37 protein-coding genes and 3 pseudogenes (2 of these 40 only partly in view) are annotated in these 57671 nt (G+C 58.4%); 11 read left to right on the top strand and 29 right to left on the bottom strand.

The features are described 5' to 3' along the window. A protein-coding gene (locus PSPTO_RS11755; RefSeq protein ID WP_003379830.1) for a hypothetical protein crosses the window boundary here: on the bottom strand, positions 1-264 show its 5' portion. The gene continues 66 nt to the left of window position 1, outside the view; 264 of the gene's 330 nt are visible here — the first part of the coding sequence; its start codon is at positions 262-264; its stop codon lies beyond the left edge, outside the window. A gap of 434 nt (positions 265-698) precedes the next feature. Beyond that, positions 699-1079 (bottom strand): hypothetical protein, encoded by a 381-nt coding sequence (locus PSPTO_RS11750; RefSeq protein ID WP_005765752.1) that lies wholly within the window; start codon positions 1077-1079, stop codon positions 699-701. Positions 1080-1205: 126 nt separating this feature from the next. Between PSPTO_RS11750 and PSPTO_RS11745 the strand changes: the two genes are divergently transcribed. Then, complete coding sequence (locus tag PSPTO_RS11745; protein WP_046463436.1) at positions 1206-2147, top strand: hypothetical protein; 942 nt, start codon at positions 1206-1208, stop codon at positions 2145-2147. Positions 2148-2214: 67 nt separating this feature from the next. On the opposite strand, the gene PSPTO_RS11740 is transcribed toward PSPTO_RS11745, so the two are convergent. From PSPTO_RS11740 to PSPTO_RS11715, 6 genes are all read right to left on the bottom strand, one after another. Continuing rightward, positions 2215-2931: an aspartate/glutamate racemase family protein gene (locus tag PSPTO_RS11740; protein ID WP_011103921.1), complete on the bottom strand. Its 717-nt coding sequence runs from the start codon at positions 2929-2931 to the stop codon at positions 2215-2217. Further along, positions 2928-4157, bottom strand: a complete 1230-nt coding sequence (locus tag PSPTO_RS11735) for a DUF917 domain-containing protein (RefSeq protein WP_011103920.1) — start codon at positions 4155-4157, stop codon at positions 2928-2930. Before PSPTO_RS11735 ends, PSPTO_RS11740 begins: the two co-directional genes overlap by 4 nt. A gap of 21 nt (positions 4158-4178) precedes the next feature. Continuing rightward, positions 4179-6470, bottom strand: coding sequence for a sigma-54-dependent transcriptional regulator (locus tag PSPTO_RS11730; protein WP_011103919.1), 2292 nt, complete (start codon positions 6468-6470; stop codon positions 4179-4181). Between the two features lie 304 nt (positions 6471-6774). Then, the gene (locus tag PSPTO_RS11725; RefSeq protein WP_005765765.1) at positions 6775-7083 is read right to left on the bottom strand and encodes a hypothetical protein; all 309 of its coding nucleotides are present in this window, start codon (positions 7081-7083) and stop codon (positions 6775-6777) included. A 257-nt stretch (positions 7084-7340) separates the two neighbouring features. Next, positions 7341-7775, bottom strand: a complete 435-nt coding sequence (locus PSPTO_RS11720; protein ID WP_005765767.1) for a DoxX family protein — start codon at positions 7773-7775, stop codon at positions 7341-7343. Positions 7776-7881: 106 nt separating this feature from the next. After that, positions 7882-9303, bottom strand: a complete 1422-nt coding sequence (locus PSPTO_RS11715) for a transglycosylase SLT domain-containing protein (RefSeq protein WP_005765770.1) — start codon at positions 9301-9303, stop codon at positions 7882-7884. A 190-nt stretch (positions 9304-9493) separates the two neighbouring features. Here PSPTO_RS11715 and PSPTO_RS11710 point away from each other — a divergent pair, with 190 nt between their 5' ends. The 3 genes from PSPTO_RS11710 (at position 9494) to PSPTO_RS11700 (ending at position 12255) form a co-directional block, all read left to right on the top strand. Further along, a complete protein-coding gene (locus PSPTO_RS11710; protein WP_011103918.1) occupies positions 9494-10330 on the top strand; it encodes a TatD family hydrolase in 837 nt (278 codons plus the stop codon). 84 nt (positions 10331-10414) lie between these two features. Then, positions 10415-11890: a methyl-accepting chemotaxis protein gene (locus PSPTO_RS11705; protein WP_011103917.1), complete on the top strand. Its 1476-nt coding sequence runs from the start codon at positions 10415-10417 to the stop codon at positions 11888-11890. Between the two features lie 125 nt (positions 11891-12015). Continuing rightward, entirely contained in the window at positions 12016-12255 is a 240-nt protein-coding gene (locus PSPTO_RS11700; RefSeq protein WP_024666974.1) for a hypothetical protein, read from the top strand. Positions 12256-12264: 9 nt separating this feature from the next. Here PSPTO_RS11700 and PSPTO_RS11695 read toward each other — a convergent pair. The 12 genes and pseudogenes from PSPTO_RS11695 to kdpF form a co-directional block, all read right to left on the bottom strand. Then, positions 12265-13062, bottom strand: a pseudogene (locus tag PSPTO_RS11695) (acyl-CoA thioesterase). A gap of 157 nt (positions 13063-13219) precedes the next feature. After that, the gene (locus tag PSPTO_RS11690; protein ID WP_011103916.1) at positions 13220-13981 is read right to left on the bottom strand and encodes a CHAD domain-containing protein; all 762 of its coding nucleotides are present in this window, start codon (positions 13979-13981) and stop codon (positions 13220-13222) included. Between the two features lie 24 nt (positions 13982-14005). Continuing rightward, entirely contained in the window at positions 14006-16030 is a 2025-nt protein-coding gene (locus tag PSPTO_RS11685) for a transglutaminase TgpA family protein (RefSeq protein WP_046463435.1), read from the bottom strand. Further along, on the bottom strand, positions 16027-17010 hold the full coding sequence (locus PSPTO_RS11680; RefSeq protein ID WP_005765784.1) for a DUF58 domain-containing protein: 984 nt from the start codon (positions 17008-17010) through the stop codon (positions 16027-16029). The genes PSPTO_RS11685 and PSPTO_RS11680 overlap by 4 nt, the downstream gene beginning before the upstream one ends. Then, complete coding sequence (locus tag PSPTO_RS11675) at positions 16980-17897, bottom strand: AAA family ATPase (RefSeq protein WP_005738027.1); 918 nt, start codon at positions 17895-17897, stop codon at positions 16980-16982. The genes PSPTO_RS11680 and PSPTO_RS11675 overlap by 31 nt, the downstream gene beginning before the upstream one ends. Before the next feature lie 337 nt (positions 17898-18234). Next, positions 18235-18513, bottom strand: a complete 279-nt coding sequence (locus tag PSPTO_RS11665; RefSeq protein WP_005765788.1) for a lipoprotein — start codon at positions 18511-18513, stop codon at positions 18235-18237. A gap of 106 nt (positions 18514-18619) precedes the next feature. Continuing rightward, positions 18620-19312 (bottom strand): response regulator, encoded by a 693-nt coding sequence (locus PSPTO_RS11660; RefSeq protein ID WP_011103914.1) that lies wholly within the window; start codon positions 19310-19312, stop codon positions 18620-18622. Further along, positions 19309-21972 carry a sensor histidine kinase gene (locus PSPTO_RS11655; RefSeq protein WP_011103913.1) on the bottom strand — a complete coding sequence of 888 codons (2664 nt, stop codon included), beginning with the start codon at positions 21970-21972 and terminating at the stop codon, positions 19309-19311. Before PSPTO_RS11655 ends, PSPTO_RS11660 begins: the two co-directional genes overlap by 4 nt. A gap of 66 nt (positions 21973-22038) precedes the next feature. Further along, entirely contained in the window at positions 22039-22611 is a 573-nt protein-coding gene (gene kdpC / locus PSPTO_RS11650; RefSeq protein ID WP_011103912.1) for a potassium-transporting ATPase subunit KdpC, read from the bottom strand. A gap of 54 nt (positions 22612-22665) precedes the next feature. Next, positions 22666-24747: a potassium-transporting ATPase subunit KdpB gene (gene kdpB / locus PSPTO_RS11645; RefSeq protein WP_161797773.1), complete on the bottom strand. Its 2082-nt coding sequence runs from the start codon at positions 24745-24747 to the stop codon at positions 22666-22668. Between the two features lie 7 nt (positions 24748-24754). Then, positions 24755-26449: a potassium-transporting ATPase subunit KdpA gene (gene kdpA, locus PSPTO_RS11640; protein WP_011103910.1), complete on the bottom strand. Its 1695-nt coding sequence runs from the start codon at positions 26447-26449 to the stop codon at positions 24755-24757. A gap of 2 nt (positions 26450-26451) precedes the next feature. Further along, positions 26452-26547: a K(+)-transporting ATPase subunit F gene (gene kdpF, locus PSPTO_RS11635; RefSeq protein ID WP_003406089.1), complete on the bottom strand. Its 96-nt coding sequence runs from the start codon at positions 26545-26547 to the stop codon at positions 26452-26454. 243 nt (positions 26548-26790) lie between these two features. Between kdpF and PSPTO_RS11630 the strand changes: the two genes are divergently transcribed. Continuing rightward, the gene (locus PSPTO_RS11630) at positions 26791-27054 is read left to right on the top strand and encodes a helix-turn-helix domain-containing protein (RefSeq protein ID WP_011103908.1); all 264 of its coding nucleotides are present in this window, start codon (positions 26791-26793) and stop codon (positions 27052-27054) included. A gap of 101 nt (positions 27055-27155) precedes the next feature. Here the strand turns inward: PSPTO_RS11630 and PSPTO_RS11620 are convergent, their stop codons facing one another. From PSPTO_RS11620 to PSPTO_RS11600, 5 genes and pseudogenes are all read right to left on the bottom strand, one after another. Then, positions 27156-31844, bottom strand: a complete 4689-nt coding sequence (locus PSPTO_RS11620) for an RHS repeat domain-containing protein (protein ID WP_011103907.1) — start codon at positions 31842-31844, stop codon at positions 27156-27158. A 90-nt stretch (positions 31845-31934) separates the two neighbouring features. Continuing rightward, a complete protein-coding gene (locus PSPTO_RS11615) occupies positions 31935-32420 on the bottom strand; it encodes a lipoprotein (RefSeq protein ID WP_005765807.1) in 486 nt (161 codons plus the stop codon). Further along, on the bottom strand, positions 32417-35407 hold the full coding sequence (locus PSPTO_RS11610) for a hypothetical protein (RefSeq protein WP_011103906.1): 2991 nt from the start codon (positions 35405-35407) through the stop codon (positions 32417-32419). The genes PSPTO_RS11615 and PSPTO_RS11610 overlap by 4 nt, the downstream gene beginning before the upstream one ends. A 38-nt stretch (positions 35408-35445) precedes the next feature. Beyond that, the gene (locus PSPTO_RS11605) at positions 35446-37719 is read right to left on the bottom strand and encodes a hypothetical protein (protein ID WP_011103905.1); all 2274 of its coding nucleotides are present in this window, start codon (positions 37717-37719) and stop codon (positions 35446-35448) included. 54 nt (positions 37720-37773) lie between these two features. After that, positions 37774-38910, bottom strand: a pseudogene (locus tag PSPTO_RS11600) (imidazole glycerol phosphate synthase subunit hisF); the annotation flags it as partial. Positions 38911-38978: 68 nt separating this feature from the next. Between PSPTO_RS11600 and PSPTO_RS11595 the strand changes: the two are divergent. Beyond that, on the top strand, positions 38979-39956 hold the full coding sequence (locus PSPTO_RS11595) for an IS5-like element ISPssy family transposase (protein ID WP_007247571.1): 978 nt from the start codon (positions 38979-38981) through the stop codon (positions 39954-39956). 155 nt (positions 39957-40111) lie between these two features. On the opposite strand, the pseudogene PSPTO_RS11590 reads toward PSPTO_RS11595, so the two are convergent. Both PSPTO_RS11590 and PSPTO_RS11585 read right to left on the bottom strand, forming a co-directional pair. Next, a pseudogene (locus PSPTO_RS11590) lies at positions 40112-41422 on the bottom strand (imidazole glycerol phosphate synthase subunit hisF); the annotation flags it as partial. A gap of 119 nt (positions 41423-41541) precedes the next feature. Further along, complete coding sequence (locus PSPTO_RS11585; RefSeq protein ID WP_011103902.1) at positions 41542-43365, bottom strand: hypothetical protein; 1824 nt, start codon at positions 43363-43365, stop codon at positions 41542-41544. A 282-nt stretch (positions 43366-43647) separates the two neighbouring features. On the opposite strand from PSPTO_RS11585, the gene PSPTO_RS11580 reads away from it, so the two are divergent. The 5 genes from PSPTO_RS11580 to PSPTO_RS11560 all read left to right on the top strand — a co-directional run bounded on the left by PSPTO_RS11580 (position 43648) and on the right by PSPTO_RS11560 (position 54252). Next, a complete protein-coding gene (locus tag PSPTO_RS11580; RefSeq protein ID WP_046463561.1) occupies positions 43648-48696 on the top strand; it encodes an RHS repeat-associated core domain-containing protein in 5049 nt (1682 codons plus the stop codon). 428 nt (positions 48697-49124) lie between these two features. Further along, entirely contained in the window at positions 49125-49676 is a 552-nt protein-coding gene (locus PSPTO_RS11575; RefSeq protein ID WP_011103900.1) for a fimbrial protein, read from the top strand. A 108-nt stretch (positions 49677-49784) separates the two neighbouring features. Beyond that, positions 49785-50540 (top strand): fimbrial biogenesis chaperone, encoded by a 756-nt coding sequence (locus tag PSPTO_RS11570; protein WP_005765821.1) that lies wholly within the window; start codon positions 49785-49787, stop codon positions 50538-50540. A gap of 39 nt (positions 50541-50579) precedes the next feature. Then, the gene (locus PSPTO_RS11565) at positions 50580-53093 is read left to right on the top strand and encodes a fimbria/pilus outer membrane usher protein (protein WP_011103899.1); all 2514 of its coding nucleotides are present in this window, start codon (positions 50580-50582) and stop codon (positions 53091-53093) included. Positions 53094-53139: 46 nt separating this feature from the next. Continuing rightward, on the top strand, positions 53140-54252 hold the full coding sequence (locus tag PSPTO_RS11560; protein WP_005765826.1) for a fimbrial protein: 1113 nt from the start codon (positions 53140-53142) through the stop codon (positions 54250-54252). 37 nt (positions 54253-54289) lie between these two features. On the opposite strand, the gene PSPTO_RS11555 is transcribed toward PSPTO_RS11560, so the two are convergent. Both PSPTO_RS11555 and PSPTO_RS11550 read right to left on the bottom strand, forming a co-directional pair. Then, the gene (locus PSPTO_RS11555; RefSeq protein ID WP_032639333.1) at positions 54290-55795 is read right to left on the bottom strand and encodes a hypothetical protein; all 1506 of its coding nucleotides are present in this window, start codon (positions 55793-55795) and stop codon (positions 54290-54292) included. 177 nt (positions 55796-55972) lie between these two features. After that, a protein-coding gene (locus PSPTO_RS11550; RefSeq protein ID WP_011103898.1) for an autotransporter outer membrane beta-barrel domain-containing protein crosses the window boundary here: on the bottom strand, positions 55973-57671 show its 3' portion. Its footprint extends 623 nt past the window's final position; only the last 1699 of its 2322 coding nucleotides appear in the window; its start codon lies beyond the right edge, outside the window; its stop codon occupies positions 55973-55975.

Below are 57671 nucleotides of genomic sequence, written 5' to 3'. Positions count from 1 at the left end.
CAAACGCGATTCGCTGTCGTAGGTCTGCTCGGTGATGCGTAAGGCCATAGGGCGCATCCACTGTTTGACGAACTTGCGCGCCTGAAGCTTCTGCCGCGCGCCATAGCGCGTCACGCCCGACAGCTTGGAAGCCTGAGCACCGCCGGCAATGGTCGAACCCCAACGGCACAGATAACGCTCGTTTTCCGTCGCGTTTCTGGCCTGAACGGAAAAAGCCAGCCCGCAAAGCGTCAAGCACGCTACAGCACAATAAACCAAACGCATGCGATAACCACCTAATCCTTTGATAAGGCGGCGATTTTGCCTGTCAGATCAAATGCCGGGGGCCAGCAATATGCCTTCTACATTACTCAAGGTCGCTATCCAGCCAAGCCCTGCACCCACTGATCAGAAAAGGGCCTGCACGGCGCGACTCTATGGACAAACCCGGCCACTCGTAGAGTTTCAAGTGGTCGATTTCGTCCACTTTTGTTTGAAAAATTGAAAGGCGAAAGTTTTTATCAATTAAATCAGTGTATTGAAAAACGGCATGACACTTGCTGATTGGATGCACCCCAGGGGTTCTTATCTTCATTAACACGGAGAGCATTATGACAGCGGCCCATACGATAAATGCGGCAATAGACAGTGATGGCCGAGTCAGACTCAATACCGACCAACTGAAAAAACTTCGCAAGGACGCCGGTCACAGCCAAGAGTCACTGGCGCTGCATTGCCAGGACAGGCGATTGTGCATTTCGATTGCGTCCATCAAAAGAGCCGAGGCCGGACGCCCTGTATTGCACAGAACGGCTCGTCACTTCGCCGAGTGTTATGGCATCGCACTGAGCAGCCTGCTTTGTCCTGTCGAACAACGCCATCACCCACATGACGTCGCACGGGTCTTTCCAGGCGCGATACATGTCCTGCATGTAAGCATGCCGCCGGGACACACCGGTGTCACCGTACTGGAGTGCTTGAGGCAGGAAATAATGAAATATGGCGGGCATATCGAACTCATAAACTGAGCGCTGACGATTAAAGTCCTGAGAGATACCAAACTGATACGGTTTTTTATCAACAACAGGATCACTCTTCATCGGCGGCTTGAATACACAGCACCCGTGCTGCCTGACTCCAGACGCTACACCCAACACCTGCTCGATGCTTTAAACGGTCTGCGCTCGCATGACGTTTGGCTATTCACTCTAAGGACGGTATACCCAATGGCAATCCTGATCAGAATCAACGTTGTTAACAATAGTCAAAACCTGCAAAACCTTTACTTCTTCCAGCAGCCAGCTGCTTATACCGGAGGACCTGAGGTCTACTCCAACAGTTTGTTATCGACGCCTATCCTTCCCACCGCTCAAGGTGGTAGCTCTTACAGCTTTTTACTGAACCTGCAATATTACGCAGGCGCTCAACAGAGAACCGAGCCTCCTGCGTTAGGCCAGCCCTCAGGATTCAGTTCAGCGATTCAGCCCATCGACCTGACAACTGCGGCAGGCGGTGCTGCAACTAACAACGCTACGACCATGCAGGTACTTCCAGCTCTCGGCCTGTCGGTGCCTGCCAATGTGCCTGCCGTGCAGGCCGGTGCCTTTCGAATCAAAGTGCCGACCTATAATCCTGCGCTAAAACAATACAACGGCGGCTCCGCTGTCAAAATCGCAGGCGGCTCTGTCGTGTTGTCCAACTTCGTGACGTTGGAGCCAACCACCAATCTGGATTGCCAACCGATTCTTAAGTTCTACGTGCAAACGGGTACTTATACGGCTGGCACAGTAATGAACTTTACCAGTGCGTCGATCGACGCCGCATTGTGCGACGCCACCACTGGCTTTACTACCTTCGATGTCAGTTACAACGCGGATGGCACGTGGACCGTCAACCGTATGGCAAGCGTGACAGTCCTGGAAACCGATCATCTGGGCCAACACATCGTCAATGCTGTCGATCTGAATACTGAAATACTGAATGAAGCGGGAACTGCTACTATTTCCCTCGGGCACGCAGACCATTTCAACACCCCATTCGCTGTGACCAACCTGACTAACCCGGCAGGTCTAACCGTTCATCACGAATATCAGGTGCGTCATAACGGCGGTCATCCACTGGGCTATATGTGCACGGCCCTCAACGGTAACACGGCCACCTTTAGCTGATTCAATAGGCTCAGCCTGGCTGTAAGCCTGCTGAAAGGCGATACCCTCGCCTTTCAGCTTTTTTGCGTTATTGACTGGCCTTGCTGTAACACAACCTGCCGGGCCTGAGCCGCATGCGCACCAATGACACAAGAAAGCTGAAACCTGCCTGATTGGGATCAATCACCGGCACATAAGCCCCCAACGTTTCCTCCAGCACTTCTGCCACACGCTCGGCAACGCCGACAAACCCGGTACAGCCCAGCAGAATCGACTGCGCACCCTCTTCCCGAACAGCCAGCAAGGCCTGCTCGACGGTTTTGGCGACCACCACGTCAATGTTCGACAATTGCGGAACCGGACAATCAATGGCCCTGATAGACGCGAAAGATTCGCTCAGGCCGTAAGCGGCTATGTGACCACGCTGCATGGCCAGCGTACTTTGCAAAATCGTGATGATTGAAAAGCGCTGACTCAACGCGAGTGCAGTGAAAGCAGAAGGAGGAAAGCCGCCAATAATAGGGATATCGATCACCTCGCGTGCCGCCTCTACACCACACATATCAAAATCGCTCAACCACACCCCGTCAAAGCCTTCTTTCTCCAGCTCGATGGCTTGCGTCACCACATACTGGCCGTTCCCCAGCAGGTTTCCCCGGTTCTCGATGCACGGACTGCCACCCGGCAGGTTTCGCACCTGCACTGCTATGTCCGGCGGTAAAACCGCAGCGATCGACGCCATCAAACGATCGTTGTAAGCATCGGTGCCTACCGGAGCAAGTATACAAACTCGATAAGCGCTCATGGGCGAGACTCCCCTGCTGTCGCAAGCTGCATGGCTTCAACGCTGATGTAAGGCCCCAGATACCCCATATCGGCCAACAGCCCCATGAAGCTGGCGAGAATCTGCCCATCCGGCGTTCGCAACGCTGCATCGGCTTGCCAGGCGAACAGCGTGACCGTGCGGTCTTTCAGGCTGGGGCTGAGCGTGCCATCAGCAAGCACAGCGTCGCCGTTGGAATAAACACTTTGCCCGGGGCCGGAAACAAAATAAGCAAGGCTGTCGGGAGCGGTTACCAATGGCGCAGCGGCGCGACTGTCCCAAGCGAGCATCGATTCATTCTGATACACCACCGTACACGTCGCCTCGGCTGAAACGATGTGCATCTTTCCAACATCGAAACCCGCGCCAGTGCTCACTTCGACCGCCTTGAACTGCCCGGTGAATATCGGGCGGGCCAGCAATCCCGATTCACGCTTCAGGAAATCCTGCATGCGTGCCGCCGTGTCCAGCTCACCAGCAGCCAAGGCGTGCCCCGTCTTCACAGCGCGGGACAACGTTCCATGAATCGGCAAGGCTGCACTGAACTGTTCCGGGGCCATTACCCACATCGCCAGCCCTCCGAACTCCTTGAACTGGGCGGCCGCAACAATGGGCCGCATCATGTTTTCAATGATCGCAGCCACATCCTGTTGGTGCGTGACACTGCCGTTTTCTCCGTCTCGCGGGGTCACGTCGAGTTCCACCTGCAGACCTTCCTGGCTAACCAGCACTGCCGGTCTTGGCGAAATCGCGGCCGCCGCATAAGTCAGCATGGGCAGCGAAGGCACAGCTCGCCCTGCGCCGTCGGCGTCAATGACTTTCAAACCAAGCCGCACAGCAACCAGGCACGCAACCACAAACCCAAGCGCGCCGCTTTCTGGCGGGACAATGTAGGCAAGCTTGCGGCCTTGAGTAGCCAGTTTGCCCTGTATGTTTTCGGCAGCGCCCACGGGACCTTCGGGATAGGACGAGCCATTGATTGCCTGTGGCGAGCCCATGTACGCAACCATGACGGCATCGCCTTCGGCTGCGCTGACCGCTTCATCGACCGTCACCACCGTCACCTGATCAGCCGGATAATAAGCCCCCTTGTTGAAATGCCTTAGCAGCCCTTTGGCAGATGAAAGCGTGCCCCCGCCTCCACTGCCGAAAAAACACCCACCCGTCGCAAGCGCATCCAGATCCTGACCATTGAGTACAAATGCCATCGTGGTTCTCATCCTTGCAGTTCAGTTATAGGAAACCGGTATCCGTGTTGGCAAAAGCGTGGCTAACAGGGCGTGAGATCGAGACAGAATGGGGGGCGCATGATGCGCAGAAATGCCGCCGACTGCATGATCCAGAATTTCGCATGCCTGATCCGATTGGCCCCGGGCAATGAGCACAGTGGCGAGGTATGTCGCTGCGGATATTCGCGCCGACACCGACCCCACCGCAAACGCCATGGACAATGCACTGCGCAACGCACGCTCGGCTTCCTGCACGTTGCCCTGAGCAAGGATCGAGCGCCCCCTGATGATCATCAGATCACTCTGATAGGCCTTCTCTTGCGTTATATCGATCCTGCCGAACGCCTCAGTGACCAGCGCCTCGGACTCCTCGAAGCGGCCATCTCGCAACAGCAATTCGGCGCGTTTCAAGATCTGGAATGAATAAAACAAATGCCCGCCATGTTGCAGCATCTGTTTTTCGTAACCTTCCACTATGGTGGCCAGCCCAGCTTCGATGGGTGATCTCTGGGCCATGTGCCAACCTTGAAAGATCTGTCCGACACCGAGGTAGAAGGTAAACCCGTTCTCCCGCGATACCTGTATCAGCTCTTGAACGCAGTCGCCCACTATCGTCCCCTCTTCAAAAAGGCAGGCGAGCCAGACCACACCCTGCAAAATGACCGCGTCACTGAAAGCAGAATATCGTTCGGCTCCAAGCGCTCTCAGATCATCCAGAGCTTTCCTTGCCTGGGTGAAAAGACCACAGTGAAACGCGGATAACCCCTCAAGCATCAATGCCAGCGCGGCAAAATTGATGCCTTGCTGACCAATGCGATTGCGCGCTACGTCAGCGCTCAACCCCGATTGAGCAATGATGGACAGGCAGCGCTCGTTGTCGCCCAGCCAGTAAAGGGTATTGGCGAGGGCGATTTGAGCCTCTTCAAGCATTTCCGGAACGCCGCTCGCCTGCGCCCGGCGCAACATTATCTGAGCCGTAGAGCGTGCTTGTTGCAAATCCAGCGCCATCAGTTGACTGCTCCAGACACCGAACTGCAGCGCAGCAAGCTCCGCGGGCTCACAGATATCCGTTCCGGCATGCAGGGCCGCTTCATCACAGGCTCGGGCATCCGGGCTCAGCCAGCCCTGAAGGCCGCGATAGCACACCCCCATAAGCCGATTTAGCTCAAAAAACCGACGTCCCACAACAGGGTTGGGCGGCTGGCTGTAGCGCTGGCTCAGCGCGGCCTGAAGCAGTTGAATCGTGGCCTGAAACTCGGACCGAGCGATTGCCTGACTGGCTTGCTTTAAAACAAATTGCACGGGTAAATCGCGCTCGCGCCCTCTCAGACGTCGTTCGATTACCTTGCGGCCGACCCCCAGTAACTTGGCGGCTGCGCTTTTGTTTCCGCTGGAGAGATGAAGCGCTCGGTCAATGAGCAACTGCTCGGCAGCAGCCAACTTGTCCTTGCCCGGTAAACGCATCAGGTCGTCAACGATGTCGCGGGGTGGCGGCAGCCGTTCTTGCGAACGAGACACCTCCAGAAAGGGCTGTAAAACAATTGCGCTGATAAGTGTGCTGTCCGCCATAACACTCAGGCGTTCGATCAGAGTGCGCAATTGACGGGCATGCCCTGGCCAGCGCTGACGGGCGAGCAATACGTCAGCATCCGGGGTGAAGCTCAGAGGTCTGGATAGCCGGCTGGCAAAATAGTGCGCGAGCAACACAACATCTTCAGGACGCTGATCCAGGCCTGGCAAGACGATTTCAAAAACAGCCAGCCGGTAATAGAGGTCTTCACGAAACAGGCCTTGATCAACCATCTCACGAAGGTTGCGATGTGTGGCCGCAACAATCCTTCCCTGAAAAGCCCGGACGAGGTTGCTGCCCAGCGGGCGAAAGCTGCGCGTCTCCAGCACCCTCAACAGCACAGGCTGCAAGGCAAGAGGCAATTCACCGATCTCGTCCAGAAAAAGCGTCCCGCTACCGGCCGCTTCAAAGTGACCTACACGGGTATGGACGGCACCGGTGAACGCACCTCGGCTATGACAGAATAGCTCTGCTTCAATGAGGTGTGCTGGCAATGCAGCGCAGTTGATATCCACAAAGGGATGGAGCGGGTTCACCCCAAGCCGATGCAAGCGCTGGGCGATGACTTCTTTTCCTGCCCCCGACGGCCCGGTGATCAGTACCGTATGGCCTGTCGGTGCGATCTGATCAACCTGATGAATGACCCGTACAAACGCAGCTGAGGCCCCGACAGCAAGAACGTCGGGCTCCGAGGGTCTACGCAATAGCTCACGATCACTCAAGGGAATCCCTCCAGAAAAACTCAACCATCCGAGGCAAGGGGTGAAACATGTTCGAGGCAGTCGTGGTTTTACCAGGAATTAAACAGTCATCTCCACGCTGAAAAGTGCCTGAGTAGAAAGGGTTCCAGCGCCCTTTCGTGACCTCGACGCATTGCGCCCGGCACACCGTGAGAAATAACAGGTGAGGCAGTGCGCGAGATCATCATGCCGAGAGATGGCGAAATGCAAGCATTATTAGAGTAAAAGCACTTATGCACATGGCGTACTTGAAAGCGGCCACAGTCCCAGCGTTGCTGTTCGTGCATCAACCCAGCGTAATCAAGCCCTGACGAGCAATACGCGTCAGGTCACGAATGACCTGCTCGACGTTGTCCGTTTGTGGTGACTGCACCACAGCGAGGTCGAACTGGTCATTGGCAAAATGGCTTAGCGATTGCTGAGGATCGATGAACTGGATCAGAAACGCGCAGGAACCGCCGCGCCGACGTGGCCAGCCATCCAGATAACGTAACAGCGTGGGCTGATGAGAACCGCTCAGGAGGATTTTCGGATTCTTGCGGGACAAGACCGTGCTGATCGGGGAAAGACGAATGAGGGGGCGCAGGTTGTTCATGGTTTTTTCTCTGCCTCGCAAGATCCGCTGGGCAGCGGTGAGAGGCAACACCGAACCAACGTTTTAGCGGTATTTCGACAAGGCATGAGCCTTGCCAGGCGCCCCGCAAGTAGTTGTTAAATCGGCGCTTGAGCACGCATCCTAGAGAAACGCCCCATTCGTTGTCAATTGCCATCCGTGCCAGTGCAGCTGATGGACAGGTGCTGCAAACGCACAAAGCCCGCAGCAAGCGGGCTTTGTGGATCAAGCATAGCTGATTATCGAGCGATGACGCGGTCCAGCGACAGTTTGCCCGCGCCCTCGATGAGCACCGCCAACGCGCCGCCGAGCAACGCCAGTGCGTACTCGTAGCCGTTGTTGGCCATGAAGAAGCCGTTATGGATATGCACGGTAAAAATCGCCACCAGCAACAGCACAATAACCACCACCGCGGCCGGCCGGGCCAGCAGGCCAAGGAGCAGGCCCACACCGCCGAAGAACTCGGCACTGCCGGACATCAGTGCCATCAGGTAGCCGGGCGTCAGGCCCAGGCTTTCCATGTACTGCGCCGTGCCTTCCAGGCCGTATCCGCCAAAGGCACCAAACAGTTTCTGGCTGCCGTGGGCAATGAACGCGATGCCGACAATCACCCGCAGGAGAGTCAGACCGTAGCCAGCGCGGGTAGTAAGGACCGATTTGATCAATGTGTTCATGCGGGCAAATTCCGGAATTGATTAGAAGAAAGTGACGCCATCATAATCAAATCGACTCATGTAAACATCGCAAATAACGGCGCATAATCATCTAAAAAATCGATACCTAGCGTTTTACCACCGTTTTGTTACCGCTCTTTTCCAGCGAATCGCGCTCGCGATCAAATGCCAGGTAGTACTTGTTCACGCTGTTCACGAAAGCAACCACATTGGCCCCACCCTGCTCCATCGCCACGCGCTCGGTCTGAAAGAACCATTGGTTGGGATTGAGTCCGCGTCGCCGCGCTTCCTCGCGCATGCCTTGCACGCGCTCCGGCCCCAGGTTGTAGGCCGCCATCACGAAGGCCATGCGCTCGCGCTCGTTGACTCGGGAGCTGGAAAAATATTTGCGCTGGATCTGCGCCATGTAACGCGACCCGGCGCGGACATTGTCGTCGGCGCTCTGAATGCTCGACACGCCGACACTTTTCGCCGCAGACGGCGTGATCTGCAACAGACCTGTCGCGCCGCCGCTGCCTTTGGCGGCCGGGTCGAGCCTGGACTCCTTGAATGCCAGCGCTGCGAGGTCCAGCCAATCCATGCCTTGCGCATCAGCGTGGCGTTGCAGCATGGGGCGCAGTTGCTCAAGACGCTGGCGATTGTTGCTGACCAGTGGATTATTCACCTTGTAGGTGTTCTTGTACGCCTTGGCGAACACCAGGTCCTGCTGGGCCGACGGTTTATATCCCTTGAGAAAGTCGTCGACACTGGCGCGCAGCAGGGTGGCGTTGTCACGCACGAACCAACTGATGTCACCGTGAGTCGGCAAGGTCAGGCCGCGATCAATGCGCAACTCAGGCATGATCTTCGCCCAACGTTCAGCAATGGGTTGCTCGACCAGGGTCATCGGGTAAATACCCGCCTGGACCATTTCCAGCACGTCCTCGACGGCCAGGCTGGGGTCGACCCATTCGATTTTCGCCAGCGGCAATTTGCGCAGCTCCAGTTGCCGGTTGACCTGATGCAAGGCTTCATCGGCGGCGCTGCCGTTGGGCAGGCTCAGCGTGCGCCCGGACAACTGATCCACACGGCGCAGGCTGCGCTGACCGCGAACGCCGACCAGCACCAGCGGCACGTCATGCACGATCGGCGCGCTGGCCTTGATGCCTTTGGCCTCGCTGACATCAAGCAATTCGCCAGGCGCGATCATGTCGCCTTCGCCGCGCTGCAACGCCGTCAACAGCTGGTTCTTGGCTTTGGGAATGATCTTGAACGTGACTTTCTGTCCGTCGCGGGCATGGCTGTTGAGGTATTGCTCGAAGGCTTGCAGGCGATGATATTCGACGCCGATTTCCTGTCCTTTGACGTCGCCGGAACTGTTGCGGCTCTGATTGACCAGCACCTTCAACACTTTGCTGCTGCGAATGGTGGGCAGATCGCGGACCTGCGTGCTGTGCTGGACCGCATCGGGGCCGGACTGACGTGCAGACACCTGCAACGGCAAACAGGCCAGCAGACAGATAAAAGACACAAGCGCGGATCGGGTCATTCACTTCCCCAGGGCAATGCCGGAAAAAAACAGGAAAAAGGAATCTTGAGGTCACGCAGCCGCATCGAACAGCGAAGAAAGTCGTCGAGCGTTCTCGCTCAATCATTTGAATACCCAGCTTTTTCTTGGCTATTTCTTATTGCAACTGCGGCTCTGGTATGCTCCGCAGCCTTCAGCTGGAGGTAGCACCATGCAACTCATCGACATCGGCGTCAATCTGACCAACGCAAGCTTCGCCTCGCAGCGACAGGCGGTACTCGACCGCGCCTATGCCGCAGGCGTCGATCAACTGGTGGTCACCGGCACCAGTGTCGAAGGCAGCGAACAAGCCTTGCAGCTGTGTCACGAACTCGATGAAAGCGCGCAACGCCTGTTTTGTACCGCAGGCATCCACCCGCACTCAGCGAGCGATTGGACCGGCGACACCGAGAAACAGTTGCATGCCCTGCTCAAGGAAAATCGCGTGCGTGCCGTGGGTGAATGCGGGCTGGATTTCAACCGTGACTTCTCCCCTCGCCCTCAGCAGGAAAAGGTGCTTGAAGCGCACCTGGTCATGGCCGTGGAACTGCAACTGCCCGTCTTTCTCCACGAGCGCGATGCCAATCAGCGTCTGCTGGACATTCTGCGCGACTACCGCGACCGCCTGCCTGCGGCCGTGGTGCATTGCTTCACCGGGGAGCGGACGGCGCTGTTCAGCTACCTGGACCTGGACCTGCACATTGGCATCACCGGCTGGATCTGCGACGAACGGCGTGGCACTCACCTGCATGCGCTGGTGGGCAACATCCCGCGCGGTCGATTGATGCTGGAAAGTGATGCGCCCTATCTGCTGCCTCGCAGCCTGCGCCCCAAGCCGAAAAATGGTCGCAACGAGCCCGCCTATCTGCCGGAAGTATTGCGCGAAGTGGCGTTGCACCGGGGCGAAAGTCAGGAAGACCTGGCGCGTCATAGCACGGCCTGCGCACGGGCGTTTTTCGACCTGCCGACCGTGCAACAGACAGAGGAAGAAAATCTGCAGCTTTGTTGACCCGCATCAAGGGCGGCGTTGATGGATGAGGCATCGTGATGGCATCTTGCTGCTATTCCACACGATCATCAAAGAAGACCGCTCATGGGCTCATGGCTTGGCAACCTTTCACTGAAGTACAAATTCTGGGCCGTCAACGCGGTCGCTTTTTTCACCACGCTGTTGCTGGTGCTGTTCGCCCTGCAACTCGAACAACAGGCACGCGCAGAAACCTCACGCCAAGCTGCGCAAGCCCAGGCGCGGCTTCTGAGCGCCTGGCCTGCCGACAAACCGCTGCCCTCCAGCGACACGCTGCTGGTCTACACCCAAGGTCAGGCGCCCGTGCTGAACGGGCTGGCGCTGCCAGAACTGGCAAACGGCAGCGGCTGGGTTGCACTGGATAAACCGTCTGGTGGTCAATGGCTGAACGGGGCCTGGCTTGCGCCCGCAAATAAGGGTCAGCAGCTTGCCGTGCTGGCCTTTACCCCGACCTTCAAGCAAATACTGCTGGATCGCTTCACGCACTACGCCGCCGCCGTTTTTGTGCTGATGTTGCTGATGCTCTGCGCCTCGCAACTGTTGATCCGTTTTTTGCTCAGCCAGCTCAACGCGCTCAAGGACGTGATGCTGCATGTCGAGAAAAGCGGCGACCTGTCAGCCCGCGTAGCCAACCGCAGTGACGACGAAGTGGGGCAGATGGCCAAGGCCTTCAACGCTATGCAGGCCGGATACCAGCGGGTGGTCAACACCGTTTCGCAGACCGCCAGCCGCCTCGATGAGGGCGCCGCGCATCTGGCCTCGGGCATGAAGGATGTGCGCCAGGGCATGCTCGGCCAGCAAAGTGAAACCGATCAGGTGGCCACCGCGATCAACGAGATGACGGCCACTGTCCACCACATCGCGCAGCACGCTACGGCCACCCGCGATCAGTCGCAGACCGCCGATGCGCTGGCGGTCACCGGCAAGGGCGTTGTCGATCGTGTGCAGGTGTCGATTGCCGGGCTTTCCAGCGGTGTGCAGCAGACGGCTGAAATGATCCAGCGCATGGCCGAAGACAGCCAGAAGATCAATAGCGTGGTCAACGTGATCCACAGCATTGCCGAGCAGACCAACCTGCTGGCCCTGAACGCCGCCATCGAAGCCGCACGCGCCGGGGAGATGGGTCGGGGCTTCGCGGTGGTCGCCGACGAGGTGCGCAACCTGGCCAGGCGCGTGCAGACCTCGACCGACGAGATCACCACGATGGTCTCGACCCTGCAAAGCGGCACCCGCGATGCGGTGGATTTCATGCAGGACAGCTCGTTCAAGGCCGATGAATGCGTACAACAGGCCAGGGAAGCCGGCGAGGCCCTGGCGGCGATTGCCAGCGCGGTGGCGCAGATGCGCGAAAGCAACACGCAGATCGCCGTTGCAGCCCAGCAGCAGAGCCAGGTGGCAGAGGACATGAACCGCGCCGTAGTGAGCATCCGCGATGTCACCGAGCGCACGGTGATTCAGACGGTGGATTCCGCCAGCACCAGCGACCAGCTCGCCACACTGGCGGGCGAGCTCAGCAGCGCCATCGGCCAGCTCAGGCTGTAACAGGCTATCGATACGATAGAAAGGCTTGACTCGCGGACGACCGGAGGCAGGCCTACTCTTCAGCCATTGAACGACACACTGAAAGTCGTCCTGAATACCGTGTTGAAGAGGACATCAATATGAACATGAACAAGCCACTTGATCTGCACCACAACCAACGTCATGACAACATCGATCATCAAGAGCAATCAGCCAGCGTTACTCTTTATCTGATTGCCGTCCCCCTGTTCATACTTGCGTCCTTGCTGGTACTCAATGGCATGTTTTCCGAAAGCCTTTCATCGATGGCTATCGGTGTGATCGGGCTGGCGGCGGCGCTGGGATTCCAGCGCAAGGACGCCGCACGGCTCGCTCAGAAGCCTTGACCGGCCTGTTCAGCCAAACACCGTCACCGTCTGGCGACTGATCGCAATCAACTCGCCTTCAGGGCTCCACAAAGCTGCGGCCGTGTGACCATAGCCGTCGCTGGCATGCTCGATGACCGCGCGATAGCTGCACCATTGCAGCGTATCGAGCGCGGGCTGCGGCTGAACGAACTCGATGGTCCAGGTCAGCGAACTGCCAGGCGCGGGTTTATTCAGGTGCGGCAATATCGCCGGCGGCCAGGTGTCAACCAGCGCCAGAATGTACGCTTAACTCAAGGGCCTGGCCTGCTGCTCATCACGAAACCGCACGTAACCGCCAATCGCCGGTGAGGGTGTATTGCTGTAAGGCATGCCACCCAACGCCCAGCGAACGTCCATGAAGCGCAGGTAGTCGGGCATCAGGCCGCTGACGAAAGGCAGCTCCGGGCAGTGTTCAAGCGGTGTGAGGTCTGGTGCGGGCTGGGCGGCCACGGCAATCATCGACTCCCGAGCCGCGCCGAAGCTGCCCTGAATCAGCGTCATCACCTCGCCATTCTGCACGGCACGCCCCAGCACCTGGCTGACGCCCTTGCCGTGGCGCAGAATTTCGACCTCGAAAGCAATCGGCACGCCGGGCGCTGCCGGGCCAACGAAAGTGATCGCCAGCGAACGGATTGGCCGCCCTTCCGGCACCTGTTTGCGCATTGCCTCATAGGTCAGCGCTGCCATCAACCCGCCAAAGCAGGCGCGCCCCTGGGACCATTCGGCAGGAATGGTCACCGAGTGCGGGTTGTCACGGGCGGCATCGATCAATTCGGAAAAGGTCATGGTCACTCCAACGGCTCAGAATTCGTTACTCAATATTCAATGAAGGATTCAGTGATTGGATGATAACCATCCTCTTTCTGAGCCGCATACTTCATAGTGGCCATTAGTGCGGCTTGAATGGCACTTTTTCGCGAAAAGACTGCCACGGCCTGCCAGATCAGAAACAGGCTTTGGCCAGCCGTTTGAGTGACGCTTCGGCCTTGCGCTCGGCCTGCACGATGCCGATTTGCCAACCGGGCACGCAGGGTGCCAGGTCCGCCTGCTCTTCAGCCTGCGCCAGCCACTGCAAGTGATCGTGCCAGTCGCCGAGTTCGCCCTGTGCGGACTTGAGCCGGGCCTGCATGTTTTTCGGTTGATGGCTGAGTTCCGGGTAGGCTTCGGCGGCGTAACGCACGCGCTTGATCAGCAGCCGCAGATCGTGGCGGTCATGCCCAGGCTCGGCGATGGCCACGCGCAGTTTCTTCCACTGCTTGTCCATGCGCTTTTCGATGGTCTTGCGCAGCCCGCGCAACAGCCCCTGCCGCTGCTGCACGCGCAGCGTTTGCGGAAAGCGGTCGATCAGCGCCAGCAAACCGGCCAGCTCGGCTGAGGTGGCGACTTTCGGGCAGGCATCTCCCAGGTACTGGTCGCGTTTGAACGCGGCCTCGTTCAGGCCCTGTTCTTCGAGAAACGCGGCCAGCACCTGCATGTCCCGCAACGGCGTGGTCAACTGGCCTACCGCCTTGGCGGCTTCTTCCAGTTCTGCGGCAGCCGGAATCTCGCGCAGCGGGCGCAACACGCTGCGCAGACGCCGCACGGTGGTACGTAAATCATGCAGCGCTTCACTGTCGGTCGAAACCGCCAGACGCGCCTGACAAGCGAGCAATTTGACATCCAGCGCCAACACTTCGGCAACCAGATGATTGACCATTGAAGACATGCAATTCCCCTTCGACAAGACGACTCATGAATGCCTGTCCCTGACGGCTGACACTCTCCACGGCAAACGCCGACGCAGCGCCCTCAACGCCTCTCTCAGGCGACTCGCCGAGGCCAGTCGTCCAGCGTAGCGCTGCGCCTGAAACTCGCGAATGAACGCGGTGATAGCCTCGGCATGCTGCGGAAAGAACAACACCGCACGACGGCAGAACGCATCAGCGCCCTCACCCGGCATACGACGCAGACCATGGCGGGCCAGCAAGCGTTCAAATGCGCCGAACACGCGCAGCTGCGAATCGCTCTCGCGCTGCCATGGCTTGAACAGCCACAATGCAATCAAACCCAGTGAAAGCACGATGCCCGCTACAAAAACCGGTGCCTGAAACCCGGAAAACCAGCGGCCGAGAATTTGTAACTGTTGTTGTCCCTGATAGCCCAGTACCCAGCGCTGCCAACCGTAGTTGAGGTTGTCCCAGCTCAGGCGCAGGGTGTTGAGCCAGGGCACGTTGCGATAGCGCAGCGCTGACAGCGGCGAATCCTGCAGGAACGCTTCGTCAGCCGCCAGTGCCTGCTCCAGACCTTGTTCGATACGTTGCGGCGCAACGGCCGCCGTCGGGTCGACACTCCGCCAGCCCACGCCCGGCTGCCAGTATTCGACCCAGGCGTGGGCATCGAACTGACGCACCGTCAGGTACTGCCCGTCCGGGTTCAGTTCGCCGCCCTGATACCCGGCCACCACCCGCGCCGGAATGCCTGCAGCACGCAGTACAAAGGTCATGGCCCCGGCGTAGTGCGCGCAGAAGCCGCGGCGACTGGCAAACAGGAACTCGTCAATGCTGTCGTTACCCAGCGGCGTAGGCTTGAGGGTGTAATGAAACGGCTGGTCGCTGAAATAGCCGAGCATGGCCTCAACCAGCGCATCCGGCCTGGCATAGCGACGGCGCAGGTCAGCGGCCCACTGGCGAGCCTGCTCATCGCCTTTGGCGGGCAGTTGCAGGTTCTGCCGCTGAATCTGCTCGCTGGACTGCGGGTCGCGAAGGCTCTGCGGCCAGGAACTGACGGCATACAGCAACGACTGCTCGATGGGCCGTCTGCGTTGCAGGCGAAAATCGCTCATCTGGCGCACGTCGGGCAACGTGGTTTGCGCCACGTCGAGGCTCGGCATCCAAGGTCGACCGCTGGCCTCCATGACAATGCTGTAGGCCAGCGCAGGGCCACGTTTTTCCCACTGCGGCACCTGCACGGTCTGCGCGCGTGCCGACTGCGACCAGCGACGTCCGTCGAACTGCTCAAGGGTCAGGCCGCGCCAGTAAAGCTGATTGCGCGCCGGCATCGGCCCCTCAAAACTGGCACGAAATACCAGCGCGGGGGATTTGCTCAGTTCTGCCATGTCGCCCGGCGCCATGTTGTCGGACAGCCCCGTGACACCCTTGTTGCTCGGTTGCGGCAAGGACCAGAGCGGGTCCAGGCGCGGAAAAAACACAAACAGCAGCAGCATCAGCGGCACGGCCTGGGCCATCAGTTTGAAGGCCATCTTGAGCGTATCGGCGGATTTGCCAGCCAGATCCGATTGTTGCAGGCCGATCAACGCAGCCAGCAACGCCCCGACCGGTAACAAACTGAAAAGCGCCCACAGCAGGTTGTCCTCGAACAGATAGCCAACCGCCACGCAAAAAAAGCCGAGGAAGATCAGCACTCGTGCGTCGCGACGGTTGTTCATCTCCAGCATTTTCAGGACGAAAGCCGCCACCAGCAGCGCAGCGCCCGCATCCAGACCGACCAGGCTGCCACGGGCCAGGTACACGCCACCCGCGGTGCCCACCAGCAACCCGGACTTGATCCAGGTGCCGGGCAGCCGGGCGCGCATGCGAAACACCTGAACCCGCCAGAATGTGCAGCCCAGCCACAGGAGGGTGATGGAAATCGGCACGTGCTGGACAAATGGCAGCACCACCAGCGCCTGTGCCAACAGCAGCCAGGTGAGGCTGACACGCGCAATGGGCGCGGCGGTTATCGACACGGCGGCAATGGCATCGGCCCTGTTGATCATGGTCGGAGACCATAGAGCGCAAGGGCGCGCAGGCAGGCTTCGCGATGCGCGTCACCGCTGTCCACCGTCGAGAGAAAACCCGGCAGGCGCAAGGCAAAAGGCTGATGACGCTGGGACAACTCCAGCACCCAGTAACACAAGCGCGACAGGCGCTCCTCAATGTCGCCGCCGAGTGCCATGAAGTCCAGGCACAGGTCATGGCCGCTCAAGTCAGTGAAATCCTTGACCAGCAGGCCCTGCCCTCGGGAGTACGCTTTCCAGTGCAGACGGCTGCGGTTGTCGCCCGGCTGGTAACTGCGCAGGCCTTGAAAATCATCGACACCGGCACCCTGAGTCGCTTGGCCGTCGTCTTCAGCATGGGGCTGCACACCTTTGCGCAGCGGCAGGGTCCCGGACAACGGCCGTGGGTAGATCAAGGCGCTCTGCTCCAGGTCCAACCAGCTCCAGGCGCGAAAAACGCCCAATGGAAAGACGCTCTCGACGCGTAATCTGGGCGCACGCAGCCAGCCACGTTTCTCGGCAGGCAGAGTCAGCTCCAGGTCAGTCAGCCCGCGTGGCAGTACATCGCCCGATTGCAGGGCTGTTGCGCTCCAGCCCAGGCCCAACGCGTGATGGGCCTGCCCGGCGCTTTCCAGACGCAGGCGCAGTTGCACCGGCTCGCCGACAAACACCGAACGCGCCACACCGGCACTGAGAATCAAGCCGCTGAGGTTGCGATACGTGTGCAGGATGGCCAGCACACCAACTGACAGCAGCAGAAAGGTCAGGCCGTAAGCCAGGCTGTTCTGGTAGTTGATCGCCACCAGCAGCATGAGCACCAGCACGATCGCAAAGGTCATGCCGGTGCGCGTCGGCATGATGAAGATGCGCCGATGGTCAAGGGTGATGCGCGACGCCGGGGGAATACGTCGTGCCAGCCAGCGTTGCCAGCGCGGTTTGAGCGGTTCGATCAAAGCACCGGCACCTCGCGCAACAACCATTGCACCAGCGCCCCGCCGCCATGCCCGGTCGGGTCACTGCGCTCACGCAGCCGATGGCCAACCACCGACGGCAGCACCGCCTGCACGTCTTCGGGAATCACGTAATCGCGCCCCAGCAACATCGCCCAGGCCCGCGCCGCCGCCAGAATCGCCAGGCTCGCCCTGGGCGACAGGCCGTAGGCAAACTGCGCCTGGCTGCGCGTCGCATCGACCAGCCGCAGCACATAATCGACCAGCGCATCACTGGCGCGCACCTGCCGCGCCTGCGCTTGAAGCTGACCGAGCAGGGCGTGATCCAGAATCGGTTGCAGGCGCGGTAACAGCTCACGGCGCGACTCGCCGAGCAGTAAAGCTTTTTCTGCGGCTCTGGCGGGATAGCCCATGGAAATACGCATCAGGAAGCGGTCGAGCTGCGACTCGGGCAGCGCAAAGGTGCCACCCGAACTGAACGGGTTCTGAGTGGCGATCACAAAAAACGGATCGGGCAACAGTCGGGTCGCACCTTCGATGGACACCTGCCCTTCTTCCATTGCTTCCAGCAAAGCGCTCTGACTTTTGGGCGTGGCGCGGTTGATTTCATCGGCGAGCACCAGCTCGGCAAAGATCGGCCCGGGGTGGAAGGTGAATTGCCCACTGTCGCGATCAAAGACCGAGGTGCCCAGAATATCGCCGGGTAACAGGTCGGAGGTGAACTGAATGCGCTGATAACTCAGGCCAAGAATTTTCGCCAGCGCATGGCTGAGGGTGGTCTTGCCCATGCCCGGCAAGTCCTCGATCAGCAGATGCCCGCCGCCGATCAGGCAGGTCATGGCCAGCCGCACCTGCGCTTCCTTGCCCAGAATCACTTCATTGATGGCGCTCAGGCACGCATCGAGTTTTCTACCCATCGAAAGCCCCTTCCGAAAACAGCTGCATGACTGCGGGACTGCAAGCGATGCAAAACGTCTGAACACTCTACGGTGAGCGTAGGCCGTTTCGCTAGAGTCGGTAGGGATTTGATGTGATGCGCGCGGAACGAAAAACCCGACTATCGTGCGACGCTCCGCGTCGGCATGCCGTTCTGGACGCTCTGCGTCCGGTCTTGAATGCTCGGCGCGGCGCAAATTTGTGACGCAGAGCGTCACCCAGGGCATTCCTACGCTGGAGCGTGAGGAACGATAATCTCAATTATCGTGCGAACTTTCCGCGTCGCCATGCCGTTGCGACGCGGTGCAGGATCAGCTATCAGCGGCCAGCGCGGGATTCGCGGATGTAGAAGCGGGCTTTTTCAGCTTTTTCGGTGCAGCCTTCAAAGGCTTCGAACTGTTGCTGGGTCTTGGCGCCGGTCAGCAGCGACAGGGCCTTGGAGTAACTGACGGTTCCGGCAAAGCCTTCGGCCTTGGCCAGATCGAGCTCATGCCAGGCGGCGTCGATCTGGGTGCCGCAGCTGTCGCGATACCCGGTCTTGCCGGCGCAACCTGCAAGAACAAAGACCAGCAATGGCAGACAGATAAAGGCTTTCATGCGGTGTTACCTCAAGGATCAATGTGGGGTGTGCGGCTTTGACGGTCGGGCGCACTAAAAGTGCCGTGGCCCGGACGCCGCAATCGTTGTTTTCATGTTCAGGCCATCAACTGTCCGCGAGCAATCGATAGCCGATCCCGGCCTCGGTGATGATGAACCTCGGCGCGGTCGGGTCATCGCCCAGTTTCTGGCGCAAATGCCCGACTACGATGCGCAGGTAGTGGCTGTCTTCGGCATGGGTCGGACCCCAGATATCCTTGAGCAGTTGCTGCTGGGTGATGACCCGCCCCGGATACCGGGCCAATTGTGCCAGCACCGAGTACTCCTTGCGAGTCAATGCCACTTCCAGATCATCAAGCAGCACACGACGATAGGCCAGATCCACCGTCAGCGGACCGAACCTCAAGGCCGACTCGGGCTTGTCGCTGCCCGAGACCTGCCTGAGCAAGGCCCTGACCCTGGCCAGAAATTCCTGAATGCCGAAAGGCTTGGTCACGTAATCGTTGGCCCCGGCGTCCAGCGCCTGGACCTTCTGCGCTTCGCTGGCGCGCACCGAGAGCACCAGTACCGGCACCGCCGACCACTCGCGAAACTCGCTCAATACCTGCTGACCGTCCATGTCCGGCAGCCCCAGGTCCAGCACCAGCAAGTCAGGCTTGTTCAACGCCGCCTGGGTCAGCCCCTCGGTCCCGGTCGCCGCCTCCAGAACCTTGTAGCCCTGCGAGACAAGGCTGATGCGCAGGAATTTGCGAATCTGCGGTTCGTCGTCGATCACCAGAATGGTTGCCGTCTGACTCAAGCGGGTTCCTCCATTTCAGCGTCAGGCTGGGCCTGTAGCGGCAGAAACAACGTGATGCGCGTACCCAGCCCGTCGATGCCTTCCTCGACCGTGAGCCGTCCGCCATGCGCGCCGATCATGCCCTGACAGATTGCCAGGCCGAGCCCGGTGCCCTGCCCGCCGCGATCACCGCGAGCGGCGGTGTAGAACATGTCGAAAATCTTCGCCCGCTCATCCTCGGGGATGCCAGGCCCTTCGTCACTGACCGAGAAGAACAGCTCGCTGTCGACCACGCCGGCCGTTACTTGCAAGCGCCCGCCGAGGGGTGAAAAACGTGCCGCGTTCTCCAGGACGTTGACCAGCGCCTGCTCGATCAACGCCGCGTGGACATACAGCAACGGCAAGTCGCCGGTGACCTGCGTGCTGACCTGCAACGGCGTCAGCACCGCACGCAGGCGGTTCAGCGCGCTGCCGACAATATCGGCAGGCGACACCCAGTCGCGCGCCAGTTTCAGCGCTCCATGGCCCAGACGGGTCATGTCCAGCAGGTTCTGGATATAGCGGTCCAGGCGCTCAGCCTCGTCACGAGTGCCTTCCAGCAGCTCGCGGCGATCCTCCAGCGCAATGGCTTCGCCCAGCGCTAGCAGGCTGTCGATACTGCCGCGCATCGAGGTCAGCGGGGTACGCAGGTCGTGCGACACCGAGGCCAGCAAGGCGCTGCGCAGTTGCTCGGTTTCGCCGTGCAGACGCGCCGCCTCAAGCTCCTGCGCCAGTTGCGCACGGGCCAAGGCCTGGGCGAGTGGCTGAGTCAGTGCGGCCAGCAGCCGTCTGTGCTGATCGGTAAACGACTGCCCTTCCCGTGCACACACACCCAGCAATGCCAGTGGCCCTTCTTCTGCGGTAATCGGCCACCACCACCAGCGACCCGAAGGTAGCGTACCGGTGCCGCTGCCTGCCGGTTGATCGTGCTGCCACGCCCAGTCGGCCGCTGCCCGTTCGGCTTCCGAAAACGTCAGCGGCCCGCCGGTTTCGACCACCAGGCCGCCCTGCGTATCGCGATCCACCAGGCACAGGTACAGCTCCTTCCAGCCGGAAAAATGCTGTTCGGCGGCGTTGAGTACCGCTTTGCGGTCAGTGGCGGCGGTCATCTTGCGCGACAGGTCGAGCAGCTCGCTGGTCTGTTCCTGAGTATCACGCAGCGCCTGCAATTGCCTGCGCTGGCGAGCAGCCAGTTTGCCGGTCAGCGCCGACATCAGCAGGAAGAACAACAGCGTCAGCACGTCCTCTTCGCGCTGGATGTTCAGGGAAAAACTCGGCGGTATGAACAAGAAGTCGTAAGCCAGAAACGACAATCCGGCACAGGCCAGCGCCGGCCCCATGCTGCTGCGCACGGCGACCAGCAGCACCGCGGCGAGAAAGATCAGGGAAATATTGGGCAGCGCCAGCACCCCCGCCACACCCCAGGCCACCAGACTGGCGATCAGCGTGGCGACGAAAGCCAGGCCGTAGTCGAACCACACCACTTCGCGCGCCGGGCGCGCACGCGGCGGTTGATCAGGCAGCTCTTCACTGTCATCGAGCACCGAGATTTCCAGCCCGTGCCCTTCGCGCAGCAAACGCGCCGCGACGCCACCACCGAACACCCGGCGTCGCCAGTGCCGCCGCGATTGCCCGACCAGCACCACGCTGGCACGCCGTTCGATGGCATGCTGCACCAGCGTTCTGGCAACTTCCCCGGCGCGCAACGAAACCGCTTCACCACCGAGTCGCTCGGCAAGTTGCTGGGCGTTTTGCAAGCGTGCCCGCGATTGCTCGTCGAGGGTTTGCCCGTCATCCACATGCACCGCGCTCCAAGGCAGATGACGACGCTGGGCCACCCGGCTGGCGTGGCGCACCAGACGCTCGGCATGCATGTCGCCATCAATGCCCACCAACATCCGCCCGCGCACCGCCGGGGCAGACTGGCCCAATTGCCGATAGCCCTGCGCCAGATCGTTATCGACCTGCGCCGCTGCGGTCTGCATGGCCATTTCGCGCAGCGCGGTGAGGTTGGTCTGGGTGAAGAAGGCGTCGATGGCAGCGCGCGCCTGCTCCGGTACGTAGACCTTGCCGTCGCGCAGGCGCTCGAGCAGCTCGCGCGGCGGCAGGTCGATCAGCACCAGGTCGAAGGCTTCCTGCAACACCCAATCGGGCAGTGTTTCACGCACCTGCACGCCGGTGATGCCGCGCACCTGATCATTGAGGCTTTCCAGGTGCTGGACGTTGACGGTGGTATAGACGTCGATGCCGGCCGCGAGCAATTCCTGAATATCCTGCCAGCGTTTGGTGTGCCGGCTGCCGGGCGCATTGGTGTGCGCCAGTTCGTCGACCAGCACCAGGCTCGGCGCCGCCTTGAGCAGCGCGTCGAGGTCCATTTCTTCGAGGGTCATGCCGCGGTATTCGGTGCGCAGCAAGGGCTGTTGCGGCAGGCCGTTGAGCAACGCCTCGGTTTCCGCGCGGCCGTGGGTTTCCACCACGCCCGCCATCACCCTGACGCCCTGGCGTAACTGCGCGTGGGCTGCCTGGAGCATGGCGTAGGTTTTGCCGACGCCAGGCGCCGCGCCGAGAAAAACTTTCAGCCGCCCACGGCCTTCGCGGGGTAACTGGGCCAACAATGCGTCAGCTCGACCGGAATCACTCAAGTTGGTTACCACCCTCTCTTTATTACTGACAGCTTAGTTAAGCGATTGCTGGCACGGCGCAATTTGTTACAACTGCGCGTTACGCGGTGCAGAAGGTAACTGATTCAGGCTCATATTCAAGGTCAACACGTTGACCACCGGTGGGCCGATCAGTGGGCGCTGGGTGCTGGCGTCGATCAGCGCCTGCAGCTTATCCAGCGGCAACTGCCGGGCCGCCGCCACGCGACCGGCCTGCCAGGCAATGGCCTCAGGTGACAAGTGCGGGTCCAGACCGCTGCCGGACGTGGTCAGCAAGGCCAGTGGCACGGGCCCTTGCGCGGCGTTCGCCAGCTTGGCGGCATCCTCGGTGACGCGGGTCGCCAGTGCCGGATTGCTCGGCGCGAAGTTGCTCGCGCCACTGGCTACCGTCGCAAAAGCGCCCGCCGAGGGGCGCGACTGAAACCACTCGTCGCCGGTAAACGACTGGGCGATCAGTGCCGAGCCGCGCACCTTGCCCGCCTCGTCATACAACAGGCTGCCATTGGCCTGCGCGGGAAACGCCACTTGCGCCACTCCGGTAACCACCAGCGGGTACGCCACGCCGGTAATCAGGCTCATCAACACGATCAGGCTCAAGGCCGGACGCAATACACTGGACATCTGCACATCCTCAATCAGGTAAGGCTGCATGCCGACCGGCATGCAGCACAGGTTTCACACAAGGCCGAGACCGACCAGCAACATGTCAATCAGCTTGATACCGATAAACGGCACCACGATGCCGCCCAGGCCGTAGATCAACAGGTTGCGACGCAGCAGATGAGCCGCACTGGCCGCCTGCACACGCACGCCGCGCAGGGCCAGCGGGATCAGCACGACGATGATCAGCGCGTTGAAGACGATGGCCGAGAGAATCGCGCTCTGCGGGCTGGCCAGCTGCATGACGTTGAGCACGCCGAGTTGCGGGTAGATCGAGGCAAACAGCGCCGGCAGCACGGCGAAGTATTTGGCCACGTCGTTGGCAATGGAGAACGTGGTCAGCGCGCCACGGGTGACCAGCAATTGCTTGCCGATCTGCACCACGTCCAGCAGCTTGGTGGGGTCGCTGTCGAGGTCGACCATGTTGGCCGCTTCGCGCGCCGCCTGGGTGCCGTCGTTCATCGCCATGCCGACGTCGGCCTGGGCCAGCGCAGGCGCATCGTTGGCACCGTCGCCGCACATCGCCACCAGTCGGCCTTCGCCCTGCTCCTGACGAATCCGCTCCAGCTTCTTCTCCGGCGTGGCTTCTGCCAGCACATCATCAACGCCCGCTTCGGCAGCAATTGCCGCGGCGGTCAGCGGGTTGTCGCCGGTCACCATGACGGTCCGAATGCCCAGTTTGCGCAGTTCTTCAAAGCGCTCACGAATGCCCGGCTTGACCACATCCTTGAGGTGGATGGCGCCCAGCAGCCGACCGTTGGCGCAAACCAGCAACGGCGTACCACCGGTCTTGGCGATCTTGTCGACTTCGCGTGCCAGTGCCGGCGGCAGCTCGCTGCGCTGCATGTTGATGAACGCCAGCAGCGAATCCACCGCGCCCTTGCGGTACACATGGCCTTGATAGTCCACGCCGGACAGCCGTGTGTCAGCACTGAACGGCACGGCCGTCACCGACCCCAGGGTCGGCTCGTTCATCGGGTGCTGCTCGCGCAAGAACTCGACGATGGATTTGCCTTCCGCCGTGTCGTCGGCCAGCGACGCCAGCAACGCGCCCTCGCCCAGCTCTTTGGGGGTCACGCCAGGTGCTGCGTAGACGGCAGCGCAACGGCGGTTGCCGAACGTGATGGTGCCGGTCTTGTCCAGCAACAGCACGTGCACATCGCCTGCGGCTTCCACGGCACGCCCGGACTTGGCGATCACGTTGAGGCGCACCAGACGGTCCATACCGGCGATGCCGATGGCCGACAGCAGGCCGCCGATGGTGGTGGGGATCAGCGTCACCAGCAGCGCCACCAGAAACACCAGCGGCAGGCTGCCACCGGCGAAATGGGCGAACGGCTGCAAGGTAATGACCACCAACAGGAAGATCAGCGTCAGGCCGATCAGCAGGATATCCAACGCCACTTCGTTGGGGGTTTTCTGACGTTTGGCGCCTTCGACCAGCGCGATCATGCGGTCCAGCGTCGATTCGCCGGGGTTGCTGCTGATGCGGATCAGCAGCCAGTCGGACACCAGCCGGGTGTTGCCGGTAACCGCCGAGCGGTCGCCGCCGGATTCGCGAATCACCGGCGCGGATTCACCGGTAATCGCCGCTTCGTTGACGGCTGCAATGCCTTCGATGACTTCGCCGTCACCGGGAATCATTTCGCCGATTTCGACGCGCACCACATCGCCCTTGCGCAACTCGCTGGCATTGATCGTGCGCAGGCTGCCGTTTTCGTCACGGATGCGCGCCTTGAGCCCTTCGCTACCGGCCTTGAGGCTGTCAGCGCGCGCCTTGCCACGGCCTTCAGCCAGTGCTTCGGCAAAGTTGGCGAACAACACCGTGAACCACAGCCACAGGGCAATCTGCACGCAGACCGAAGTCGGCACCTGCGGGTCGGGGATGACACACAGCACGGTGGTCAGAATGGCAGTCAGTTCCACCACCAGCATGACCGGCGAACGCTTGAGCTGGCGGGGGTCGAGCTTGACGAAGGCCTGCACCAGCGCCGGACGCCACAGGGCGGCGATGCCGGTTTTCGCTGATTCGTTGACGGCCTGTGGATCAGCGGCTTTTGCAGCAGCATTTCTTGAAACTTCAGTAGTGCTCATGATCGGTTCCTCAGAAACCCAGGCTCAGGTGTTCGGCAATCGGCCCCAGTGCCAGGGTCGGCAGGAAGGTCAAGCCACCCACCAGCAAAATGGTGACAGTCAGCAGGGTGACAAACAGCAGGCCGTGGGTCGGGAAGCTGTTCTGGCCCTGAGGCGCGGTTTTCTTCATGGCCAGGCTGCCAGCCAGTGCCAGCACCGGCAGGATGTAACCGAAGCGGCCAATGAAGATCGCCAGGCTGAGCATCAGGTTGTGGAACACGGTGTTGGCGCTGAAACCGCCGAACGCCGAGCCGTTGTTGGCCGTGGCCGAGGTGTAGGCGTACAGCAACTGGCTGAAACCATGCGGGCCGGGGTTGCTGATCGCACCTGCCGGGCCAGGCAGACTGGCGGCAATCGCGCCCAGCACCAGCACGCCGACAGGCATCACCAGCAAGGTCGCGACCAGCAGCCGGACCTCTTGCGCTTGAAGCTTCTTGCCCAGGTATTCCGGGGTGCGGCCAATCATCAGACCGGCGAGGAACACAGCGATCAGTACGTTGAGCACCATGCCATTGAGGCCGACGCCGACGCCACCGAAGATCACTTCGCCGACCATCATGTTGACCAGCGCGACCATGCCGGCCAGCGGGTTGAGGCTGTCATGCATGCCGTTGACCGAACCGTTGGACGCCGCCGTGGTGGCCACGGACCAGAGCACCGTGCCGGTGGTGCCGAAGCGGGTTTCCTTGCCTTCCAGCGGCGCAGTCTGTTCGACGCCTGCGATATTCAGCGCCGGGTTGGGCTGGTACTCGGCCCACAACGACACCGCGCCGCCGATCAACAGTAAGGCCAGCATGCAGCCGAGAATCGCGCGGCTCTGGCGCATGTCCTTGACGTAGTGGCCGAAGGTGAACACCAGCGCTGCCGGGATCAGCAGGATCGACACCAGTTCGAACAGGTTGCTCCAGGCGGTCGGGTTCTCGAACGGATGCGCCGAGTTGACGCCGAAGAAGCCACCGCCGTTGGTGCCCAGTTGCTTGATCGATATCTGGCTGGCAGCAGGCCCCATCGGCAGGCTTTGATCCGCGCCTTGCAGCGTCAAAGCGTCGATGTAATGGGCGAAGTTCTGCGGCACGCCCTGCCAGACCAGAAACACCGCCAGCACGATGCTGATCGGTAGCAGCGCGTAAAGCGTGGCGCGGGTCATGTCGGCCCAGAAGTTACCCAGGCTGTGCGACGAACGACGGCTGATGCCGCGACACAGCGCGACCAGCACGGCCAGGCCAGTCGCAGCGCTGACGAAGTTCTGCACGGTCAGGCCGACCATCTGGCTCAGGTAGCTGAGCGACGCTTCGCCGCTGTAGGCCTGCCAGTTGGTGTTGGTGACAAAGCTCATCGCCGTGTTGAACGCCAGCGACCACTCCATGCCCGGCAGCTGCTGCGGGTTGAGCGGCAGCAGGCCTTGCAGCATCAGCATCGCAAACAACACGACAAAACCTGCCAGGTTGAACGCCAGCAAGGCCCAGGCGTATTGCTTCCAGGATTGCTCGGTTTTCGGGTCAACGCCGGAGATCAGGTAGCAGGCCCGCTCCACCGGCCCCAGCACCGGGCTCAGCCAGGTGCGCTCGCCTTCCATGACCCGATAAAAGAAACGCCCCAGCCACGGCGCAGGCGCCAGCAGCAGGACCAGAAAGGCCAGGATCAACAGATAATCGTAACTGTGCATGATCACTCCTGGCTCTGGTCGGCGCGCAACAGCGCCACCAGCAGATAGATGAACAGCCCGACCCCCATCAACAGAGAGATACCATCCATAACGCTCATTGAAATTTTCCCCATCAGGCAACAACCGGTTACGGCGCAGGCCGCGTGGGATGATTGTCTGCAGCAAGGCTGTAAAGACGCGAGATCGACAACGGGCGCCGAGCGTAAAGAAGCTGTAAAAAAACGCTACAGGCCAGACCCTGCGGCGCATGCAAGGCCGTCAGCGCTGTCATTTATGTCAGGTTCGCGATGTTGACGGCGGGGGTATCGTGATGCAGCGATCTTCAGGGAAAGGACTTCACTATGCTTCGCGACAAGGGCAAACCACCCGGCACTCCACCGCCCTCTCAGGAAACGCCCCCCGATGTCCAGTTGACGGTCAAGGAACGACAAGTCCTGGAGTGGGTGGCGATCGGCAAATCGGCGTGGGAGATATCACGGATACAAGGCTGTTCGGAAGCGACCGTGCACTTTCATACCAGCAATATTCGCCGCAAGTTCGGGGTGACGTCGTTGAAGGCGGCGCTGGTGATGGCGATCAGGCAGGGGGTTATTTTGGTGGAGTGAGTAAACATTCAGATCGCCTGTTTTCAGGCAGGCGACCCGATCATAGAAAAGACTATGTATTCTAATTTTAAATACCTATCAAACAACACAACAATTAGTTTTTAATAACCACTAAACCCAGGCTCACTGTTTGCATTAAATCTTATGCCTTCAACCTCTTTCAAGATAGGATTCCTCACAAAATCCTGACGCCTTAAAACCTCACTCTTAGCGGAACTGACATTACGCAAACCTACATCCCTGTCGCTGCCTGAAAACCCTCCCAAGTTGGAGATCGAACCTGACGAGGCCTCCGCTTTTGGCGTAATAGAGCTTTCTTCTCTCGAGGAACTCATGACATCGCCTGTATTCGCCTTTAGCGTTTCAGCCTCCAGCGCTTTTTCCCGTCTGTGTTTCACCAGAGATGAAATATAAGCCTTATTATTTTTAGCGCTTTTTGCTTGAAGATCTCGATAGGCCTGTGCATAGCGACCTTCTAGCCCCTCATTTTTTATATCTTGCTCAATCAACCTCCAGAATTCTTTCTTATCAGCCTTCCACGCTTGCTTCTCGAGTCTTCGAGTCCTAAATATCCTAGGTAGTTTGAACCATCCGTGCCCCGTCGGATCCACCCCATTCACCGAATCCCCCTCCCCATACGCATAAGCATTCAACCCGCCCTCGCCAAACGGACTCCAGCTGTCCGGACTATGAAAGCGCATCAACACCGGGTTATACGCCCGATAGCCATTGCCCAACAATTGCCAGCCGGTATCGGTCTCGTGCAATTCGCCGTTGTACCCCAGCCTCCCGGCCGGAGGATCGTCACCGCTGCTGTGACCGTATACGGTATAAGACCGGTTGCTGACCCCGTCAGGATGAACTTCGCTCAACACGCTGTTGCTGATGCTGGTGGAAAACAGCAGCGCGTCACTTCCCTGTTGCTCAGCCAGGAGGTAGCCGTCGCCACGCATGTACGTGCTGTTCTGACTTGCGCCCAGTTGACTGGCCAGCACCCCGTCGCGATAAAAGCGCTGCTCACCGGTTTCACCTGCCAGGCGGTCCTGCGGGTCGTAACGATAACGAACATCACCGGCAGGCATACTCACTTCAAGCAGTCGGCCAAGCGGATCGTAGCTGAGCAGGCGGTCAGCCTCGTCGGTAATCAGGTTGCCGTCCGGATCATAGGTCAGCCTGATTTCCGGCGGATAGGTACTGTCATTTTTGTTCACCGGGATCAACCGGGCATTCACCCACGCAAGTTGTGTATTGGTCACCCGGGTCAATTGCGCCGGGTCAATGCCTTCGTAAAAGTAACGCGCCCGGTTGCGTCCACCGTCAAACGTAGTCGTGACCAAGGTCAGATTGTTCAGGCCATCAAAGCTGAACACCTGGCGGCTAATCGTCATGCCATAGGGGTCCACCGGCCGCTGTTTACCTGAACAATCGTATTGCGTCAGGCGGCCACACAGATCGTAACCATAGTGCTCTTCGCGAATGATGACCGCCCCCTCGCTGAGGGTTCGCTTGACCATCTGGTCAACATCATCGTAAACCTGAACCATTTGCTGGTTGGCGCCATTGATCGTAAACGTACGCTGCGCTTCACGCCCTTGGGCGTCATATTCCAGGCTGATCACCACCTGGCCATTGCTCGAACTGTCCAGCGTGGCGATGCTGGCCGTACGGCCGAACGTGTCATAGGTGAAATCCGAAACCACTTCCCCCAGCGAGGTCTGAGCCAAACGCCCGAAATCGTCGTAGACGCTGAGTTGCTCCTGGCCCAGCACATCGATATAGGACAGCGGCAGACCCAGCCGGCTGTAGCGGTAGTGCATCGTGTTTTCAATACCTTGGGAGGTACGCTGCTCGCTCTTCAGTGACCCGGTGCTGTAATACTCACGCTGCAACTCTTCACCCTGTTCGGAGGAACCGATAAGGCGCGCATTTTGTGGGTCGTACGTGTAGTCGGCGGTCAGTTTCAGCCTGGCAACGGTGTCGGACTGGGTACGCTTCAGCGGTTCATCACCCAGCTCAGGCAGGTAGTCATAATCAATCTGTCGTCCGCTGGGCAGTTTTACTGTCTTGGGTTGCATCAGGTCGGACGTGTAGCTGAGCTCACGCTCGCGTCCTCCGGTGATGGAGGTGACGATGCGATCCAGCCCGTCGAACTTCTGCTCGCCCAGTACACTGCTCTTGCCGTTATGATCGACACCGATCCAGGCCGGCAAGTCTTCGCCGCTGTGGGGCGCATAGCGGCGACGCACGACCGCCCCGTCTGGCAACGTGTTTGCCGTGACTCGATCAAAAACATCATAGCCGTAGGTTGTGCTCCGTTCCCGGATTGGCAAACCGGAGACTTCCTTGACGAGGCGCCCCAGCCCGTCGTACTGGTAACGGCTCAGGCTGACCGGTTCACTTAACCAGTCCAGCCGATCCAGGCGAACGCTACGAGTCGGCTCATCGAACAGATTGAGCCAGGTTTCGCTGACCTCGCTTGTCTGCAGCCCGTCATTGCTTTCAGTCCAGCGGCGCTGGATCGGGCCGTTGGAAGCCTGCGTGCCGACGGGGTCGGTTTGCTCGATTGTCGTTACACCGTCCGGCCCCGTGACGCTTAGCTGCTGGTCCCAGTCGTCATATTCGAAATAGTTGGTCAGGGCCCGTTTCTGCTGGTCCAGCCAGTCGTAACTGGTTTCCTCAACCTTATCTCCCCAGGCGTCATACGCAGCTTCATACGTCTGACGCAGGTCAAGCCGGCGGTGAACATCAGGATTATCGGCGTCGGCGCGAGCCTCATAAATGACCCGACCAAGACCATCAAAGCGGCTTGTAGTCTGCACATTCTTGACATCAAACAACCTCTGCTCGGCCTGATCGGTCTTCACGGCGCAAAGCTGATACTCATAGTGTCTGGTTGCCTTGTACTCCTCCTTGTTCGGCGAGACTGTTTCACTGACTACGCGCCGCAGATTGTCGTAGTCATAACGAATTTCCACATCGTTGTCATCGCGATTGAGCAAAGGCTCGCCGGTGAACAGCGAGTGTTCCAGCCTGATGACTTTCTGTGTCATGTCAAAACCGGTGACGATCTGTACGGTTTGCTGCACGGTCTGGTCAAAATCGGGATCTTGCAGAAGGTCGTAACGATAGTCAGTCGTGGTACTCAGCCCCTCCAGGGTCACCGACTGGTGACGGATGCGCCCGTACTGGAACGCGTCGTACGGGTTATCTTCGATATACGTGTACGTTGTCTGTTGCAGCTCTTTCTCGCCATCAGTGGTTTGCTGCAGCAGCGTTTCGCTCTCTGCTGCAAGCCACAGGTTTTGGCCACTGCCTGCAAGCGCAGGCAAAGCCTTGTAGCGATAGCGGGTGACGAGGACAAGCGCGTGGCCATAATCAGATTGCGCCGGAACAACGCTTTTTGCCTTGAGGGTACGCACAAAGCCATCGGGGTCTGGCGGGCAGCCGTCTTCACCGCTGACCGAGTACCATTCACTCGTCTCGGTCACCCCGTTAGCCTGAGTCTGAGCCAACAGATTGCCGTAACTGTCATAGTCACTGCTGACGATCTCGGTACGCGGCACGCTGCCATCTGGTGACAATCGCCAGGTCGTCCTGACCTCTTTGGGCAACTGACAATAGTTGGGTTGCAGGTCAAACGGCTTCCCCTCTTCAATGTAGTAGCGAGTGTCCACTTCCAGGATGCTGAGATTCTGGCGCGTGGTTTCCAGGGCCAGCAGGTGAAACTGGTTGAATACACGCTCGATGCTGCGTACGTCCACATCGTTGACACGCAGGGTTTCAGTCGATGAATACAGGTATGGCGCTGCGCCAAGGTATCGATACAGGTTATCCAGACCATTATCTTCCCAGGCGATATCCAGGCCCGCCCCCAGAAAGTTGCGCTCGCGCCCTGCGCCATCCTTGTAGGCGTAGCGCACGTCGACCTCAGGCTGCAAAAACCCGGGCGTTGTCAGGTGGCGAGTAACCCGCGGCAGCGGTTCACGGCCAGCACTGAGGGGAAACTGATGCCCGGAGTCCTGATAGAAGACATCTTCATGCCCCCCGACAGGCGTATCCACCGAGGCAATGCATGAATGGCCGCGAATAATGCTGTAGGTAAAACGCCAGGAAGCCTTGTTGGCGGTCGGCAATTCGATCCTTGCCACGTTACGGTTCGAGCCGCTCAGAATCATCACAAACTCTGCGTCGGCTTTCGGGGCCCCATAAAGCAGTAACCGCACCGAGGTACTGTCGCGAGTGATTGTGAGAATCACCTGACCGTCATCATCCACAACTTCGCTGAGCATTTGATAAGCACCGAAGGACGCATAGTGCAGCGTAATACCATGCCCCTCGGGTGAATAGATGCGGACCGGCAAGGCAATGCGATTACCCAGACTGCCAAGTACCTCAAGTTCTTCCACCTGACCGGATTTGTGCACCACCCGGTAACGGGTGTCGTCCTGTTTGTAGAAGTGAAAGCTGTCGAGCTTCTTTTCAGGCATCCACAGTTGGTCCCCAAGGGAGCCTTCTACCTTGAAGGTTTCTCCACTGCCCAGAGATACGATCCGGGTGCCCGGATCGTATTGTGACAGTTGTAGGTTCCAGCCAAGGCCGAACCCGCTGTCCTGCACATTGAGCGGGTTATAACTCAGTACCAACGGTACAACCGGGCCGCGCAGCCCGTTGCTTTTGACCTCGGGCAAGTTAATGGACACCGTGTACTGCCCGGTGCGCGGGTCCACACCACTTTGAAGGTAACTCATGAAATTGAAGGCATTGGAATGAACGGATGTCGAGGTGGTCATGTCCAGAACTCCTGGCGCTAAATGAATACGTGGTCACACGTCGGCAGAGCAGGCATATAACACTTCATGCCTGCTTAGCCGAACTGATTATCAAGTTGATTCAGTCACATTAACGCAGGACAACTTGCCTGTTATATTCTCGTCGCCACTGTAGCCCTCGACCAGTAGCACACCCTTTGCGACGATGGTATTGGCGGGTTGGCCCCTGAGTTGATCGATGGATATCCAGAGCGTCGTAATAGGCTCAATGTAGGTGCGCAACGTGAACGTCCAGCCTTTGTCTTCGTTGCAGTCATTGGAGCGGAGTTGTATCAACACCGCAGAGCGAACATTATCCAGCTTTATGTAGCTCATTTCGTCGTTCTTGCACGAATGGTCTTCTTTATTAAGCCAGACCGATTCGGTTTTTACGGTAAAACTGCAGTTGTTACCTCCACCGTCGCTATTTTCTGCAAGTCTGATCGTGCGACTGGGCACAGGGTCAGCGGCAGGAGGCTGACTACCGTCAAACACAAGCGTGCAACTTGCCAGGCTGGCCAGCGCCAGACCTGCAAGGGTTTTGATCAGCGTATTCATGGGTATGACTCCCTGTCATCGGATTGTTTAAACGTCTCGTTTCTGTCGGGCGGCGAATACTGGGTATGCTGAAGTCGATTACGCCTGCCTACCTGGCCTTGCGGCAGAAAACTGATCATTCGCTTGTGGACATTACCCTGAGTATCGAGCAGCCTGACCGCCAGCGAGCCAGACAGGTAATCCCGCGCCGGAGCCTCGGGTAGCGGATTCGGCGGCGTGGGGGGCGGAGGCGGAGGACTTGCCGGGATAAATACAACCGGGTATGTCCGATGCAAGCTGATCACCAACTTGCCCGTTTCGAACTCGGTAACCTTGACGGGAACCGTCAGATAAGTGTCTTTATTTAATAGCTTTTCCAGCTGTGTGTCGAAGCCGATCATGCGCGCATCATCTTTCACCGCTGCATCGTCGAATATATAACCTGTCCAGCTGAACATGATTTCTGCGGCCTGCTCGCTTTCCCATAGAATCATTGACCGCCTGCGTTTCGCCGCTTCGTTGGGCCGCTGACTGTCAATGACCGCAAGAAATTCCAGCGTCTCGAATTTGACCCACTGTCCGGTGTCGGGATAGCGGACGCTCAGCGCCCAGTAGTCAACCGTTTTCAGCTCGAAATCGAATGGATCATCTGGATCGCCCGCCGGTGGCGGCTCGGGCAGAGGATTGCCCCCCGCGCCTGTAGCGCGTGTAGGCACAAAGATATAATTGAATTTATCGAACTGTGGAAGCTGTCGCGGGGTTATCTGCACCAGGCTGTTGATGTCCTCCAGTTCAAGCGAAGTCTTCCATTGGCCGTCGTCCTTCTGGAAGGTGGCGTAGAAATTTCCGATAAACGCAGTGTCTTCCCGGCTGTGCAGGTAGAAGTTCTGAGTGACAATCACCGGAGCGTTCAGGTCCGACTCCTCTGCGCCAAGCCCCGGCCCGGCCAGCTCGAAACGGTTGCGTAGCAAACTCACGCGCCAGGCTTTTGTGTCCTCTTCGGATATACCGTCGAGCTCAGGGCTGACTGACTCAAGGTTCTGGTTGCCGTCTTCATTGACCAGGAGCATGGACGCCCTTTCAATGACGCTCAGTGGGTAATCGATACCATCAACCGGCATGGTCTGAGTCTTGACCTGCAGCCTGAGCTGCTGATAGCCGTTGGGGTAAAGGCGCCCTTCGCGCTGATTATCGGTGCCGCCTGGCACCAGAATGATGAACATCGAGAGCTCTTTCCAGCTAGGCTCCTCATCCATCTCGGACAGCTCGATCACCCTGTAGCCGCACGCCAGGACTACGCCGTTGTTCACCACCTCACAGCTCACCACACTACTGGCAACAACCGACACATCGGGCGGCATGAATAACCCTTGCGGGTCCACAGTGCCAGCGCCGCCAATGACCTTCCAGCGTCGCCGCAGACCTGGCAACAGTGCGCTGTCGTCTTTCAACTGCACCGCTTGACGTCTGCGCGCGCGGGCCACGAAAGGGGGCTCGACACGCAACAGCTGTTGACCATTGGCTATCAATACGGTAGCAAGGCCGGTCTCGCTCCCCAGCGCATCAATATGCTGCGCGACCAACGCTTTTTTTCCGGATCTGGCATCTGCGACAAACCTCACGCCGCCATCCATGCCGAGTTCGCCATACTGCGGGCCGCTCAGCCGCCATTGGACCGGGATTGCGTCCAGCGTCGAAGCGCCCAGCGATACGGGGTGCATGGACTCAGCGCCACCCGCAACGACCGCCACCCGTGGCACCAGTGCCATGCTCTCGAACACCACCCCCAACAACGCCGAAGCAGTGCGCGTGACACCTGAATCATTATAGGTAGCGGTAATCACGACGCGCAGCAGGTCATGGCCAATCGTTTCGGGAGCTGGTGCAGTGTAGAGGCCGTCAGCCGAGATGCTACCGTGCCCGGCAGTTGTATGGCTTTGCAGGCTGACCGCGCTCCAGTCCGTCAACGGTATCACCTGACCTTGACCGTCACGCAGAATGAAGCGCTGGGTCTGCCCTGCCTTGATGGTCGTGAATAAGGGTGTGACGCTGGCCTGCGTTGCACGCAGAGTGCCGAACACCACAAGATCATCGTGCCAGTAGCGTTCGAGCGCTGTAAATGTGTCGCCGCTGGTAAAACGCAAACTGTCGAGAATGGGCAAGCGTCTGGTATCAACGTCCGACATCGCTTCCCGGGAAAGCATCAGCACGGTGCCATATTTGCCCTGATTGCCAGTGCCGTGTTCGTCAGGTATCGGATATGGCAGTGTTTCTGATGGCGGGAATTGCCCTTGGTCGAGATGGCCGCTCAAGCGCATGAGCAGCAGCAACGCGCCTTCACCGAAGTTCTCCGCGCCCGGGACGTCTGCACCGGGCGCAACCACGGGATGTATCTGAAAACTTTCAACGGCCTGCGCCGAATATCGTGCAAGCTGCACCTGTACAACCGAGAAGACACCGCGGTGCAGCGCAATCTGCTGAAATCTGTCGGCAAAGAGTGTCGCCAGGCGCTGGTTATTGGCCTCATCAAGCCCCGCCAGGTTGCAGCCAAAGTCATACCCTTCAGCAAGGTTGAACGTCACTCGGCCAGTGTCATCGGTTGAAAGCCGGACACTCAGCGTCAGCATGAACCCCATTGACTTGGTAACCCTGGAGCTTGCGGACACGGTCGTTGCACCGCCCGACACATGGTGAAGACTGCTGTAGCGCCCGGCGACGATACTCATCGCCACGACAACACTGACCTCTCCTGACAGTTCATACTGAAATGAAAGGGTTGGTGCACCCAGTTCGACGCCCGCAAGCGTCAGGGTATCGAGCATGGGGTCGTTCGCACCAACCTCGCCGCTGAACAGCGGCACAAAGGCAAGGCGCTGGTAACGTTCTACGTATTGCTGTTGCAATTGCTGGTTGATATCACTGCGACTGATCGCGGCAATAGCCCCCCAGCCCTGAGTGCCATTGCCGGCGCTCAGTTTATCCAGAACATCTCTCATGGAGTTGGACATTACATTACCCTCCGCGCAGCACTCTGGCTGCGCTTTGATTAGCGGGCCAGCGCCTGCAATACGGCAGGAGAATCACTCAATGGCAGCGGCAGAATCAGATGCCCCTGCATCGTGCCGAACCCCCAGGGGTCCTCGTAACTGGCGAAGATCACGACAAAACGCTCCGGCTCCCCGGGGAGGCTGGTGTAGACACCGTTCAAACCATCGGTTTCTAAACAACCCGGACCGTCAAGACGCCACTCGACCTCAAGCGCAACGTTATTGCCGGAAGCCTGCATGATGACCTTTCCTCCAGAGGAGGTGACCACCCTGACCACCAGCGTCGGGGCGTGTCGACGTACCAGCACCTTGATCCCCTGGATACTTTGCCCGTTGCTGACGGTGATCTGATCCAGTACGTAAGTCTTGCCCTGCCCTGCTGGCCCAGCTACGTAAAACTTGCCACCCTGCGGATCATCTTCCAGGGTGCCGCTTTCAGGCGTGCGACTGGCTATATCCCACTTCAGGACACCTCCACGCGAATGACTGGCCGAAAGCTTTACTCTTTCATCGTGATTACACACTTCAATCAGCGGGTTGACGCTAATGGCGCTGGTTACAACGGTGATCAACACGGTGCTGCTCGCAAGGGTCACAGGATCCACCGCCTCAACCAGAACACGCTGAAAGTGCTGAGGCATGTTTTGTAACTCTGGTGCCTTATACAGGCCTTGCTTACTGATGGAGCCGTAGCTGCCCGCGATGCCATCCGGCGGAATTTTCACATCCCACTCCAGCCCCTCGCGAGCCGGCTGGGTGGTCAGTTGCAGGGTTTCTCCAGCGATGACCACCGCCTGTTGCTCGACGACGCTGAACGCCGCCGGTGCTGCAACGATTCGACCGAACACGGCCAGGTCATAAGGCATTTGCCGGCGCAAGGGCTGCAGGCTCTGCTCCCCCGACAATTGCCAGTTGTCCAGAAAACGCTCGGCCCCACCGGCGTCCAGTGTCTGGCTGAACCCTTTAAGTAGTGCGTGCTTGACGGTGTAAGCCACGAATCCGTTGATCTGCCGCTCCTCCCCGGCACTCAGGTCGTCCAGCAGACCTGCAACCGGGGTGACGTGCTCGTCATAAAGATAGGGGGTGTAGAGATGCCCTTCCATCGCCTGCGCTTCAGAGTCGTCGGCAGTCAGATGAAACTCATGTTTGAGACTCACGTTGAACGTTGCATTGCGCGACTGCCACTGGCTGCCACTCAGCGCCCGGTAGCTGAAATCCAGGGTGCAGGGGAAACTCCAGTTCTGCGTGACCTGGTTGTACTCAAAGTCAATGGTCAACGGGTGCTGACGGTTGAACGCCTGAACACTGAACGTTTCTGACCTGAAGGCAAAATCCGCACTCTCGTACTCGCTTTTCGGTACAGCGAACACACCAGCTTGAGCGATCATCCGCTGTAGCGGTCTGTCGTCAGAAACGATGAATTCAAAATCATTGGTTTGCAGCAGCTGCATAACGGCATGCCCGAATGCGGCACGGTGCAGCGCATGTGCGGAGAACACCGCGGTTGCCGTATACCCGGCCTTGTCGTCATTGGGGATCAGGTAACGGAAATCGGCATCTTCATCAGGCAGCCCGCCTGTCACGCCATATGCCATGGTGGTGAACAGCAGCAGGGCGCCTTTGCTGGAACCAGGCTCGGCCTCCGGGCTTTCCAGCTGTGAGCGCACGTCTATCCTGCGGACCTGGAGCAATTCGTTGCTCTGGTCGCTGAACACGCTCAGCTTGAATACGCGTTCCTGATTGTCCGGGCTGCTCAACCAGCTCTGGAAAAACTCGCCGATCGCGCGTTGTTCAACTGGCGTACCGGCAAAATCCAGCGTCGCGTTGGCCCCTTGGCCGAGGTCGAGCAGCAGGTTCGGACCTTGACTGTCCAGCGCAAGATCCAGATTCAGATGAGGAGCGTCGAGCGGCTGGTAGGCGGCGATTCTCTGAATGATGTGCTGCCCATGAATATCTTCCACGACGGTGTGCAAGCCGCCGAGCAATGACAGTTGCCATGCAAGTGCAGCGCGCTCCATCGGGATGTGCTTGAAAAACAAGGCTGGCGCACCGAGTACACAACCCGAAAAAAAATGGGATGTCTGGGTATCGGGAATGGTGACGCTCCCATTCGGCACGGGGCGGGACCGCCCCTGCTCCACTCCGAGCCGATACGTCTCGTCGAGCATACCGTTGACCTTTGCGCCATCCAGCGCGATGACCGCATCCCAGCCTCGCAACCGGGTTGTATCTTTCATCCATGCCAATAGACTTTCGGCCGTGTGACCTGCCATGACATCACCTCCTGTGATGTTGATGTACCTGTGACCCTGATGTGCTTAATGCGCTCAGGGTGCTGTCTTGTCGCTCATCATGCCCAACTCCTGGGCAAACCGGCCCAGTGGTAACGGAAGGATGATATGCCCCTCCAGCTTTCCAAAAAGGGGGTGCATGGCCCAGGCAAAAATCAGCACGAATCTGTCGGTCGTGTTCTGCGCGACGCTATAGAGCCCGGTCTCACTGATTTCCCCGGTGAGCTTCGCGCCAATGTCCCAATAGACCTTGAACAACGCCGGGTCGAGAGGGTTGCCATTGGCGAACGCCTGCAGTTGCACCTGACCGGCAGCTACCTGCGCAGACGCTGCGAGCTTGATGGTCAGGAAAGGGATCTTTTGCGTGACCAATACCCAGGCAGAAGCATGGGCCTGGGGGTTGCTCTTGCCGGTGACGATGATCTCGTCCAGCACGTAGGTTTTATCGTGCAACGCGGGTCTGCGGGGAACATAGGTATGATCACCATCGGGCAGTGCACTGGGGCGCAAGTCGCCGCCTTCGCCAATCACGGTCTCTTTGAGCGACCAGAGTAATTGGCCACGATTCACTTCCCCCGCCGCCAGTTCCGCCGTTCGGGTCACCTCGCAGATCTGAATCAGGGGGTTGAGAGTGGCGTAGCTGGCCACTACCGTGACAAGCGCCGAACTGACAACGCCCGACGTGTCATGAGTGGCAGTGACGCGCATCCGGTTGAAGGACGTATCGCCTGGCAATGTCGGAGCGTAATAAACGCCCGTCCCATTAATAGCGCCATAATCCTCAGGATTGCCCTGCAAACACTCAACATCCCACTTAACATTCGTACCTGCCGGTGCCAGGACAAATTTGTGGGTGCTGCCGGAAACCATCACCTGCTCGACGGGGCTAATAGAAAAATCGGCCCTCAGAGGGTTGATACGACCGAACACGGCGATATCTCTGGGCGCACGGAGCACATCAGCAACAATGGTCTGATTGTAATTCAGATGAATATGCTCATGGATAAGCGACGTGACCGACAGGTAAGGCGTGAGCGTATGCTGGAATGCTTCCCGGATCCTGGATTTATGAGCGTCCAGATCTGCGTCCGATGATTCGGCTTTCAACCGTGCAATCAGGTCGAACAGGAAAGGGCTGTTCACCGGCTTGCCGTTAAAGACCGGTGGGTACTCTAGGGAAACTCTGAAAAAGGTTTCCTGATTTGGCAAAATACCCCAACACCTTTCACCGAGCTTCCCTGATGAAACAGATGACCTTCGCCGATGCCGAGTACGCGGGTAAACGTAAGCATACCCGCCGCGAGCGCTTTCTCATCGAGATGGATCAGGTTGTGCCCTGGAAAGGCTTGATTGCCCTTATCGAACCACATTATCCAAAGGGCGAAGGTGGCCGTCCGGCTTATCCGCTGATGGCGATGCTGCGTATTCACCTGATGCAGAACTGGTTTGGTTACAGCGATCCGGCGATGGAGGAAGCACTTTACGAGACAACGATCCTGCGCCAGTTCGCAGGGTTGAGTCTGGATCGAATCGCCGATGAAACCACGATTCTCAACTTCCGGCGTCTGTTGGAAAAGCATGAGTTGGCAGGCGGGATTTTGCAGGTCATCAATGGCTATCTGGGTGATCGAGGTTTGATGCTGCGCCAAGGTACGGTGGTCGATGCGACGATCATTCATGCGCCGAGCTCGACCAAGAACAAGGACGGCAAACGCGATCCCGAAATGCATCAGACGAAGAAAGGAAACCAGTATTTCTTCGGCATGAAAGCGCATATCGGCGTCGATGCCGAGTCGGGTTTAGTCCATAGCCTGGTGGGTACTGCGGCGAATGTGGCGGACGTGACTCAGGTTGATCAATTGCTACATGGTGAGGAAACCTATGTCAGCGGTGATGCGGGCTACACCGGCGTGGACAAGCGTGCGGAGCATCAGGATCGTCAGATGATCTGGTCAATTGCGGCCCGCCCAAGCCGTTATAAAAAGCATGGCGAGAAAAGTTTGATCGCACGGGTCTATCGCAAAATCGAGTTCACGAAAGCCCAGTTACGGGCGAAGGTTGAACATCCGTTTCGCGTGATCAAGCGCCAGTTTGGTTATACGAAAGTCCGGTTTCGCGGGCTGGCTAAAAACACCGCGCAACAGGCTACTCTGTTTGCCTTGTCGAACCTTTGGATGGTGCGAAAACGGCTGCTGGCGATGGGAGAGGTGCGCCTGTAATGCGGAAAAACGCCTTGGAAAGGTGCTGTTTGAAGGAAAATCGATGAGTTAAGAGCGGAAAACGTCTAATTATCTGATCGGGCGAGCTTTTTTTGAACCTCAGGCCATGAGAGCGTCAAAAATCGATGCCTACTTCAGACCTTCCCTAGCGTATTCAGGTTCACCGCACTCGACGTGATGTCCAGAGAAGGCGTCAGAACGAAGCCCTCTTCATCATCTTCCGCAAAACGGTAGGTGCATTTCAGCTCTGTTATCGCATTCCGAAAAATAACCAGAACATTATTGTTATCACCCGGCAACGTGAGATATAAGCCGTCCATCCATTTTACTGTCCAGCTAAACGCAGCGCTGCCATGGTCAGTCAGTTCTATCAGGAGAGGCTCGATAGTCCCGATATTCCATCCAGGTTTGACACTCTCTACGTCAAACCAGAACCCGGTATGGAGAACAGAGGCAATGATCTTTTCACCGCCGCTGTAGAAAGTATGCTCTTCACTGACACTTGGGATTACCAACTGACCGCTGATACCTTGCGCCTTGATCATGTTGCCGGTGCCATCGAACTCTTCCCTGAGGACGAGGGAATCGAACAAAGCACGCAACGCTTGTGTAACTGGCTTAATGGGAAGCACAATGCTGGCCAGACGTGTTGAATCGAACAACACAGTGGCGGAATACCCCTTGCCCGGGTCATCCGGTATCAGGTATCGGTATTGCGCCGGGATGTCGCCGCCCTCGTCATTGCCTTGCATGCGAATGAACACAAGAACAGCGCCGTCGCCATAGTCAGGCGCAGTTGGGTCCAGCGAGCCCGCAGGATTGGTCTGGGTACGCATCTTGAACGACTCGGGGCGCACCTGTGCAACGTTGCCCGCGCTAATGAACCCCAGCGTCCACACACGCTTGTTGTCCGGGAGTGTGTTGAACCAGTCCTTGAAAAAATCCCCGCCCAGTTTCCGGTCGTCGATCGTCTCGGCGAACGTCAGGATGAAGTTGTCACTTTCCTTGAGGTCCAGCTTGACCCGGCCATCCAGATCGACAATCCCCGGGACCCTGTCCAGGCTCAGGTCGAGCGTCAGCCTCGGCCCCTGCAGTGGATCGACACGAATGACCCTGACCGCCTCCCAGGTGTCGACATTGTTGGTCATCGTCACTTGGGTTCCGCTCAGAATGGCGCAGGTCAATGACGCATGGGATTTGCTCAAGTCGTTGTCGGAGAACGAGAGACGGGGGGCGTCCAGAATAAAATCATGGATGCTTTCCTTCGACCTGCCACCGACCTGTGGTACCTCACCACTTATCGGACTCAGATACGTGTTGGATGAGAAGCGGGAAATGTACTCCTCAAGCAGCAGGTAATTGACTTCGTCCCGAGCCATCACCGCGATTGAGTCCCAGCCCAACATCACATCAGTGAGAGGGTCTTTCATCCAGGCAGTGATACTTTCCAGTGTGTTATTAGCCATGGGGCCACCTCCATGTGGCTGCTGGTGAACGGTCGCATAAATGCGACCGGCATTTTATTGATATCAGTACCGCTACCGCGAAGTCATGTACGGGGGCCTCGTGGCGTTGCGCAGCCTGTCTAGTCCACCAAGGTAAAAGTAATGGGCGGAAATTGGGTGTAACTCAGGCCGTCATCGAAGCTGACATCAACGGTCACGCTGTTGGTTTCACTGTTTCTTTGCAAGCGCTCCAGAAACTCTCTTGGAATGCTCACCGGCACGCGCCGGGCCTGATACTCAGCCTCGGTAACCGGCTCCGCTACGCCGATGCGAAGGCCCAGCGTCAGCGCCGTGCCAGATGACTGCAGCAGTCCGACAGCCTTTATTCTTACTCGCTGCCCCGGTGCCATGTAGACCCAGCCAGGCAGTTCCAGACCGGCACCACCTGGAGGTACCTTGGCGAGTGAAAGCCGCGCATCCAAAACAGGAGGGTTCACGAACTGGATGAACGGCCAGCCACCGTCTAACTTCCTCACTTCCAGATTGAACACTCTGGAGGTCCCTGCGGGTTCGAGCACCGGCGTGACTTTGTAATACACGTCCAGGCGTTTACCCATGTTGGCAGGCACCGCCTCGGGCGGGATATGGAACATCCGGGAGTCGTTCGGCGAAGGGTCGGCAATGAAACGGCCAGTGCTCCCGTGGCCATCCCAGTACATCTGCACCTGATCTCCTGCACCGATGAAGGCCTCTTTGGGTATGCTGATCGTCACACCCTGCGTCAGTTGCCGGGCAAATATATGCCCCTTGACCATCGTGTCACCGGGTTCATCAATGATCGCGTCTTTGATAACGGGCGCTGGAAGATCGAGAGGCCGCCGCAGAATGACATCGCGCGACAACGACCTCTTCGCTTCGCCCAAACGGGCATATTCGTACATGAATTCTACTTGCCTGCCGTTATTGGCGATTAGCCAGGACGAGGCTAGCCGGAACTGCACAATGCCACTTTCAACGCTCGACAGGTCAGCCCTCAGTGACTGCGCTACCCGAGTGTCGCCGCTGACGTAAAGCATGACGTCGTCATTGACCTCCATACCCGGATAGGGCCCGACTATCAGCGTTATGCCATCGGGGTAGGCGCCCGGATCCAGCGAGCCACCGCTGAAATCCTTGATCGTCAGTGCTGGCAACAAATCGTCATCATGCTCGACGATATCGAGGGTCTGAATGGATGACTGGCTGGTTATTGAGGTGCCAGCGTAGGTAACGCTATAGCTCATCAGCACATAGCCACCTTCAATCTGAAGCAGATCGCTAGCCGTCACGCGCCACTGCACAGGCAGTCCTACATCGCTATTGGTCAGGGTCTTCGATTGCGACAAGGGTTGAAACGGATCATTTTCGCCAAAAAACAAGTCCAGCGTCAGGGTGATCGTGTCACCCATGCGCATGGCGTGATACGGCGGCGTCACAAACAGGACTTCTCCACCCAGTTCCAACAGCTCTGGATCAAGCTTGAGATCGTGCGACTCCTTGCATTGCGGCGCCCCCAACCCGCCAGATAAAGCGGGCCGTTTACCGACGTTGAAAAATATTCTCAACGACTCTTCGCCGCGATTACCCTGTACGTTGGGGTCATACAGCTGATACGAATAAAACACCCACCCCTGATCGAGTTCGTGCAGAGGCTGGTTGAGAATGATTACAGCCACACCCTTGGGATTATCCTCCTCGACCACCACGAGGTCTTCGAAGAAATCCACCAACTGACCCTGCAAACCGCAACCCCGCCAATTGGGAAACAAACGATCTCCCACACGCATTCCCGGATAATTGATCCAGGTCTCCAATGCCTGACCCATCAACTGATCAAGGTCGAGGTAATTCTCCGGCTGCTTCAGGTAGGGAACCTCGGGCGGCGGCAGGTCCAACTGTAGAGAGGGTTTTACGTCCAATGCCATGTCGGTCACTCCGGTCTCGTTTCACTTGAGATGAATATCCGGCAAGGCTTGGCCGTGCGACAACGGATTAGCTTTTTTACGCCAATGAAAATCTCCCGCCCACTAGCACAAGTACTAGGTTGCCGCCTGGGGCAGGCGTGTCTAGGGTTTGAACAAGACCTTAAGTCGCAAGGGTTTCCCTGAAAGCCCCGCATTGACAGGTCGCCAACCGAACAGGCGCATGGACTGCATAACGGTCAGGCATTGCTGCGCCTGCCACGTATCAACAGCGAGGCCTGCGCCATGGCTGCTTCTACTTCCGTACACTCCAATGCACTCAACTTCATGAGCTGTCTGAAAAGCGGCGTTGATCCCCGTACCGGGCTGTACAACGTATCGATCGCCCTGCCTGAACTGCAAAGTAATGATTTGCGCGGCCCGGGCTTCAACCTCGACCTGTCCTATAGTCAGCTCAACAGCATCGACAGCGGCTACGGGCTAGGCTGGAATCTACAACTGTCGCAATACAATCCCGGTACCCATATCCTGAGCCTGAGCACCGGCGAAACCTTCTGTATCGATGGCACCCGCGAAGTTTCCTGTCTGGACGGCACCCGCCGAACCGAACTGACGATGTCCGAGAAAAAACTCGACACTTTTCACTTCTACGAACTGGACGCAACGCATTACCGGGTGGCTCACAAGTCCGGCCTGGTGGAGATTCTTGAGGTGCACTACAGCGGCAACAACAAAATGGCCTGGCCCGTGCAGATTATCGCTGCCTCTGGACACGGCATCCGCCTCAAACACAGCCCCTTCAACAGCACCCGGTTCATGCTTGACTCGATTACAGACGACCTGGGCGACGCTCTACTTCAGATCACCCGCAGCAGCACATCAATCAATCTGGCAATGCACCCCTCTGCCGGGCCGGAGGGTAAGCCGCTGGCGCTGTTTGTCATGAAGCTGAGCACCAGCGATAAAATAGTATCGAGCATCGTCCTGCCTACCGGGGACAACCCCGAGACTAACGCTTCCTGGCGGTTTGAATACCAGTTGAAGGAGGGCAACCAGCGGTGTATCAAGAGCGTGGACACGCCTTCTGGGAGTCACGAAGATATCTTCTACCTTGATGCAGGTCATCCGTTCCCCTCGGGTGCCAACCGAGTCAGGATACCTCGAGTGACTCGGCATATTGTTAATCCGGGCCTTGAACAGGCAACGATTGATGTCCGCTATACCTACCTGGACGGTCAGCAGCGCCAGCGAAATTTTCTGGGTGCCGGGCTGTCGATCAAGTGGGACGACGATGGTCTGGATAATCTTTACAAGTACCTGCAAGACTACGATTACGTCTGTACCGAGAGCCTCTGGGTGGATGAGAAACCGGTGCGCAGTATCGAGAGAACGTTCAACCGCTTTCATCTGCAGACCCGGGAGGTCACCGCCCAGAACGGCCATCAGAAGACTGTAACCACCGCTTACAATTATATAGCGGGCGTCCACTATGCCGAGCAGCCCGCTGACTGCCAGTTGCCCCGGGAAACCGTTACCAGTTGGCAGTTACTGAACGAACCTGCCCGCACCCGCAGTGAAACCGTCACCGACACCTATGACAATCAAGGCAACGTGCTGGTGCATCTACGAGCCGATGGGATTGAAGAAATCAGCAGCTGGTATCCCGCCGGAGCGAGCGATGGCTGCCCGGCCGATGCCGAAGGATTTGTCTGCCGACTCAGAGAAAAGATCATCAAGCCCGCAGCCTCGATGCAGGCGGGTGCCCCGCCCCTCAGCACACGTTATCGCTACGCATCGATAGGTACGCTGACAGGCAGCGAGGCCTCTTACTGGATCGTGCCTGAAAGCGAGACGCTGGTGCAGATCGACGGCAATACGGAAGTAGAGCTGCAGCAGATCCGGATCGAACTCATCGACAATCCGGCAGACCCCTTCGCGCATGGACGTACCGTTCGACACACTCAGACACTCAATGGCAATTCCACCTTCACCCGGTATGCCTACAGCAAATTCAACGAATGGCAACCGGGCGGGACGATGCTGTCGATCAGCCAGACCACTGAAACAAATTTCGACGCAGCGCAAAAAACCGTCGAGCATCAGCTATCAGCCTTGACCGGCCACAAACTGTTGATTGAAGAAGATGGCGTGGAAACACGATATGTCTACGACGCACTCAACCGGCTGACCCTGGAAACAGTGGCGGCGGAAACGCCTTATAAGGCCAGTCGCAAGTTTGAATACACCCTTTGCAATGCTCCCGGGCAGCAGGCAGAACAAACGCTGACCCACGCCAGCGGCGTCAGGACACGCTCGCTCATGGATGGGCTGGGACGCACTGTCAGCGAAGAAAAGGACCGTATCGAGGGCCCCACGTCGCAGGTTATGAAGCCAATCCATACTGCCCGATACAACGCCTGGAATCAGTTGGAGCAGGAGACCGCCCATGACTGGCTGGGGGCCAAACCCTTGGCCAGCAGCACCCTTGGCTACCGCTACGATGACTGGAACCAGCGATGCTGCACCACGACCGATGACAACGTACAGACTTATGAGTATTCAGACCCGATCGGCAGCGACGTACATAAAGGCCCAATCCAGAAAACCTGGAAACAGAGTGGCGACCCGGAGGGCCGCATCAGTGGCCGCAGCGAAACCTGGCTGAATCTGTTCGGCAAACCGGACCGGATCCGGACGCTGACCGCTGGTAAAACGGGTCGCAGCCGCACGCACAGCATGAGCCGCAGCCGGAACCTGACCACGACTGAGCAGGAACTGAGCAGGCAGACCTTTCTGTACGACGGGCTGGGACGCTGCACCGAGCAGCGCGATGCACTCCAGCAAAGCACCCTGTTCAGCTACGACAACTGGTCACGCATGGTCTCCTCCACGCTTGCAGACGGCAGCGTCATCAACCGGAGTTATGCGCCGCAAAGCAGCAGTGAGCTGGCAACGATGCTCGAGGTCGTGCACCAGAACGGCACCACCAGAACCGTGGCAGGTACACAGAAATTTGACGGGCTTGAGCGTGTGACGCAGACCAAAACAGGTGACCGCGTCGAACAGTTCAACTACGACGCCGGTGAGATGCAGCCCAGGTCGCGCACAACAGCCGGGCTGGACAACATCAACTTTACCTACACTCGGGCGCTCACTGATCAGATTTTTTCCAGCACGGCTCCGGATGAAACGGCCAAATTCGATTATGACAAGACCAGTGCCCGCCTCATCGAAGCGACGAACCCGCAAGGCACGCGCACTTACCGCTATGACGTGCACAATCAACTGACGGGAGAGACTTGGGACAATCTGCTGGGTCAGGCTTGGGAAACCCGACACCAATCATCGCTGCTGGGTCGGCCGATCAAGCGCACCGATCTCAAAAAAGGCGAGGCGGCGGGCGCAGAGACCCGTTACGACTACGACACGCTCGGCAGAATCAGGTTTATCAACCAGAGCAACCTGCGCACCACAATCGACTATGACGTGCTGGGCCAGCTCTGCAAGGTGGCCACCGAGGACCTGCAGGCCGGAACTGGCGTGATCATCGACATGGAATACGACGACCAGGGACAGGAAATTCTCAGAACCCAGACCGCAAGCAACCAAGCGGCGTTGACCTTGACTCAAACGTGGGCAGTGGACGGGCTTTTGAAAACCCGCGACCTGCAACAGGCGGGTAGCCCCCTGCTGCACGAAACGTTTAGCTACGACCCCAGAGGCCGCCTGACACTGGTGAATTACCTGGGTAGCAGCTTGCCGAGAGACGAACTGCAAAGGGAGATGACCAGACAAATATTCAGCTTCGACGAGCTGGACAACATTACGCTATGCCAGACCAGGTTTACCGATGGCACCTCTGAGCGAGCAGCTTTCAAATACGGCAGCCCCGGCGACGATAAGCATAAAGACCGCTGCCAGCTTTTGAGTATTGCCTACACGCCGCCCAGAAAAACACCGGACCCGACATTCAGTTACGACGCCAACGGTAACCAGCTTAAAGACGAGCATGGCAACAGTCTGCATTACGATAGCCAGAGCCGCCTGCTGCAGGTCGCAGAAACCGGCGGTGCCCCTATCAGCCAATACCGTTATGACGGCCACAATCAACTGGTCGCCACCAGGGATGGCAATGAAAGCGAGATTTTGCGGTTCTATGAGGGTCATCAACTGAGCAGCACGGTGCAGGAAGATCAACGCACTCAGTACCTGCATCTCGGCGAACAGCCGCTGGGCCAGCAGATTGTGGACGACGCCGAGCAAACCCTGTTGCTACTGACTGACGCAAACCAGAGCGTTATGGGTGAATTTCAACAAGGCCAGCTGCGCAAGGCGGTCTACAGTGCCTACGGGGAGCGCCACAGCGAGGAGGCGCTGCTGAGCACTGCCGGGTTTAACGGTGAAGTACGCGAAGCCGCCAACGGCTGGTATCTGTTGGGCAATGGCTACCGGGCCTACAACCCTCTCCTGATGCGCTTCCACAGCCCGGATTTTCTCAGCCCCTTCGCCGAAGGCGGCGTCAACCCCTACACCTACTGCCTGGGCAACCCCATCGCCCTGCGCGACCCGACAGGACATGATGCCAGCGGTCAGACTGGCCGGTTGAGACGGCCCGATGAGGGGGCTTTGCCAATGCAACAAGGTGGCGGAGATATCATGGGTTGGGTGGGTGTAGGAATAGGCGTTGTTTTCACCGTATTGGGCGTTGCCGCTACCATAGCCACGTTAGGAACAGCCACACCGGTTACCGGCCCGGTAACTGTCCTGGGCATTTCCATGACCGCCAGCGCTGCCGCGGCCGTTTCGACAGTCTCGACCGGTGCGTTGATCGTCGGTACGGCATTGACAGCGGCTTCAACTACGGCCAATACAGTTGCCATTGTAAATAACGATCAGACGGCCGGAGAAGTCGGCGGCTGGTTGGGTATTGCCGCTGTGCCCGTTGGCTTGGTAGGGTTTGGCGCGGGGGCTGTGGTGGCGAGGGCAGTTGCGGCTGCGGCTAAAGTTGCGGCTGCCAACGCTGGTACGATCGGTGTCCGCAGCGTCAGCAGAATAGGCCTCGCTGCTGCTGGTGCCCGCAGAACCATTTCCAGCGCTGCCAGCAGCGCTCGGCGCCAAATCAGCAACATGTTAGGCAGAATCTTACCCCGTGCTCTAAACAGGACTGCTGCTACTGCACGCCGGATTCCAAGCGTTACAAGTGGCGGATCAGGACCAGGGCCATCATTATTTACACAGACTACCTTTAACGAATCGATTGGGATGACGCAGACCACTATTTTTTCAACGAATGCGAGCGGAATCCCACCGGCCACGCAGGTAACTCGAATCTAGTTTCTTTTAACCACATACCCATCCGCCACCGACACGACTTCATACGCGCCTGTCGGTGGCGCCCTGTTCATATCCGTGAAACAGACCCGTACTCGCTATTCCACCACCCGCCTGCCAGGTAAACCAACACGTGTGGAGTTTACGTTGTAGGTGGCCGCAAAAGATCACAGTTCATCACACGTAATGAAAATTCGCCTCACCTCATACGTCAGAAAAACCAATAACACTAAAACATTAGCCCCCACATTCATTTCGGAAATTTCCTACAACAACTGCCACCAATTAACGAGTTTCAGAAACACCTTATTCCAGATCTTCTCTATACACTCTCGCCCCGTCATGACACGCATCACAAACACGCTATCCAGATGCACTACATAGTTACATTCCCAAACTTTTCTACCAAACCAATCAATAAGGTTATCATCGTGAATAAAACGCTATCCGCACTCGGTCTTGCTCTGGCCACTGCCCTGACTGGCACCGCCGTATCTGCCAACACCGGCACTATCAACTTTGAAGGCCAGATCACCGGCAGCACCTGCCCTATCGAAGTGGTCAACCCAGGTGACGGTGCAGTTGGCAACCTGGTGAAAATGGGCTCTGTCGACGCTGGCCGCTTCACCGCCGTCGGCCAGGAATACAGCGGCAAGAGCTTTGCCCTGCGCGTCAAAGACAATGGCAGTTGCGGTCTTACAGGCACCGCCGATGTTGCAACTGTAAAGTTTGACGGTGCCGCGGACGGTTCCAGCAGCTACTTTGCTGTCACACCAACGGCAGATGGCGCAACGGGCGTCGCCATTGCCATTCGTGACTTTAGCGGAGACTCTATCGAGCCTGGAACCGAGTCTGCCCCCTACCCTCTGGTCGTTGGCGGTGTCACCGACATGACCTTCGACGCCTACTATCGCTCGACAGCCGCCACAGTGACGCCGGGCACTGCCTCGGCAGATATCAACTTCACCGTCGCCATCAACTGATACAACACCCGGCCACTGTGTAACGGTCAAAAAGACCTGTCGCAAGCCGCACCATTGTCAACGCATCCAGGCCCTTTTACGGGCCTGGATGTTCAAGGTAAAACAACCATGATCGGCACTATCTGCCAACAGGCCGTTGCGAAGTCCGCGCTCGGCTTAGGCATGGCTCTCGCCGTGCTCAGCATTCACATCCCGGTTGCTGAAGCTGCGCTCACCGTCAATGCCACCCGCGTGGTGTTCGCCAGCGAAAAACGCAGTACTTCGGTGGTCATTTCCAACCCGAGCGATCGCCCGTTCGCGGTTCAGACCTGGGTCAACACGACAGTCGACGACACAGTGACCGCAGTGCCTTTTGCACCCTCTCCACCGTTGTTTCGCCTGAACCCCGGCAAACAGCAGCAAGTGCAGATCAATGGCCTGCCCAACGACCTGCCCGCAGATCGCGAATCGCTGTTCTTCTTCAATGTGCAGGAAATCCCCCAGGCCGAAAGTTCGCAAGGCAATGTGCTGAATATCGCTCTGCGGACCCGACTCAAACTGTTCTACCGCCCGGCCGGGCTGACTGACAACCCAATTGCACGCCTCAAGGACCTGCAATGGTCAATCGAGCAGTCCAACGGTAAAACCCGGCTGGTGGGGATCAACCCAACCCCTTTCCACGTGTCGTTCATACGCCTTGAAGTCACGGCCAACGGCAAGACCGAAAAGATCGCGCAGGCAGCCATGCTGGCACCTTTTGCCTCGCAGGCCTATGAGCTTGGCGAAACGAAAGCAGAGCCGGGCGTTCAGGTGGTTTTTTCAGCGATAAACGATTACGGCGGCTACAGCGTTCCGCTGACCGTTCCGGTCACGCTGGCTCATTAAACCGCTTCGGCCAGCTTTCACCCCCCCAGGACATTGACCATGACCCTATTACCCGACTCCGGGCTCATACCGGTGCGCCTGCGTTTTATGCAGTTGCTGATTGTCTGCGGCAGCGGAGCCCTGCCACTGGAGCTGATTCAGGCCGCAGACCTCGTCAATTTCCAGTCCGGTTTTCTGCGCCAGGGCCAGGGCTACGATATCGACGCTGCAAACAAAGCGCTGAATAACCTCGCAGAGGTCGAAGACCTGGCACCCGGCAACCACTGGGTCGAAATTCACATCAACACGCGTTACTTCGGTCAGCGGGAACTGCGCTTCGATGCCGACCCGCAAGGCAACGGTCTGCTGCCATGCCTGTCAAAAGAGCTACTTGAGCAAATGGGCGTACGCATCGAGAGCCTGGCCGAGCAGACATTATTGCAGGCCTCCTGCGTCGACCTGTCCCGGCTGATTCCCCAGGCAACCACCAAACTGGACGGCGGCAGGCTGCAACTGTCGATCTCCATACCGCAGATCGCCATGCGCCTGGATGCCATCGGCAGGGTTGATCCGGCGCTCTGGGATTACGGCATCAATGCCGCATTCGTCAGTTACCAGGCGTCCGCGCAGCAAACCACGCGTACCGACACCGGCACAGGCAACAGCGCGAATCTGTACCTTAATAGCGGTATCAACCTTGGCGCATGGCGACTGCGCAGCAATCAAAGCGTGCGTCACGACGAAGAGGGTCGTCGTGAATGGACAAGGGCCTATGCATACGCCCAACGTGACCTGCCCGGCACTCACGCGAATCTGACCATCGGCGAGACGTCCACCGACAGCAATGTTTTCCGCAGCGTACCGATCAAAGGCGCACTGATCAAAACCGATCAGGAAATGCTCCCCGACACCGCACAGGGGTACGCCCCGGTGATTCGCGGTGTGGCGCAGAGTCGGGCGAAGCTTGAAGTGCTGCAGAACGGCTACCCGATCTATTCCACCTATGTCAGCGCCGGCCCCTACGAAATCGACGATCTGGCGGCTACGGGCAGCGGCGAACTGGAAGTGGTACTGACTGAGGCGGACGGTCAGGTGCGGCGCTTCAGCCAGCCCTACGCAACCATCGGCAACCTGTTGCGTGAGGGCGTCTGGAAATACAGCACCGCACTGGGCCGCTATAACGGTGCCAGCGCAATCGAGCAGCCCTGGATTTGGCAAAGCACGCTGGCCATTGGCACCGGCTGGAACGCCACCCTTTACGGCGGCTTGATGGCCAGCGACATGTACCGCGCCACCGCGCTGGGCATCTCGCGGGACCTGGGCGCTTTGGGGGCCGTGGCATTGGACGCAACGCAGTCGGACGCGGACATTGATCGCGCCGGAACGACCAGCGTGCAAGGCATGAGTTACGCCCTCAAGTACGGCAAGATGTTTACCACCAATACCAACCTGCGCTTCGCCGGTTACCGCTACTCCACTCAAGGCTATCGTGATTTCGACGAGACCATGCGTCAACGCGATAACAACAGACCCTTCACCGGCAGCCGCCGTAGCAGGCTGGAGGCCTCCGTTCACCAAAAGGTCGGAAGCCGCAGCAGCGTCAGTCTGACAATGTCCCGGCAGAATTATTGGGGCAGCGCTGCCGAACAGCAGCAGTATCAATTCAACTTCAATACTCAGCATGCCGGGGTCACCTACAACCTGTATGCCTCACAATCGCTGACCGACACACGCAACCAGAAAAATGACCGGCAGTTGGGGCTCAGCATCTCGCTGCCTCTGGATATCGGGCATTCGAGCAGCGCAGCCTTCGACCTGCAGAACAGTGGTGATCACTACAGCCAGCGGGCCAGTCTGAGCGGCAGCCTCGACGATAACCGCCTCAATTACCGAACCAGCCTGAGCAACGATGACGGCCGCCAGCAAAGCGCAGGTCTCGCGGTCGGCTATCAGGCGCCTTTTGCAAGTTTCGGAGCGGGCCTGACCCAAGGCAACGATTATCGCAGCACGTCAATCAATGTCAGTGGCGCCCTGTTGATGCACGCAGGGGGTATCGAACCCGGTCCGAGTCTGGGCGATACCATTGCGCTGATCGAAGTGCCCGACACACCGGGCGTCGGTGTACAGAATGCAATCGGGGTCGAGACCAATAGTCGAGGGTATGCACTGGTGCCCTACCTGCGGCCTTACCGTTACAACCACATCGAGCTGCAAACGGATCAGCTCGGTCCGGAGATCGAAATCGATAACGGCAGCGCTCGAGTAGTGCCGGCTCGCGGGGCCGTGGTCAAGACCACTTTTGCCGCACGCACCGTCACACGCCTGGTTATCACGGCGCTTACCGACAGTGGCAAGCCGCTGCCGTTCGGTGCTCAGGTCAGCGACGCCGAAGGAAACATCATGGGCATTGCAGGCCAGGGCGGATTGATTTTGCTGTCCACCGGCATGCAGGCACAAACCCTCGACGTAAGCTGGGGTGAACAGACGGAATCCCGATGCCGACTGCACATAGACCCGACCAATATGCCGCTGACCAAAGGCTACCGAATACAGTCATTGACGTGCAGCCAATGACCTCTGGTCTGACGCACATGTGCCACCGACCTTTCAGGAACCCCTTATGAAACATGTACTGAATGCACTGGCGCTTGCCGTGACTGCCGCCAGCCTCGTTCATGGCACAACCGCTATGGCCGAGTCTTACGATTCGGATCCGGGCGACAGCTGTTACTGGCTATCCAGCCCCGGGATGAAAGAATTCCGCCGTGACATTGGCACGATCTACATCCCCCGAGATGCCAAAATCGGCAGCGTTATCGGCAAGATCGATATGGAGGCATACACCCCCGACCTGGCAAGACTATCGGCCGCTTGCGCCAATGACGGCACCGCTCTACTGGAGTTCAGGGCGACGGCAACGGCCCCTATCCATTCTGGTGGTCTGGAACCGATCAATGGTGAAGACATCAACGGCAAAGTACTTAAAACCAATATTTCAGGAGTCGGCATAAGGGTAAAACTGGAGCATCCGTACTCAGGTGGGTGTAACAATTGCTTCACACCGGTCGACGGAAATCCTGTCGTACCGTTTTTGGCTCTCAATGAATATAACAACCTGCTCGTGCCAATCAGCATCGTGGGCCTGAGAAACTTTATCACGCTGGTCAAGATCGGGCCTATACCTCCCGGCCCTAATGTGCTGGATGGCAGCGAGCTGTGGTCAGGAAGCCTTACTGCGCTGGGCAAAGTCATGAGATACGGCGTCACCGGCACGGTGATTCAGGCTCAATGCACCGTAGGCGCTCCAAGCAGCGCAGCCCCGGTACAACTGGGTGACTGGGACCGAGCAGAGTTTACCGGGCCCGGTTTCACCACTACGAAGGTCCCCTTCCATATTGCCCTGAGTAATTGCGAGACCGACACCGGCGCCGGCTTTATAGCAACAGCCCACGTCCAGCTCGACGGCGTCGACGGCTCGGCGCCGGTCGGCCCCGTCAATAGCGGCGTTTTCAGCCTGACGACCGATTCGCAGGCTCGTGGCATGGGGATTCAAGTGCTCAAGGCCGACGGCTCGACGCCCATGGAACTGCAAACCGAAGTCCCGTTGATTGCTATCACGCCAGGTAACATGTCACTCAACTTTTATGCGCGCTTCTATCAGACCGAAGCCAGCAGCGAAGTCCGCCCAGGCAAAGCCAAAGGTGCGCTGAGCTTTACCCTTACCTACAAATAGCAGAGCAACCCGCAGATGCCTGCACGCTATGCCGACGTCAGCCATACAACGTTGGTGCCAGTGAAGGAAACGACTGCCAGCTGAGTTTCTGGTCGAAGCTCACGCGCACTCTGATCTCCAGCTGGGTGCCAACCTTGAAGCGCTGCAGATCCGCCTTGCTGATATGACCAGCGCTGATTGTTGCGCCGGTCGACGGCACCGGATACTCACTCAGTACCGGAACAACCACCAGTTGACTGGCGTTGTTCACCCCGCGCACTTCAAGATTGACGAACTGGTCCGTCGCCATGAAGAGCCAACTATTCAATGTGAACACTGCGCGCCCTCCATCGGCGATGCTGCTCAGCGGCAACCGTCCACCCGACACCTTGTCGCATTGCACCACCGGAAAACCGCTGACCCTCGATACCGTGAGGTTATGCCTGCTTGAAACATGCAGCTCCACGGCGCTCGGCTCCGTGACCTCGTAATACACAGGGATCGTTTTACCAAAATGCTGGGGAATCCGACTGGCCGGAATCCTGAACTCGAGAGGGTTGGCAGCTTCCGGCTGGTCTGTTCGGTAGGCCCCGGTACTGCCTGGCTCGGCCCACTGGACAGCAATAACGTCACCAGGACGAATGTCAGCCTGGGCAGGTATTGTCACGATAGCGCCATTGATAGCACTCAACGGATTGAGTGTGCTGTAGCTTGCCGAGCCGGACGCCCCCTCGATTCTCGGTGGCGGTAGTACTCGAGGAACAGGCTGAGCTGCAACATCAAGCCTGAACGCCAGTGAATAAGAAGACGCGTTCCCTGCACGATCTGTCAGGCGATAAAACGCATAGCGCACTCCGTCACCACGTGCCCGAACCATGTCGCCATTGAATACCAGCGTCACAGAATTGCCGATCTCGGGCGCAGCCAGCGACCTGGTCGAAACGATATCGTCATCGCTGAATGCAAAGGGATCGCGGCTCCAGTACCAGGTCACGGCGTCACCGGGAGCTCCTCCACGGTATGACTCAATAGTGGCAGTAACTCTATCGTCGTGGCTTGCCAGATACCCGGAGGTAATCTTTGAGGTATCAAACCTCAGTTGCCCCTGATTGGCAGCCAGCATCGGGGCAGTCAGATCGATGGTGACAGTCTGGGGCACAGACCAGTCGCTATTGCCCGAATACTCCGTCACCTCATAGCGTATCGAGTGGATTCCAGCCGTGAGATGATATTCCGGCAAGTCGAACAATAGGTCTTCAAGGGGGAGTGAGGGGAAATCTTCGCCTGGCCAGGTTTTCTGATAGACCAATGTAGTGTTGTCCCAGTAAACCGTAAGAATGACGTCATAACGGGGCTCATTGTAGTAATCCCACGCGGGAATCTGTATCGGCAGTGGATTAAATACATCGTCTACGGGCAACAACCCCTCTTCGTCCCATTGCGGATCGTCGGGAAGAAGATAGGCAATAAAAGGCGGTGGATAGCCGGGATCCTGCCTGAACAGCGCTGTGAATCCCCTCCTCAGCCAGTGGCGAAAACGGTCATACAGTCGAGTCGTTATCATGTTCAGATCCTTGAAGTCCGCTTCTGCTTCGTGAACATCCATATTCACACCTGCTTACTTCAACACATCTGTGCCATTGCCACGACTCGCAAAACTGCTAGTTGACAGACACTGCCGATAAACTGACGCCTATAAAAAAGGAGGTCATCGTGACCTCCCTTTTGCCTTTCGTTTTGTTTACCAGCTGTAACGAATACCTACGCTGGCACCCCAGGGTTGCTCGACTTTATCGCCATTGCTGTGCTCGAAATCGGCATGCACCTGAAAGCGCTCCGACAGGGAGGCGGCTATACCAATGCCCAACTCGCCACGCGAACCCGACAAGTCGTTGTTGAAGACGTTGTCGTTCACCTGAACCTCGTTGTTTTTTGCAAACTCGTGAACCCAGGCCGTACGCACATAAGGCTGGACCGTCCTGCCTTGCCCAAGATCGAAGTTGCGCCCGGTCGTCGCACCGAGTTTGCCCACCAGCGAACGCGTCAGGTCGTTTTCGGCACGCATGCCGTTGTCCAGCTCATAATCCTTGCCTTCGACGACCACGCCGGCCAACTGGCTGTAGGGCTCGACAAAGTAACCATTGTCCAGCTTGATATGGCGTCCGAACTCCAGCGACGCACCGACACCCGAGTTGCTGTAATCGCCTTTTGTACGGGTGCCATCGCTCAGATTGACGCGGGCTTTGTTATTGAAACGGTTGAACTTGAGCACGCCGTCGAAGTAGTAGCCCGTATCGCTGTCCAGCCATGTGCTGTAGGCACCGACGTAGTAGCTGTCGACTTTGCCACTGGCACCACGGTCCAGACTCAGGTCTGAACTGCTTTGCCCTGCCATCACACCCGCCAGCCATTGCCCGTCACCCATCGGGACTTTGCCGTCCGCGCCCAGCGAAAAGCCCTGCTGAGTTTGCTGATAGCCGAAACCTGACGCATCGGAGACGTTGAACTTGTTGCCGTAGGTGCGCATCCACGCGCCCGACTGCCCACCGTTATGACGCAATTCGCCCATGCGCGTGCGCAGTGAGGTCAGCTCGCCATACCATACGGTGGGTGCCGTATTGAACAACGCGACTACAGTGGCGGCAGCAGGGCTGACCTTGCGGGTCTGCGCGTCAAGGTACCAGTCATTGGCACCCTGCTTGACCAGATCGTAGGACCAGGCACCGAGGTCGACCGCCCCGCCAACCAAGGAAAAATCCGCATCGCCGGCGGCAGCGCGCACCACATGCAGGCTGGTGTCGGCAGACGGTTCAGTGCCGGTGCTGCCGATCAGCAGCGAGTGACTGCCGGTCGCACTGCCGGTGATATCGAGAAAGTCTGTGCGACCCGCGGCAAAATCCACATCCATGATGAACGTGCCATTGCCGGACAGATTGGCGACCGACAGTGTGTAAAAACCGGCAGCGTCGCCAAACCGGACCGAGCCACCGTTCAGGGTCAACTCAGCAAGGTTGCCGTTGCCGATCATGGCCCACTGCGCGCCATTGTTGATGGCGACGCTGCGGGTGTTTTCCAGGTGCCCGGTCAGCACTGAGTTGTTGTCGAGCAGTACATCGGCGAGCGCACCCGACTCGGCAAGTACATCCCCCGTCATGCTGCTGTTGTCGAGATTGAGTGTGACGGCGCTCGCGGACTCGACCTGCACGTTGCCACTCAGGCTGCTTGCCGACACATTCATCACGGCCGAGGAGCCGCCGGTGACTTCCAGCATATTGCCGTTGCCACCCGTCAGGCTGGAACCATTACTGACATCTAACGCCACAACGGAGCCTGGCAACCTTGATATCAATGGGGCAATCCGGATAGCGGCCCCCGTCTGCCCGACCACCTGCGTGCTGTCCAGCTTCAGTGACGCCTCTGTGTAGACTTCCTCGGAGCTG

The sequence above is a fragment of the Pseudomonas syringae pv. tomato str. DC3000 genome (genome assembly GCF_000007805.1).
Taxonomy (GTDB): Bacteria; Pseudomonadota; Gammaproteobacteria; order Pseudomonadales; family Pseudomonadaceae; genus Aquipseudomonas; species Aquipseudomonas avellanae.
The sequence above is the reverse complement of the archived record's forward strand: the minus strand, read 5'-3'. Positions and strand labels throughout refer to the sequence as shown.

Excerpts from the sequence above, each read along its gene's own strand:
- PSPTO_RS11750 (WP_005765752.1), bottom strand. The coding sequence starts at position 1,079 with ATGAAGAGTGATCCTGTTGTTGATAAAAAACCGTATCAGTTTGGTATC.
- PSPTO_RS11745 (WP_046463436.1), top strand. The coding sequence starts at position 1,206 with ATGGCAATCCTGATCAGAATCAACGTTGTTAACAATAGTCAAAACCTG.
- PSPTO_RS11740 (WP_011103921.1), bottom strand. The coding sequence starts at position 2,931 with ATGAGCGCTTATCGAGTTTGTATACTTGCTCCGGTAGGCACCGATGCT.
- PSPTO_RS11735 (WP_011103920.1), bottom strand. The coding sequence starts at position 4,157 with ATGGCATTTGTACTCAATGGTCAGGATCTGGATGCGCTTGCGACGGGT.
- PSPTO_RS11725 (WP_005765765.1), bottom strand. The coding sequence starts at position 7,083 with ATGAACAACCTGCGCCCCCTCATTCGTCTTTCCCCGATCAGCACGGTC.
- PSPTO_RS11720 (WP_005765767.1), bottom strand. The coding sequence starts at position 7,775 with ATGAACACATTGATCAAATCGGTCCTTACTACCCGCGCTGGCTACGGT.
- PSPTO_RS11715 (WP_005765770.1), bottom strand. The coding sequence starts at position 9,303 with ATGACCCGATCCGCGCTTGTGTCTTTTATCTGTCTGCTGGCCTGTTTG.
- PSPTO_RS11710 (WP_011103918.1), top strand. The coding sequence starts at position 9,494 with ATGCAACTCATCGACATCGGCGTCAATCTGACCAACGCAAGCTTCGCC.
- PSPTO_RS11705 (WP_011103917.1), top strand. The coding sequence starts at position 10,415 with ATGGGCTCATGGCTTGGCAACCTTTCACTGAAGTACAAATTCTGGGCC.
- PSPTO_RS11700 (WP_024666974.1), top strand. The coding sequence starts at position 12,016 with ATGAACAAGCCACTTGATCTGCACCACAACCAACGTCATGACAACATC.
- PSPTO_RS11690 (WP_011103916.1), bottom strand. The coding sequence starts at position 13,981 with ATGTCTTCAATGGTCAATCATCTGGTTGCCGAAGTGTTGGCGCTGGAT.
- PSPTO_RS11685 (WP_046463435.1), bottom strand. The coding sequence starts at position 16,030 with ATGATCAACAGGGCCGATGCCATTGCCGCCGTGTCGATAACCGCCGCG.
- PSPTO_RS11680 (WP_005765784.1), bottom strand. The coding sequence starts at position 17,010 with ATGGTTGTTGCGCGAGGTGCCGGTGCTTTGATCGAACCGCTCAAACCG.
- PSPTO_RS11675 (WP_005738027.1), bottom strand. The coding sequence starts at position 17,897 with ATGGGTAGAAAACTCGATGCGTGCCTGAGCGCCATCAATGAAGTGATT.
- PSPTO_RS11665 (WP_005765788.1), bottom strand. The coding sequence starts at position 18,513 with ATGAAAGCCTTTATCTGTCTGCCATTGCTGGTCTTTGTTCTTGCAGGT.
- kdpC (WP_011103912.1), bottom strand. The coding sequence starts at position 22,611 with ATGTCCAGTGTATTGCGTCCGGCCTTGAGCCTGATCGTGTTGATGAGC.
- kdpA (WP_011103910.1), bottom strand. The coding sequence starts at position 26,449 with ATGCACAGTTACGATTATCTGTTGATCCTGGCCTTTCTGGTCCTGCTG.
- kdpF (WP_003406089.1), bottom strand. The coding sequence starts at position 26,547 with ATGAGCGTTATGGATGGTATCTCTCTGTTGATGGGGGTCGGGCTGTTC.
- PSPTO_RS11630 (WP_011103908.1), top strand. The coding sequence starts at position 26,791 with ATGCTTCGCGACAAGGGCAAACCACCCGGCACTCCACCGCCCTCTCAG.
- PSPTO_RS11620 (WP_011103907.1), bottom strand. The coding sequence starts at position 31,844 with ATGACCACCTCGACATCCGTTCATTCCAATGCCTTCAATTTCATGAGT.
- PSPTO_RS11615 (WP_005765807.1), bottom strand. The coding sequence starts at position 32,420 with ATGAATACGCTGATCAAAACCCTTGCAGGTCTGGCGCTGGCCAGCCTG.
- PSPTO_RS11610 (WP_011103906.1), bottom strand. The coding sequence starts at position 35,407 with ATGTCCAACTCCATGAGAGATGTTCTGGATAAACTGAGCGCCGGCAAT.
- PSPTO_RS11605 (WP_011103905.1), bottom strand. The coding sequence starts at position 37,719 with ATGGCAGGTCACACGGCCGAAAGTCTATTGGCATGGATGAAAGATACA.
- PSPTO_RS11595 (WP_007247571.1), top strand. The coding sequence starts at position 38,979 with ATGAAACAGATGACCTTCGCCGATGCCGAGTACGCGGGTAAACGTAAG.
- PSPTO_RS11585 (WP_011103902.1), bottom strand. The coding sequence starts at position 43,365 with ATGGCATTGGACGTAAAACCCTCTCTACAGTTGGACCTGCCGCCGCCC.
- PSPTO_RS11580 (WP_046463561.1), top strand. The coding sequence starts at position 43,648 with ATGGCTGCTTCTACTTCCGTACACTCCAATGCACTCAACTTCATGAGC.
- PSPTO_RS11570 (WP_005765821.1), top strand. The coding sequence starts at position 49,785 with ATGATCGGCACTATCTGCCAACAGGCCGTTGCGAAGTCCGCGCTCGGC.
- PSPTO_RS11565 (WP_011103899.1), top strand. The coding sequence starts at position 50,580 with ATGACCCTATTACCCGACTCCGGGCTCATACCGGTGCGCCTGCGTTTT.
- PSPTO_RS11560 (WP_005765826.1), top strand. The coding sequence starts at position 53,140 with ATGAAACATGTACTGAATGCACTGGCGCTTGCCGTGACTGCCGCCAGC.
- PSPTO_RS11555 (WP_032639333.1), bottom strand. The coding sequence starts at position 55,795 with ATGATAACGACTCGACTGTATGACCGTTTTCGCCACTGGCTGAGGAGG.